This is a genomic window from Streptomyces sp. NPDC051136 (assembly GCF_044455745.1).
GTDB lineage: Bacteria > Actinomycetota > Actinomycetes > Streptomycetales > Streptomycetaceae > Streptomyces.
The window spans coordinates 57,672-112,188 of the sequence record NZ_JBITFE010000012.1; the positions used below are offsets into that span (position 1 = coordinate 57,672).

Annotated in this window: 56 protein-coding genes (2 of these 56 only partly in view); 29 read left to right on the plus strand and 27 right to left on the minus strand. The window is 73.2% G+C overall.

Going from position 1 to position 54,517, the window contains the following annotated elements; all coding sequences use genetic code 11:
- Positions 1-613, plus strand: the end of a protein-coding gene (locus ACIBCJ_RS30395; protein ID WP_365980654.1) for a DNA polymerase III subunit alpha. It extends 2,936 nt beyond the left edge of the window; 613 of the gene's 3,549 nt are visible here — the last part of the coding sequence; its start codon lies off the left edge, out of view; it ends in the stop codon at positions 611-613.
- On the plus strand, positions 610-1,578 hold the full coding sequence (locus ACIBCJ_RS30400) for a DNA polymerase thumb domain-containing protein (protein WP_365980653.1): 969 nt from the start codon (positions 610-612) through the stop codon (positions 1,576-1,578). The genes ACIBCJ_RS30395 and ACIBCJ_RS30400 overlap by 4 nt, the downstream gene beginning before the upstream one ends.
- A 16-nt stretch (positions 1,579-1,594) precedes the next feature.
- On the opposite strand, the gene ACIBCJ_RS30405 is transcribed toward ACIBCJ_RS30400, so the two are convergent.
- The gene (locus tag ACIBCJ_RS30405) at positions 1,595-1,969 is read right to left on the minus strand and encodes a cupin domain-containing protein (RefSeq protein ID WP_365980652.1); all 375 of its coding nucleotides are present in this window, start codon (positions 1,967-1,969) and stop codon (positions 1,595-1,597) included.
- A gap of 108 nt (positions 1,970-2,077) precedes the next feature.
- Between ACIBCJ_RS30405 and ACIBCJ_RS30410 the strand changes: the two genes are divergently transcribed.
- Positions 2,078-2,524 (plus strand): MarR family transcriptional regulator, encoded by a 447-nt coding sequence (locus tag ACIBCJ_RS30410; RefSeq protein ID WP_362512233.1) that lies wholly within the window; start codon positions 2,078-2,080, stop codon positions 2,522-2,524.
- Positions 2,525-2,704: 180 nt separating this feature from the next.
- A complete protein-coding gene (locus ACIBCJ_RS30415; protein ID WP_365980651.1) occupies positions 2,705-3,583 on the plus strand; it encodes an alpha/beta fold hydrolase in 879 nt (292 codons plus the stop codon).
- A 122-nt stretch (positions 3,584-3,705) separates the two neighbouring features.
- Here ACIBCJ_RS30415 and ACIBCJ_RS30420 read toward each other — a convergent pair whose 3' ends face one another.
- Positions 3,706-4,764 (minus strand): lytic polysaccharide monooxygenase, encoded by a 1,059-nt coding sequence (locus tag ACIBCJ_RS30420; RefSeq protein WP_362512236.1) that lies wholly within the window; start codon positions 4,762-4,764, stop codon positions 3,706-3,708.
- A gap of 177 nt (positions 4,765-4,941) precedes the next feature.
- On the opposite strand from ACIBCJ_RS30420, the gene ACIBCJ_RS30425 reads away from it, so the two are divergent.
- Positions 4,942-5,418 carry a GNAT family N-acetyltransferase gene (locus ACIBCJ_RS30425; protein ID WP_365980650.1) on the plus strand — a complete coding sequence of 159 codons (477 nt, stop codon included), beginning with the start codon at positions 4,942-4,944 and terminating at the stop codon, positions 5,416-5,418.
- Between the two features lie 21 nt (positions 5,419-5,439).
- Here the strand turns inward: ACIBCJ_RS30425 and ACIBCJ_RS30430 are convergent, their stop codons facing one another.
- On the minus strand, positions 5,440-5,574 hold the full coding sequence (locus tag ACIBCJ_RS30430) for a hypothetical protein (protein WP_362104273.1): 135 nt from the start codon (positions 5,572-5,574) through the stop codon (positions 5,440-5,442).
- 151 nt (positions 5,575-5,725) lie between these two features.
- On the opposite strand from ACIBCJ_RS30430, the gene ACIBCJ_RS30435 reads away from it, so the two are divergent.
- Positions 5,726-6,343: a class I SAM-dependent methyltransferase gene (locus tag ACIBCJ_RS30435; RefSeq protein ID WP_365980649.1), complete on the plus strand. Its 618-nt coding sequence runs from the start codon at positions 5,726-5,728 to the stop codon at positions 6,341-6,343.
- A gap of 15 nt (positions 6,344-6,358) precedes the next feature.
- Here the strand turns inward: ACIBCJ_RS30435 and ACIBCJ_RS30440 are convergent, their stop codons facing one another.
- Both ACIBCJ_RS30440 and ACIBCJ_RS30445 read right to left on the minus strand, forming a co-directional pair.
- A complete protein-coding gene (locus tag ACIBCJ_RS30440) occupies positions 6,359-6,847 on the minus strand; it encodes a DUF402 domain-containing protein (protein ID WP_362512245.1) in 489 nt (162 codons plus the stop codon).
- Entirely contained in the window at positions 6,828-7,754 is a 927-nt protein-coding gene (locus ACIBCJ_RS30445) for a GNAT family N-acetyltransferase (protein ID WP_362104279.1), read from the minus strand. The genes ACIBCJ_RS30440 and ACIBCJ_RS30445 overlap by 20 nt, the downstream gene beginning before the upstream one ends.
- A gap of 71 nt (positions 7,755-7,825) precedes the next feature.
- Between ACIBCJ_RS30445 and ACIBCJ_RS30450 the strand changes: the two genes are divergently transcribed.
- A complete protein-coding gene (locus tag ACIBCJ_RS30450; protein WP_362104280.1) occupies positions 7,826-8,191 on the plus strand; it encodes a GntR family transcriptional regulator in 366 nt (121 codons plus the stop codon).
- Between the two features lie 91 nt (positions 8,192-8,282).
- Here the strand turns inward: ACIBCJ_RS30450 and ACIBCJ_RS30455 are convergent, their stop codons facing one another.
- Together ACIBCJ_RS30455 and ACIBCJ_RS30460 are read right to left on the minus strand one after the other, a co-directional pair.
- Positions 8,283-9,053 (minus strand): DUF72 domain-containing protein, encoded by a 771-nt coding sequence (locus tag ACIBCJ_RS30455; RefSeq protein ID WP_365980648.1) that lies wholly within the window; start codon positions 9,051-9,053, stop codon positions 8,283-8,285.
- A 20-nt stretch (positions 9,054-9,073) separates the two neighbouring features.
- A complete protein-coding gene (locus ACIBCJ_RS30460; RefSeq protein WP_362104284.1) occupies positions 9,074-10,168 on the minus strand; it encodes a DUF5925 domain-containing protein in 1,095 nt (364 codons plus the stop codon).
- A gap of 217 nt (positions 10,169-10,385) precedes the next feature.
- Between ACIBCJ_RS30460 and ACIBCJ_RS30465 the strand changes: the two genes are divergently transcribed.
- Both ACIBCJ_RS30465 and ACIBCJ_RS30470 read left to right on the plus strand, forming a co-directional pair.
- Positions 10,386-11,192, plus strand: a complete 807-nt coding sequence (locus ACIBCJ_RS30465) for an SGNH/GDSL hydrolase family protein (protein ID WP_362104286.1) — start codon at positions 10,386-10,388, stop codon at positions 11,190-11,192.
- A gap of 466 nt (positions 11,193-11,658) precedes the next feature.
- Positions 11,659-11,928: a hypothetical protein gene (locus ACIBCJ_RS30470; RefSeq protein ID WP_003977105.1), complete on the plus strand. Its 270-nt coding sequence runs from the start codon at positions 11,659-11,661 to the stop codon at positions 11,926-11,928.
- Between the two features lie 213 nt (positions 11,929-12,141).
- On the opposite strand, the gene ACIBCJ_RS30475 is transcribed toward ACIBCJ_RS30470, so the two are convergent.
- Both ACIBCJ_RS30475 and ACIBCJ_RS30480 read right to left on the minus strand, forming a co-directional pair.
- Entirely contained in the window at positions 12,142-12,957 is an 816-nt protein-coding gene (locus ACIBCJ_RS30475) for an ABC transporter permease (RefSeq protein WP_362104289.1), read from the minus strand.
- Positions 12,954-13,958 carry an ATP-binding cassette domain-containing protein gene (locus tag ACIBCJ_RS30480; protein ID WP_365980647.1) on the minus strand — a complete coding sequence of 335 codons (1,005 nt, stop codon included), beginning with the start codon at positions 13,956-13,958 and terminating at the stop codon, positions 12,954-12,956. The genes ACIBCJ_RS30475 and ACIBCJ_RS30480 overlap by 4 nt, the downstream gene beginning before the upstream one ends.
- A 63-nt stretch (positions 13,959-14,021) precedes the next feature.
- Here ACIBCJ_RS30480 and ACIBCJ_RS30485 point away from each other — a divergent pair, with 63 nt between their 5' ends.
- Positions 14,022-14,726: a TetR/AcrR family transcriptional regulator C-terminal domain-containing protein gene (locus ACIBCJ_RS30485; protein WP_362104293.1), complete on the plus strand. Its 705-nt coding sequence runs from the start codon at positions 14,022-14,024 to the stop codon at positions 14,724-14,726.
- Positions 14,727-14,757: 31 nt separating this feature from the next.
- Here ACIBCJ_RS30485 and ACIBCJ_RS30490 read toward each other — a convergent pair whose 3' ends face one another.
- From ACIBCJ_RS30490 to hmgA, 3 genes are read right to left on the minus strand one after another with little or no spacing between them, the layout of a single operon-like run.
- Positions 14,758-15,918 carry a type ISP restriction/modification enzyme gene (locus tag ACIBCJ_RS30490; protein ID WP_365980646.1) on the minus strand — a complete coding sequence of 387 codons (1,161 nt, stop codon included), beginning with the start codon at positions 15,916-15,918 and terminating at the stop codon, positions 14,758-14,760.
- A 22-nt stretch (positions 15,919-15,940) separates the two neighbouring features.
- Positions 15,941-16,690 carry a GntR family transcriptional regulator gene (locus tag ACIBCJ_RS30495; RefSeq protein ID WP_365980645.1) on the minus strand — a complete coding sequence of 250 codons (750 nt, stop codon included), beginning with the start codon at positions 16,688-16,690 and terminating at the stop codon, positions 15,941-15,943.
- Positions 16,691-16,717: 27 nt separating this feature from the next.
- Positions 16,718-18,034: a homogentisate 1,2-dioxygenase gene (gene hmgA, locus ACIBCJ_RS30500; RefSeq protein ID WP_362507150.1), complete on the minus strand. Its 1,317-nt coding sequence runs from the start codon at positions 18,032-18,034 to the stop codon at positions 16,718-16,720.
- A 193-nt stretch (positions 18,035-18,227) separates the two neighbouring features.
- Here hmgA and ACIBCJ_RS30505 point away from each other — a divergent pair, with 193 nt between their 5' ends.
- The 9 genes from ACIBCJ_RS30505 (at position 18,228) to ACIBCJ_RS30545 (ending at position 29,456) form a co-directional block, all read left to right on the plus strand.
- Complete coding sequence (locus ACIBCJ_RS30505; protein WP_362104301.1) at positions 18,228-18,797, plus strand: hypothetical protein; 570 nt, start codon at positions 18,228-18,230, stop codon at positions 18,795-18,797.
- 97 nt (positions 18,798-18,894) lie between these two features.
- A complete protein-coding gene (locus ACIBCJ_RS30510) occupies positions 18,895-19,512 on the plus strand; it encodes a TetR/AcrR family transcriptional regulator (RefSeq protein ID WP_133887941.1) in 618 nt (205 codons plus the stop codon).
- 324 nt (positions 19,513-19,836) lie between these two features.
- The gene (locus tag ACIBCJ_RS30515; RefSeq protein ID WP_365980644.1) at positions 19,837-22,086 is read left to right on the plus strand and encodes a molybdopterin oxidoreductase family protein; all 2,250 of its coding nucleotides are present in this window, start codon (positions 19,837-19,839) and stop codon (positions 22,084-22,086) included.
- Positions 22,087-22,209: 123 nt separating this feature from the next.
- Positions 22,210-23,694 carry a citrate:proton symporter gene (locus ACIBCJ_RS30520; RefSeq protein WP_365980643.1) on the plus strand — a complete coding sequence of 495 codons (1,485 nt, stop codon included), beginning with the start codon at positions 22,210-22,212 and terminating at the stop codon, positions 23,692-23,694.
- 31 nt (positions 23,695-23,725) lie between these two features.
- Entirely contained in the window at positions 23,726-24,979 is a 1,254-nt protein-coding gene (locus tag ACIBCJ_RS30525) for an MFS transporter (protein ID WP_365980641.1), read from the plus strand.
- A gap of 136 nt (positions 24,980-25,115) precedes the next feature.
- Positions 25,116-25,241, plus strand: a complete 126-nt coding sequence (locus tag ACIBCJ_RS30530) for a hypothetical protein (protein WP_365980640.1) — start codon at positions 25,116-25,118, stop codon at positions 25,239-25,241.
- A 247-nt stretch (positions 25,242-25,488) separates the two neighbouring features.
- On the plus strand, positions 25,489-26,826 hold the full coding sequence (locus ACIBCJ_RS30535) for an ABC transporter ATP-binding protein (protein WP_362104313.1): 1,338 nt from the start codon (positions 25,489-25,491) through the stop codon (positions 26,824-26,826).
- Positions 26,827-26,947: 121 nt separating this feature from the next.
- Positions 26,948-28,336 (plus strand): aldehyde dehydrogenase family protein, encoded by a 1,389-nt coding sequence (locus tag ACIBCJ_RS30540; protein ID WP_362104315.1) that lies wholly within the window; start codon positions 26,948-26,950, stop codon positions 28,334-28,336.
- Positions 28,337-28,358: 22 nt separating this feature from the next.
- Positions 28,359-29,456, plus strand: a complete 1,098-nt coding sequence (locus ACIBCJ_RS30545; protein WP_365980639.1) for a Zn-dependent alcohol dehydrogenase — start codon at positions 28,359-28,361, stop codon at positions 29,454-29,456.
- A gap of 80 nt (positions 29,457-29,536) precedes the next feature.
- Here ACIBCJ_RS30545 and ACIBCJ_RS30550 read toward each other — a convergent pair whose 3' ends face one another.
- The 3 genes from ACIBCJ_RS30550 to ACIBCJ_RS30560 all read right to left on the minus strand — a co-directional run bounded on the left by ACIBCJ_RS30550 (position 29,537) and on the right by ACIBCJ_RS30560 (position 32,036).
- On the minus strand, positions 29,537-30,511 hold the full coding sequence (locus tag ACIBCJ_RS30550; RefSeq protein ID WP_365980638.1) for a DMT family transporter: 975 nt from the start codon (positions 30,509-30,511) through the stop codon (positions 29,537-29,539).
- Positions 30,512-30,623: 112 nt separating this feature from the next.
- Positions 30,624-31,337, minus strand: a complete 714-nt coding sequence (locus ACIBCJ_RS30555; protein WP_362104321.1) for a winged helix-turn-helix domain-containing protein — start codon at positions 31,335-31,337, stop codon at positions 30,624-30,626.
- Positions 31,338-31,394: 57 nt separating this feature from the next.
- Complete coding sequence (locus ACIBCJ_RS30560; protein ID WP_362104323.1) at positions 31,395-32,036, minus strand: TetR/AcrR family transcriptional regulator; 642 nt, start codon at positions 32,034-32,036, stop codon at positions 31,395-31,397.
- 89 nt (positions 32,037-32,125) lie between these two features.
- Between ACIBCJ_RS30560 and ACIBCJ_RS30565 the strand changes: the two genes are divergently transcribed.
- The 3 genes from ACIBCJ_RS30565 (at position 32,126) to ACIBCJ_RS30575 (ending at position 34,470) form a co-directional block, all read left to right on the plus strand.
- A complete protein-coding gene (locus ACIBCJ_RS30565; RefSeq protein ID WP_362104325.1) occupies positions 32,126-33,277 on the plus strand; it encodes an acyl-CoA dehydrogenase family protein in 1,152 nt (383 codons plus the stop codon).
- Positions 33,278-33,395: 118 nt separating this feature from the next.
- Positions 33,396-33,710: a YiaA/YiaB family inner membrane protein gene (locus ACIBCJ_RS30570; protein WP_362104327.1), complete on the plus strand. Its 315-nt coding sequence runs from the start codon at positions 33,396-33,398 to the stop codon at positions 33,708-33,710.
- A gap of 115 nt (positions 33,711-33,825) precedes the next feature.
- Positions 33,826-34,470, plus strand: coding sequence for a TetR/AcrR family transcriptional regulator (locus tag ACIBCJ_RS30575; RefSeq protein ID WP_362507180.1), 645 nt, complete (start codon positions 33,826-33,828; stop codon positions 34,468-34,470).
- Here ACIBCJ_RS30575 and ACIBCJ_RS30580 read toward each other — a convergent pair.
- Complete coding sequence (locus tag ACIBCJ_RS30580) at positions 34,461-34,922, minus strand: MaoC family dehydratase (RefSeq protein WP_362104331.1); 462 nt, start codon at positions 34,920-34,922, stop codon at positions 34,461-34,463. The two genes, ACIBCJ_RS30575 and ACIBCJ_RS30580, sit on opposite strands and share 10 nt — an antisense overlap.
- Before the next feature lie 127 nt (positions 34,923-35,049).
- On the opposite strand from ACIBCJ_RS30580, the gene soxR reads away from it, so the two are divergent.
- Positions 35,050-35,568, plus strand: coding sequence for a redox-sensitive transcriptional activator SoxR (gene soxR, locus ACIBCJ_RS30585; protein ID WP_365980636.1), 519 nt, complete (start codon positions 35,050-35,052; stop codon positions 35,566-35,568).
- 62 nt (positions 35,569-35,630) lie between these two features.
- Here the strand turns inward: soxR and ACIBCJ_RS30590 are convergent, their stop codons facing one another.
- Positions 35,631-36,368, minus strand: coding sequence for a 3-keto-5-aminohexanoate cleavage protein (locus ACIBCJ_RS30590; protein WP_365980635.1), 738 nt, complete (start codon positions 36,366-36,368; stop codon positions 35,631-35,633).
- A gap of 91 nt (positions 36,369-36,459) precedes the next feature.
- Positions 36,460-37,062: a hypothetical protein gene (locus tag ACIBCJ_RS30595; RefSeq protein WP_362104337.1), complete on the minus strand. Its 603-nt coding sequence runs from the start codon at positions 37,060-37,062 to the stop codon at positions 36,460-36,462.
- Between the two features lie 222 nt (positions 37,063-37,284).
- On the opposite strand from ACIBCJ_RS30595, the gene ACIBCJ_RS30600 reads away from it, so the two are divergent.
- On the plus strand, positions 37,285-40,092 hold the full coding sequence (locus ACIBCJ_RS30600; protein ID WP_365980634.1) for a penicillin acylase family protein: 2,808 nt from the start codon (positions 37,285-37,287) through the stop codon (positions 40,090-40,092).
- A gap of 16 nt (positions 40,093-40,108) precedes the next feature.
- On the opposite strand, the gene ACIBCJ_RS30605 is transcribed toward ACIBCJ_RS30600, so the two are convergent.
- The gene (locus ACIBCJ_RS30605; protein ID WP_362104341.1) at positions 40,109-41,368 is read right to left on the minus strand and encodes a DUF1343 domain-containing protein; all 1,260 of its coding nucleotides are present in this window, start codon (positions 41,366-41,368) and stop codon (positions 40,109-40,111) included.
- Between the two features lie 241 nt (positions 41,369-41,609).
- Here ACIBCJ_RS30605 and ACIBCJ_RS30610 point away from each other — a divergent pair, with 241 nt between their 5' ends.
- From ACIBCJ_RS30610 to ACIBCJ_RS30620, 3 genes are read left to right on the plus strand one after another with little or no spacing between them, the layout of a single operon-like run.
- Entirely contained in the window at positions 41,610-42,380 is a 771-nt protein-coding gene (locus ACIBCJ_RS30610) for an SDR family oxidoreductase (protein ID WP_362104343.1), read from the plus strand.
- Positions 42,377-44,047: an AMP-binding protein gene (locus ACIBCJ_RS30615; RefSeq protein ID WP_365980633.1), complete on the plus strand. Its 1,671-nt coding sequence runs from the start codon at positions 42,377-42,379 to the stop codon at positions 44,045-44,047. Before ACIBCJ_RS30610 ends, ACIBCJ_RS30615 begins: the two co-directional genes overlap by 4 nt.
- A gap of 33 nt (positions 44,048-44,080) precedes the next feature.
- Entirely contained in the window at positions 44,081-44,674 is a 594-nt protein-coding gene (locus ACIBCJ_RS30620; protein WP_133887963.1) for a TetR/AcrR family transcriptional regulator, read from the plus strand.
- 54 nt (positions 44,675-44,728) lie between these two features.
- Here ACIBCJ_RS30620 and ACIBCJ_RS30625 read toward each other — a convergent pair whose 3' ends face one another.
- The 6 genes from ACIBCJ_RS30625 to ACIBCJ_RS30650 form a co-directional block, all read right to left on the minus strand.
- Positions 44,729-45,943 carry an acyl-CoA dehydrogenase family protein gene (locus tag ACIBCJ_RS30625; protein ID WP_365980632.1) on the minus strand — a complete coding sequence of 405 codons (1,215 nt, stop codon included), beginning with the start codon at positions 45,941-45,943 and terminating at the stop codon, positions 44,729-44,731.
- A 6-nt stretch (positions 45,944-45,949) separates the two neighbouring features.
- A complete protein-coding gene (locus ACIBCJ_RS30630) occupies positions 45,950-46,975 on the minus strand; it encodes a phosphotransferase family protein (RefSeq protein WP_365980631.1) in 1,026 nt (341 codons plus the stop codon).
- A 124-nt stretch (positions 46,976-47,099) separates the two neighbouring features.
- Positions 47,100-47,429 (minus strand): DUF202 domain-containing protein, encoded by a 330-nt coding sequence (locus ACIBCJ_RS30635; protein WP_365980630.1) that lies wholly within the window; start codon positions 47,427-47,429, stop codon positions 47,100-47,102.
- A gap of 2 nt (positions 47,430-47,431) precedes the next feature.
- Positions 47,432-47,824: a DUF202 domain-containing protein gene (locus tag ACIBCJ_RS30640; protein WP_362104354.1), complete on the minus strand. Its 393-nt coding sequence runs from the start codon at positions 47,822-47,824 to the stop codon at positions 47,432-47,434.
- A 572-nt stretch (positions 47,825-48,396) separates the two neighbouring features.
- Complete coding sequence (locus tag ACIBCJ_RS30645; protein WP_365980629.1) at positions 48,397-48,939, minus strand: NUDIX domain-containing protein; 543 nt, start codon at positions 48,937-48,939, stop codon at positions 48,397-48,399.
- Positions 48,940-48,970: 31 nt separating this feature from the next.
- Complete coding sequence (locus ACIBCJ_RS30650; RefSeq protein ID WP_362507201.1) at positions 48,971-49,864, minus strand: DMT family transporter; 894 nt, start codon at positions 49,862-49,864, stop codon at positions 48,971-48,973.
- 281 nt (positions 49,865-50,145) lie between these two features.
- Here ACIBCJ_RS30650 and ACIBCJ_RS30655 point away from each other — a divergent pair, with 281 nt between their 5' ends.
- Positions 50,146-51,099 (plus strand): hypothetical protein, encoded by a 954-nt coding sequence (locus ACIBCJ_RS30655; protein WP_365980627.1) that lies wholly within the window; start codon positions 50,146-50,148, stop codon positions 51,097-51,099.
- Between the two features lie 52 nt (positions 51,100-51,151).
- A complete protein-coding gene (locus tag ACIBCJ_RS30660; protein ID WP_362507207.1) occupies positions 51,152-52,690 on the plus strand; it encodes an APC family permease in 1,539 nt (512 codons plus the stop codon).
- A 92-nt stretch (positions 52,691-52,782) separates the two neighbouring features.
- On the opposite strand, the gene ACIBCJ_RS30665 is transcribed toward ACIBCJ_RS30660, so the two are convergent.
- Together ACIBCJ_RS30665 and ACIBCJ_RS30670 are read right to left on the minus strand one after the other, a co-directional pair.
- On the minus strand, positions 52,783-54,180 hold the full coding sequence (locus tag ACIBCJ_RS30665; protein ID WP_362104364.1) for a gluconate:H+ symporter: 1,398 nt from the start codon (positions 54,178-54,180) through the stop codon (positions 52,783-52,785).
- Between the two features lie 91 nt (positions 54,181-54,271).
- Positions 54,272-54,517 carry the final stretch of a gluconokinase gene (locus ACIBCJ_RS30670; RefSeq protein ID WP_362104366.1) on the minus strand. 282 nt of this gene lie beyond the right edge of the window, so 246 of the gene's 528 nt are visible here — the last part of the coding sequence; its start codon lies off the right edge, out of view; the stop codon is at positions 54,272-54,274.

A 54,517-nucleotide genomic window follows, 5' to 3' on the forward strand; every position in this document is an offset into this window, starting at 1 on the left:
CGACCACGGCAGCTTCCTGCGCGAGCTGGGCGTGGTGTCGGCCAAGCGGCTGCGCGAGACGCGGCACGGGGAGACGGTGCTGGTGGCGGGCGCCAAGGCGGCCACCCAGACCCCGCCGATCCGCTCCGGCCGCCGGGTCATCTTCTCCACCCTCGACGACGGCTCCGGACTGGTCGACCTCGCCTTCTTCGACGACTCGCACGACGCCTGCGCGCACACCGTCTTCCACTCCTGGCTGCTGCTGGTGCGCGGGGTGGTGCAGCGGCGCGGCCCGCGCAGCTTCAGCGTCGTCGGCTCCGCCGCCTGGAACCTCGCCGACCTGCTGGAGGTGCGCCGGGAGGAGGGACTGGAGGGCGTCGCCGCCCGGCTGGCCGCGGCGGGCGGAGGCCCGGAGGGCGACGACCCCGAGGGCGGCCCGGCACGCCGCCGCCTCGCCGGTTCGGACGGACGGCCCGCGCCGGCCGGCTCCGCGGCCCAGGATCCGATGGATCAGCGGAGGATCCGCATGTCCACCGGGTACGAGATGCACCCCTGGGCCGATCTGCGCCCCGCGGGCGAAGGGCCCGCGGTCGGAAGGAAGTTGTGGCACCAGAGCCCGGGGAGTGCGGGATGACGATTCTCTGCGTACGTTTCCAGCCGCCGCCGACGCGCGAGGCGGCCCTGCCCGAACTGCTCGGTCTCCTCGAGGAGTTCACGCCGGTCGTCGAGGCGCTGCCGCCCGACGGCGCGCTGGCCGACCTGCGCGGCGCCGAACGGTACTTCGGGCGCGACGCCGTGGAACTGGCCTCGGTGATCCGGGTGCGCGCCCTCGCGCTGTACGGCGTGGACTGCGTGATCGGCGCCGGTCCCGGCCCGATGCTGGCCCGCATGGCGCTGCGCGACGCCCGGCCGGGGCTGACCCGCGCGGTCCCCGGCGGCGGCGAGCGGGACTTCCTCGCCGGCCGGCCCGTCGCCGCGCTGCCCGGAGTCGGCACCGCGACCGCCCGCACACTGTGCGAGTACGGCCTCGACACCCTCGGCCGGGTCGCCGCCGCGCCGCTGTCCACGCTCCAGCGGCTGGTGGGCGCGAGGACCGGCCGTGAGCTGCACGAGAAGGTCCAGGGCGTCGACCGCGGCCGGGTCGTCCCCAACGGCGTCTCCCGGTCCCTGGCCGCCGACCGCCCCTTCGACCGCGACGAACTCGACCCCGGCCGCCACCGCCGCGCCCTGCTCTCGGCCGCCGAGGAACTGGGCGCCCGGCTGCGCGCCGTGGACAAGGTGTGCCGCACCCTCACCCTGACCGTCCGCTACGCCGACCGGTCGGCCACCACCCGCAGCCGCACCCTGAAGGAGCCGACCGCGCACTCGGCGGCCCTGACCCGGGTCGCGTACGACCTGTACGGGGCGCTCGGCCTCCAGCGCGCCCGGGTCCGCTCGGTCGCCCTGCGGGCCGAGGGGCTCACGTCCGCCGAACAGGCCTCCCACCAGCTCACCTTCGACCCCGTGGACGAGAAGGTCCGCCGGATCGAGGAGGTCGCGGACCGCGCGCGGGCGAAGTTCGGACCGCGGGCGGTGATGCCGGGGTCGCTGGCGGCGTGAGGCCCCGGCCCGCCGGTCAGTTGGCCCACGGGGGAGTGAGGCGGGTGCCGTCGGCCAGCTCCGCCGTCAGGCCGACCGAGGTGGTGACCCAGGAGGTCGCGGTCCGGTCGGTGGGGTTCTCGACGGCGAGGGTCGCCCCGGAGTTGATGATCACGGTGTCGCCCGCGGTGACGCGCTCGATGCGGCCGTCGAGGGTGATCAGCAGCTCGCCGGTGAGCAGGTGGAAGATCTCCTCCCGGTCGACGGTGTGCGCGGGCGCCCTCGTGCCCGCCGGGATCTCGCCCCGCCAGGCGCACAGCTCCCTGCTGCCGGCGCGGGGGGCGGCGTACGAGACGAAGCGGGCGCCGTGGATCTCGTGGGTGACGCCTTCGGACGAACGGACGACGGGCATGGCGGACTCCTCCGTGCGGGATCAGTCGGTCGCTTTGGTCAAGCAGATTGACCTTTTCCTTATGGTCAAGCTGCTTGACCAAGCTGTCAAGGGTGTTTCAATGCCACCGTGCAGAACTCCGACGCCATGGCCCTGACCGCCGCCCTGCTGGCCGCGGCCGGCGGGCTCACGCAGCGCATCCACGAGGGTGTCGTCGCCCGCGGCTTCGATGATGTGCGCCCCGCGCACGGGTTCGCCTTCGCCCGGCTCGCCCCGGACGGCGCGACGGTCACCGACCTGGCCTTGCACCTGGGGGTGACCAAGCAGGCCGCCAGTCAGCTCGTCGACGAGCTGGTCCGCAAGGGGTACGCCGAGCGCCGGCCGCATCCCGTCGACGCGCGCGCCCGGCTCGTCGTGATGACGGAGGCGGGGTGGGCCTGCACGCGGGCGGCGGAGGCGGCGGCCGCGGAAGCCGTGGGCGCATGGGCCGAGGTGCTCGGCGAGGAAGGGGTGCGTGCGCTGCGCGACGGTCTGCTGCGCGTGGCGCCGGGCGGACCGATCCGGCCCGCCTGGTGAGCCCGGCCCCTCTGTCACCTGCGGTGCCGGCGGCACCGGTGGTCGCCGGAAGTTTTTACTGACGCGTAACTTCACACGTGCGCTACTCGCCCGTAACTTGACGAATGAACAGCATCCCGTGATCCGGATCACAGGGCGTCTTGCCGTCGCAACTCCCCCGATCCGCAAGGAGATCACCCGATGCTGCCCTGGAGCCGAGTGCTCAGACCGCTGACCGCGCTGCTGCTGGCCGCCGCGGTCGTCCTGTTCCCCGCCGTCACCGCAGGCGCCGCCCCCACCGCCGCCCCGGACGCCCGCCCCACCTCCGGCTGGAACGACTACACCTGCAAGCCCTCCGCCGCCCACCCCCGCCCCGTCGTCCTGGTCCACGGCACCTTCGGGAACTCCGTCGACAACTGGCTGGGCCTCGCGCCCTACCTGCGGAACCGCGGCTACTGCGTCTTCTCCCTCGACTACGGCCAGTTGCCCGGCGTCCCGCTCCTCCACGGACTCGGTCCGGTGGAGAAGTCGGCGGAGCAACTGGCCGCCTACGTCGGCAAGGTGCTCACCGCGACCGGCGCCACCGAGACCGACCTCGTCGGCCACTCGCAGGGCGGCATGATGCCCCGCTACTACCTCAGGTTCCTCGGCGGAGCCGACAAGGTGAACGCCCTGGTCGGCATCGCGCCCAGCAACCACGGCACCACACTGTCCGGCCTCACCCGCCTGCTGCCGTACTTCCCCGGCGCCGAGGACCTGCTGAACGAGCACACCCCCGCCCTCGCCGACCAGGTCGTCGGCTCCGACGTCCTCACCAGGCTCAACGAGGGCGGCGACACCGTGCCCGGCGTGCGCTACACCGTCCTCGCCTCGCGGTACGACGAGGTGGTCACGCCGTACCGCAGCCAGTTCCTCAGCGGACCCGGGGTACGCAACGTCCTGCTTCAGGACCTGTGCCCGCTCGACCTCTCCGAGCACCTGGCGATCGGGCTGCTGGACCGGATCGCCTTCCACGAGGTGGTCAACGCGCTGGACCCGGCCCACGCCACGCCCACCACCTGCGCCTCGGTCCTCGGCTGACCGGCGCCCCGGCGCCCCGGTGACACGGGCCGGGCCCCGCGCACGCCACGCGGGGGCCGCCCGGCCTGAGCCGCCGGACGGGCCCCGCGTCCCCCGCGTCCCCCGCGTCCCCCGGTTCCGGGTCAGTGGCCGTGCCGGCCACCGCTCGTCGCGCGCCGGCGGACCGACGCGAACAGGACCGCCGCGCCGAGGGCCAGGACGGCCGCGCCACCGACGGCGATGTAGGGCGTGCTGCTGTCCCCGCCGGTCTCGGCGAGGTTCTCGCCGCCGCCCGCGGCCTTGACCTCGTTGGGCTCGGCAGCGGTCTCGGCGGTGGTGCCGGGTGCCTCCTCCGGGGCGGCGGCCGGGTCCGTCGGGTCGGTGGTGGTCGCCGCGTCCTGGTCGCCGTGGCCGTGGTGCTCGATCGTCGACTTGTCGGCCGCGGCCGCGAGTTGCTCCTCAGACGGCGCGGAGGCCTCGGGTGCGGCGGCCTCACCGGCGGGAGCGCCGGCGGGGGCACTGTCGCCGGTGCCGGTGCCGGTGCCGGTTCCGGTGCCGCCGCCGAAGGAGACGTCCGAGCAGGAGTAGAACGCCTCCGGGCTGTCCGAGCGCTGCCACACTGCGTAGAGCAGGTGCTTGCCGGAGCGCTCGGGCAGCGTGCCGGAGAAGGTGTAGAAGCCGCCCGAGGCGACCGGGTCGGTGGCGGTCGCCACCGGGGCCGACAGGTCCAGGTCGTCCCAGCCCAGCGGCTGCGACGGGTCGTAGCCCGGCTTGGTGACGTACACCTTGAAGGTGCCCTTGTGCGGGGCCGTCACCCGGTACTTGAAGGTGTACGAGCCGCTGCTCACGCCGGTCGCGGGCCAGTCCGCGCGGGCCAGGTCCATGCCCTTGAAGGCCGGGTCGTTCGCGCTGCACAGCTTGCCGTCCGGGATCAGCTCCTGGTGCTTGCCGTCGGCGTTGCCGATGCGGATGCCGTTCCAGTCGTAGAGCGCCTGCGTGCCGCCCGCCGCGACCGCCGCCTTGCACGCGGCCGACCTGGGGTTCTCGGGCCCCTCGGCGTGGCACTGCGACACCCGGCTGACCGGATCGCCCATCGAACCGTGCGCGGACGCCGGGGCGGCGGCCAGCGCGGTCAGGGCGAGCGGGGCGAGACCGGCGACGGTGACGGCGACGGCCCTGCGGGGCGCGGACGATGCGGGCATGCGGAACTCCTCGAAACGGTCACGGGGGACTGGGGAACTCGGGCCGGAACCCGTGGGGTTGATCAGCAAGCTAGCCCCGGAACCGCGCCGGATCGCCTGCTGGAGGCGGGTGACGGAGATCCTTATGGTCGTGTTAAGGGAGTGCTCAGGCTGGGCTGAGGTAGCTACCGTTCAGGCATGGAACGAGAGCGGATCCGGCCGGCGGTCACCTCGGACGTGCCGGCGGTGAAGGCGGTGACCGACGCCGCGTACCGCCCGTACATCGAGCGCATCGGAGTGGTGCCGCAGCCCATGGAGGCGGACCACGCGGCGAACGTGGCGGCGGGGAAGGTGTTCGTCACCGACGAGCCCGGCACGGACCCCGCGGGAGTCGCGGGGCTCGTGGGGCTGGTCGTCGTGGAGGCGTACCCGGACCACCTCTTCCTCGACAGCATCGCCGTCCACCCCGACGCGCACGGCCGGGGTGTGGGACGGCGGCTGCTGCGCTTCGTGGACGCGCACGCGCGTGCGCTGCGCCTGCCCGAGGTCAGGCTCTACACGAACGCCATGATGTGGGAGAACCGGGCGATCTATCCGAAGTACGGGTACGAAGTCGTCGAACGCCGGGTGGACGGGCCCTACGACCGCGTCCACTACCGCAAGCGGCTGCTCTGAGGCGTCTCATGGCCTGCCCGGTCAGCCCTCCGGCCACCAGGTGCGCGCGATGTCCTTGCGGACCTCCGGGCGCCTGGAGTGGCGTTCGTCGGCCTCCTCGCGGACTCGGCGGGCGTCGGACTTCTTCAGGGGCTTCTGCACGGTCAGACGGCGCATGGCTGCCTCCTTACGGATCCACCGGGTTCCGCGTTCTCACGGAGGTAGACCCTTTCCCCGAGAGTCACTCATCGATGCATGACTGTCAGTGGCGGTTGTCACGTTCCCGTGCCCCGACTCCGTTGTCAGTGCCGGGTGTCACGCTGGGCGCATGAGTGAGAACCGTGACAAAGCGACCGCACCGGGTGTCGACTGGGACGCGCTGGCCGACTCCTTCGACGACGAGCCGGACCACGGGCTGCGCGACCCGGACGTCCGCCGGGCCTGGGCCGCCCGGCTGGCCTCCTGGCTGCCCGCCCCGCCCGGGGACGTCCTCGACCTGGGCTGCGGCACCGGCAGCCTGTCACTCCTCGCGGCCGAGCAGGGGCACCGCGTCACCGGCGTCGACCGCTCCCCGGCCATGGTGCGGCTGGCCAGGGCCAAACTCGCCGGTCGTGACGCGGTGTTCCTCACCGGTGACGCGGCGGCACCGCCCGTGGGCGAGCAGCGGTTCGACGCGGTGCTGGTCCGGCACGTGCTGTGGACGCTGCCCGATCCCGGCCGGGCCCTGCGGCACTGGCGGCAGTTGCTGCGCCCCGCGGGGCGGCTGGTCCTGGTCGAGGGCGTCTGGGGGAGCGTCGCGCCGGTCGGCATACCCGCCGACCGGCTCACCGCCCTGCTCGCCCCGCTCGCCGGACGGGACCGCGTGGAGCGGCTGTCGGACGACCCGGCGCTGTGGGGCGGGGAGGTCACCGACGAGCGGTACGCGGTGGTGGCGACGTACGGGTGAGCCGGGCGGCGCGCGCTAATCCAGCAGGCCGGCGAACCCGTCTCCGCGGGCCAGCCGCTCCAGCTCGTCCAGTGCGGCCACGGCGGCGGCAGCGGCCCCGGGATCCCGGTCCGCCAGCCCGCTCCCGGCGAACTCGTCCTCGTCGAGGCGCCGTACGTCCGTGCCGTCGGCGGAGCGCCACAGGTCCAGGTCGAGGTCCTCGACGACCAGCTCGGTGCCGGTCAGCACGGCGGGGCGGGTGATGTCGCAGTACCAGCCCTTCAGCACGCCGGCCGCCGTGCGGACCTCCTTCACCGCGTACCACCGGTCGCGCCAGAAGTACTCGGTGAAGACGTCCCCGGCCTCGAAGCGCACGAAGCCGAAGTCGCGCACGCCGTCCCCGGCCCAGGGGGCGCGGACGGCGAGACGGGTGCCGTCGTCGTGCAGCAGCGTGGCCGCGTAGCGGATCTTCGTCCTGCCCGCCTTGACAAGTGCGACGCTCAACTCAGCCGAGTTCGCGGACATGGCGCACCTCCGTCGCACAGATCTCGTACCCGAGCCACTTGTTGATGGCGAGCATCGGGCCGTTGTCGGTGTCGTTGCCGGTGAGCGCTTCCGTGTACCCGGCCGCGCGGGCCCGGTGCAGGGAGTCGGTCTTGACGAGCTTGGCCAGCCCCCTGCCGCGCTGCTCGCGGACCGTGCCCGTCATCGCGGTCGAGTACCGGGTGCCGTCGGTGTAGGCGACGCTGAAGGCGGCCGGGCGGCCGTCGACCACCGCGACGGTGGTCAGCTCACGGTTGAGCAGCGGGTGCCGCCAGGTCTCCGCCAGCCAGGCCTCGTACTCCGTGAACTCGATGGCCACGTCGCCGGGTTCGTCCGTGACCGTCGCCGCGTCCAGTTCGAACATGGGCCGGGGATCGTCGGCGAAGTCCGCCGCGGTGCGCAGCTCGACACCCGGGGGAGGGGACCACAGGGGCGGGAGCGTCGCGTTCGACAGGTCCAGCCGGAGAAAGTGCGCGGCACGCCGCCGCTCGTAGCCGTGCCGCTCGGCGAAGGCCAGGTGGGCGGGCCCGTCCAGCACCCAGGAGTACAGCTTCGTCGCGCCCTCGCCGGTCAGGTACTCCTCGGCCGTGCGCAGCATCAGCCCTCCGGCGCCGCGCCTCAGGCGCTCCGGGTGGACGTAGAGGTTCAGGAAGGCCTGGCCGGGTACCGGGCTGTCGTGCACCAGGCCGATCTGGGCCGTGCCGATGACCTCCCCGTCCTCCTCCGCCACCAGGGAGCGGCTCCGGGCGTCCGGATGGGCGTGGACGAGCCGGTGCACGACGGCCTCGGGAGTCCACAGGATGAACGGCAGGGCACGATGGCGGACCCGGGCGAAAGCCGCGACGTCGGCCGGGTCGTCGGAACGCAGGTCGCGAACGAGAACGGTCATGTCGGCGCACGCTACGGCGGCCGGGCGGTCCGCTGCCTCTCATTTTCCCGGGGATACGGGACAATCGCCGGGTGACCCTGAAGATCCGTATCGACGACGGCACGCCGCCCTACGAGCAGGTGCGCGCGCAGATCTCCGAACAGGCCCGGTCGGGCGCCCTGCCGGTCGGCTACCGGCTGCCCACCGTGCGCGGCCTGGCCGAGTCCCTCGGGCTCGCCGCCAACACGGTCGCCAAGGCGTACCGGGCGCTGGAGGCGGACGGGGTGATCGAGACGCGGGGGCGCAACGGGACGTTCGTCGCTGCCGCGGGCTCCGCGGCGGAGCGGGAGGTGGCCGGCGCGGCGCAGGGGTATGCCGAGCGGGCTCGGCGGCTCGGGGCGTCGGAGGGGGAGGCGCTTGCCGCGGTGCGGGACGCTCTGCGGGCGGCTTACGGGTGAGCGCCGTCGGGGCTCGGGTCGTTGTCCGGCCGCGGGTGCGTTGTGGCTGGTCGCGCAGTTCCCCGCGCCCCTGAAGACGCGGGTGCGACCGTCAGTGGTGACGTGCCCCGGAGGGGGTGCGGGTGGCCGTCAGGGGTGACGTGCGGGCCAGGTGTGCGAACGTCGCGGCGTCCTGCACCGCCGCCGCGTTCGGGTCGTTGTTGAAGTACGCGTAGACGTCGCTCGTGTCCGGCCAGGTCGTCGCGATGCGGTCGAGCCATGTCGTCAGGGAGCGGCGGCCGTAGTGCGGCCAGGCCGCGGCTCGGCCCTCGTGGAAGCGGACGTAGCCCCAGTCGGCGGTCCGCCACAGCGGGGTGACCGGGCGGGCCCGGACGTCGGCCCAGCACAGGGCCGCGCGGCGGGACACGAGGACCTCGCGGGTCTCGGGCGTCCACCACGACGCGTGCCGGGGTTCCACCGCGACCCGGGTGCCGGGCGGGAAGCAGGCGAGGCAGGCGTCCAGGAGGGCCGGGTCGGCGCGCAGGGTCGGCGGCAGTTGCAGCAGGACCGGGCCGAGGCGGTCGCCCAGGCCGGCCGCGTGGGTCATCAGGCGGTCGACCGGCTCCGCCGGGTCCCGCAGGCGTTTGATGTGCGTGAGGTAGCGGCTCGCCTTGACCGCGACCGTGAAGTCCGGCGGCACCCGCTCCCGCCACGCCGCGAAGGTCTCCCGGGTCGGCAGGCGGTAGAAGGCGTTGTTGATCTCGACCGTCGCGAAGGCGGCCGCGTAGTGCTCCAGCCAGAGCCGGACGGGCAGACCGGACGGATAGAGGGCCTCCCGCCAGTCCCGGTACTGCCAGCCCGACGTGCCGACGAACAGGGTCATACCCTCATCAAAGCACCGGACTACAGGTACAGCCCGGCGTCCGCGCCCGCCCGCGGCTCCGGCAGCGCGGTCGGCGAGGTGCCCCGGCGCAGCGCGTACAACTCGGCCAGGGTGGCGCCCTCGCGGCCGACCCCCTCCTCGGTGCCGAGCCAGTCCACCGCCTCCCGCCGGGTGAGCGGGCCGACCTCGATGCGGGCCAGGCAGCGGCCGGGGCGGACGACGGCGGGGTGCAGGCGCTCCAGGTCCTCGTTGGTGGTGACACCCACCAGGACGTTGCGGCCCTGGCCCAGAAGTCCGTCGGTGAGGTTCAGCAGCCGGGAGAGCGCCTGCCCCGCCGTGTGCTTGGCCTCGCCGCGGATCAGCTCGTCGCAGTCCTCCAGGAGCAGCAGCCGCCAGCGGTCCTTGCCCGTCGCGTCCTCCTCGCCGATGGCGATGTCCATCAGATAGCCGACGTCGGAGAAGAGCCGCTCCGGGTCGAGGACGCAGTCCACCTGGCACCAGTCCCGCCAGGAGCGGGCCAGCGTGCGCAGCGCCGAGGTCTTGCCGGTGCCCGGCGGGCCGTGCAGGAGCAGCAGCCTGCCCGCGATGTCCTCGGGGGTCGTCTTCATCAGGCCGTCCATCGCGTCGGCGACCGGCGCGGTGTAGTTGGCGCGGATCTCGTCCCAGGTGCCCGCCGCGATCTGCCGGGTGGTGCGGTGCGGGCCGCGCCGCGGGGAGACGTACCAGAAGCCCATCGTCACGTTCTCCGGCTGCGGCTCGGGCTCGTCGGCCGCCCCGTCCGTCGCCCGGCCGAGCACCTTCTCGGCCAGCTCCGCACTGGTCGCCGTCACCGTCACGTCGGCGCCCCGGCTCCACCGCGAGATCAGCAGCGTCCAGCCGTCGCCCTCCGCCAGGGTCGCGCTGCGGTCGTCGTCGCGGGCGATCCGCAGCACGCGCGCGCCGGGTGGCAGCAGCGTGGCGCCGGACCGTACGCGGTCGATGTTCGCCGCGTGCGAGTACGGCTGCTCACCCGTGGCGAAACGGCCGAGGAACAGCGCGTCGACGACGTCGGACGGGGAGTCGCTGTCGTCCACGGTGAGCCGGATCGGCAGGACTTCGTGCGGGTTCACGGACATGTCGCCATGATCCGGCACCCGGCCGCCGCGTGCACCCGTTTTCCGGGGCACACGCACCCGCCCGGCCGCGCCCGGGCGCCGGTCCTGACGGCCGCTCTCGTCCCCGCTTTTCGTCCGTAGTTGAACGAGTGTCAGCCAATTTTTGGCATGGACACTTCCGGTCGACGCGCGTAGCCGCTACCACGGTTGTGGCAGCAATCCTGCTAAGGGAGGTTCCATGAGACGTTCCCGACTTGTCGGCTTCCTGAGTTCACTCCTCCTCGCCGCCGGCGTCGCCCTCACCGGGTCCGCGACCGCCCAGGCGGCCCAACACGCCGCGGCCGACGGCTATGTGGCCCTCGGCGACTCCTACTCCTCCGGGGTCGGAGCGGGCAGCTACATCAGCGCGAGCGGCGACTGCAAGCGCAGCACCAAGTCCCATCCGTACCTGTGGGCGGCCGCCCACTCGCCCTCCACGTTCGACTTCACCGCGTGTTCCGGCGCCCGAACGGGTGATGTTCTCGCCGGACAGCTCGGCCCGCTCAGCTCCACCACCGGCCTCGTCTCCGTCAGCATCGGGGGCAACGACGCGGGCTTCGGCGACGTCATGACGACCTGTGTGCTCCAGTCCGAGAGCTCCTGCCTGTCGCGGATCGCCACCGCTGAGGCGTACGTCGACTCGACGCTGCCCGGCAAGCTCGACGGCGTCTACTCGGCGATCGGCGACAGGGCCCCCAACGCCCACGTCGTCGTCATCGGCTACCCGCGCTTCTACAAGCTCGGCACCACCTGCATCGGCCTGTCCGAGGCCAAGCGGAAGGCGATCAACAACGCAGCCGACCACCTCAACACCGTCATCGCCCAGCGCGTCGCCGCGCACGGCTTCACCTTCGGCGACGTCCGCACCACCTTCACCGGCCACGAGCTGTGCTCCGGCAGTCCCTGGCTGCACAGCCTCAACCTGCTGAACATCGGCGAGTCCTACCACCCCACCGCGGCCGGCCAGTCCGGTGGCTACCTGCCGGTCCTCAACGCTGCCGCCTGACCGGAGCGGGCGGGGGGCAGCAGAGGCAGCAGTGGAGGCCCCGCCCGTCGGGGCCTCCGTCTCCAGGTCCCCGCGCCGGGGAACGCGTGAAGGGGCGCACGTGAGATCGCCCACGTGAGATCGCCCACGTTCCCGCCGCCCCCGGGTGCCCGGGGGCGGCGCGTCCGTGGGCGCCGGGGCCGTGCCACGGCGACACGCCACTGAGGGCCTCCGGCTTGCACCGCTCCACCGGCTCCCCCGGGTAACGCGCGGTGACCGTCGGGCCGGTCGGAGGGCCGGCCGGAGGCCGACCGCGCCGACGAGTGGCGGGTTGTCCAACTCGCCCTGGAATCTCTCCGATTCGGAGAGTAATCGTCAACCCCCTTACGGGGAAGGTGAATCCTGTGACCGCGATACACGCATGCCGTACCGGGGCGATAGGGTTACCCTGCCCGGGCCGGGTGGACTCGTACGGGTGGGGAGTGACATGGAACAGATAACAGTGCGCAGCAGGGCAAGGGTCCCTGCGATCACCTGCGGGAGCAGCGCGACCAGCTCGCGCCTCGACCGTCATCTCGCGGTACTCGGAGGGCCTGCCCTCCCGCCGCGCGAGACCGTGGAGGCGACGTCGCTGATGCGCGAGCTGACCGCGCGTGAGCCCGCGCACAAGCGCAGCAACAGGGGCGCCCGGGTACGCCGGGTCTCGCTGTTCGCGCCGTTGCGTCGACTGCGCCGCTCGCTGTTCGGCGGCAACTGAGGCCCGCGCGCCGGAGGTCACACCTTCCCGGCGTGGCGCCGCGGCACCCGTCCGTCATTCCCACGGCACGCGGCGCGTCCCGGTGTGCTCCCCGAGCGCGGGCCGTCCCCGGTACACCCGACTCCGTACGCGCCCGTCCCGCACGCGTTCTCACCCCCCGTACCGCGTTCCCGTCCCGCCGTCCCCCGTCGGCGGTGACGCGGCCACACCCGCTCAGCGGCCCCCGTGCGCGTACCGGCGCACGGCGAGCGGGACGAACACCGCGAGCAGTACCGCGCACCAGGCCAGCGAGCCCGCGACCGGATGCGTCACCGGCCAGGCGCCCTCGTCCGGCACGGCGGCGTTGCCGAAGAGGTCCCGCAGCGCCGTGGTCACCGCGCTGATCGGATTCCACTCCGCGACCGTGCGCAGCCAGCCCGGCAGCCCCTCGGTCGGGATGTACGCGTTGGACAGCAGCGGAAGGACGAAGGTCGCGCTGCCCAGTTGGCCGGCGGCCTCCTCGCTGCGGGTGAGCAGTCCCAGGAAGATCCCGATCCACGTCGTCGCGAAGCGGAACAGCAGCAGGAGCGCCACCGCGCCCGCCGCGCCGAGCGCGCCGCCCTCCGTCCGCCAGCCCACCGCGAGCCCGACCAGCAGCAGGGGGACCGTCCCGGCGGCGGTCACGAGCACGTCGGCGACCGACTGCCCGAGCGGCACGGCGGCCCGGTTCACCGGCAGCGTCCGCAGGCGGTCCGTCACTCCCCGGTGGACGTCCTGGGCGGCCTGGAACATCCCCGTCATGATGCCGTTCGCCGCCGTCGCGACGAGGAGTCCGGGCACCAGGAAGGTGCGGTACTCCTCACCCGGCATCGCCAGCGCGCTGCCGAAGACGTAGCCGAAGAACAGCAGCATCGTGACCGGCATGGTCTGGGTGAGGACCATCAGCCCCGGGTTGTTCCGCACCCGCCGCAACTGGCGGCCCAGCATGGCCGCTCCGTCGTGCGCCAGCCCGTACGCCGAGCCGTACGAGCCCGTCGTCACCGTACTCATGCCACCAGCTCCTCGCTGTCGTCACTGCCGCCACTGCCGTCGCCTTCGCCGCCGTCGCCCACGTCGCCGCCGTCGCCGCCGGTCAGGCGGAGGAAGACGTCGTCGAGGCTCGGCGGCCGCAGGCCCGCGTCCACCAGGGGGACCCCCGCCGCGTCGAGTTCGCGCACCAGGCGGGGCAGGGTCAGCGTCGGATCGGTGCTGACCGCACCGGCGGTGCGCCGCTCGTGGTCCAGCACCGGCTCCGAGCCGGTCAGCCGGTCCAGCACCGCTGCCGCCCGCACCAGGGCGTCCGGGTCCGCGACGACCGCCTCCGCGTACGCCCCCACCAGCGCCTTGAGTTCGGCCGGCGACCCGGTGTGGGCCACCCGGCCCCGGTCCACCAGGGCGATGTCGTCGGCCAGGCGGTCGGCCTCCTCCAGGTACTGCGTGGTCAGCAGCACAGTGGTGCCGTCCGCCTTCAGGGCGCGCACCGCGTCCCAGATCCGGTTGCGGCTGGCCGGGTCGAGGCCGGTCGTCGGCTCGTCCAGGAACAGCACGTCGGGACGGCGCACCAGGCTCGCGGCCAGGTCGAGACGACGGCGCTGGCCGCCGGACAGCGTGGCGGCGGGCCGGTCCGCGGCCTCGGCCAGCCCGAAGCGGTCCAGCAGCTCGTCGGCCCGCGCCGCCGCCCTCCGCACCCGGTGCAGCCGGGCGAACAGCCGCAGGTTCTGCCGGCCGGTGAGGTCCCCGTCCACCGACGCGTCCTGCCCGGTCACCCCGATCCGGCGGCGGACGGCGGCGGCCTCGCGCACGAGGTCGTGCCCGGCGACCCGCGCCGAGCCCGCGTCCGGCCGCAGCAGGGTGGTCAGCAGGCGCACCGCCGTCGTCTTGCCCGCCCCGTTCGGGCCGAGCAGCCCGCACACCGTGCCCTCGGCCACGGCGAGATCCAGTCCGCGCAGCGCGCGTACGGCGCCGAAGCGCTTCTCCAGACCTTCACTAAGTACAGCGTACGTAGTAGTCATGGGTCGACCATAGCGCACTACGTACGCTGTACGTAACTAGGATGGTGGCCGAGGTGATGCACGATGGCGGGCCGAGCGGCCGTACCCGAAGTGATCTGGTCGCGCCCCGAGCGCACCGGCCGGGGGCCGAGACCGGCGTACACCCGCGCCGACATCGCGGCCGCGGCGGTGCGGATCGCCGACGCCGAGGGCCTGGACGCGGTCTCGATGCGCCGCGTGGCCGGTGAACTGGGCTGCGGCACCATGTCGCTGTACAACTACGTCCCCCGCAAGGAGGACCTGCACGAGCTGATGATGGACGCCGTCAGCGGCGAGCACGAGCTGTGGGAGCCGAGCGGCGACTGGCGCGCGGACATGATCCGGGTGGCCCACCGGACCCGGGCCCTGATGCACCGCCACACCTGGCTGCCCCGCCTGATGTCCCCGGTCTACGGCTTCAGCCCCAACGCCCTGCGGTACCTGGAGCACTGCCTGGCCTGCCTCGACTCCTTCGAGGCGCCGTACGGCACCAAGATGGAGCTGGTCGCGATGGTGAACGGCGTCGTGACGACGTACGTGAGCAACGAGATCGCCACCGCCGAGCGCACCCGCTCGCTGCCCTGGTCCGAGGAGCAGGAGAACGCGGCGCGCATCGCCTACCTCGGCCGGCAGGTCGCGAGCGGTGCCTACCCGCGGCTGGCGGCGTCCTTCGCCGAGGACGCCGGGCCGATCGACCTGGAGGCGGTCTTCGAGCGGGCGCTGACGCGGGTGCTGGACGGGTTCGCCTAAGGGGGACCGGCGGGCCGGCGGGCCCCGTGCGTCACAGCAGTGCCAGCTGGCCCTCCGGCCCTTCCTCGCGGTCGTCCAGGACGGAGGCCGGACGGCGGGCCGCCGCCGGCACCGGCAGCACCCCCGCGTCGCGCAGCTCGCCCGCGGTGATCGCGTCCGTGACCGCCAACTCCCGGCACCGGTCCCGGACCTCGGCGAGCAGCGCGAGCACGGTGATCAGCTCCAGCAGTTCCGACGTCCACGCCTGCGGCCAGCCGGCCGGGCGGATCGCCGTCAGCGTGCCCGGCTCGCCCTCGGCCATGCGCACGGCGCACCACTGCTCCAGCACCCGCACCCCGCCCACCTCGAAGTCCCAGGCACCGGGCGGCACCGGGGAGACGCGGCCCTCGTCGAGCAGGAGGGCCTCGTCGTCCCGGTCGTAGCGCAACGCCGCCGGGCGGGGCGGCAGCGGGGCGCGGACGTACGGGCGGCGGCCGCCGGGCAGCTTGGGGCGTTCCCCGTCGCGGCGCATCAGCCACAGGGCGCGCCGGCCCAGCTCCACTCCGCGCTCCCACAGCGCGGGGTCCGCGGTGAGCGGGACCAGCGAGCCGGGCCGCACCGCCGCCACCGACCAGGCGAGCACGTCCAGCGGAGCGGGGCGGGCCCCGAGCCGGGCGGCCAGGTGGTCCAGGAGGCCCGGGGCGAGGTTCGGCTCCGCGCCGCCCGGGCGGCGGTGCAGCGGGCGGATCCGGGCGGGGCCGAACAGCGGCAGCAGCGAGGTGGCGAGCAGCAGCGGCGGACCGGCGGCCTCCGGCGTCTCCACGACGAAGACCTGACGCTCGTCCGTCACCCGCCACAGCTCGGGGCGGGCCGCGTCGATCAGCCGGTGGTCGGGAATCAGCCACTGCTCGTCGAACGGCGCCCGCAGCACCCGGACCGGTTCGGGACACGGTCCCGAGGTACGCGCCAGCCGCTCGGTGCCCCCGGAGCCGCCCGGCAGCCGCCCGACCGCCGAGTGCGGCGTGCGCGAACGGGTGGGCTCGAAGAGGGCCGCGCGGTCCGGCCCCTCAACCTTCACCAGCGCGTCCCAGCGGGCCCTCAGGGCCGCCGCGTCGGGCGCCGCCGGCCACCCCCGTCCGAGTCGCGGCGGTGCGACGGACCACGGCATGAGGTCCGCCAGCGGCGGAGCGTCGTCGTGCGTCACGCCGGGCATCGTACGACGGACCGCCCCGGCCTCAGGTGGCGTCCAGGGTGACCGTGAAGGAGAAGCGGTCCCCCCGGTAGTGGATGACCGCCACGTCGAGGACCCGGCCCGCGGTGTCGTACGTGATGCCCGTGTAGTGCAGGATCGGGCTGAGCAGCGGCACTTCGAGCAGCCGCGCCGTCTCCGGGTCCGCGAGCCGGGCCTCGACGGTGTCCGTGATCCGGCTGATGTCCACGCCCACCACGTCCCGCAGCACCTTCGTCATCGGCCACCGGGCGAGGTCGTCCGCGTCGATCCGCTCGGCCAGTTCCGGACGGACGTAGTTGCGGGCGTGGTTGGTCGGCTCGCCGGTCTTCTCGTCGCAGCGCAGCCGGTGGTACGTCGCCACCTTGGCCAGCTGCGGGAAGCACTCGGCGAGTTCGGACGGAACGGCGGCGGTGCCGTGGTCCAGCAGCTCCGCCTTCATGCCGGACTGCTGCGCCACGATCGCGTCCACCGAGCCGAGCAGCCGCACCGGGGCGCCCCGCCGGGCGTGCGGCTCGATGAACGTGCCCCGCCTGCGGTGGCGGGTGATCAGCCCCTCGTCTTCCAGCTCCTTCAGCGCCTGCCGCATGGTCAGCACGCTCACCCCGTAGTGCCCCGCCAGCTGCTCCTCGGTGGGCAGGCGCAGCGGGTCCCGGGGCGAGCGGCCGAGTATCGAGGCGCGCAGCGACTGCGACACCTGGTACCAGAGCGGCAGCTTGCGGTTCAGGACGATGGAGTCCGGGGCGAAGGAGGTCACGGGCCATCCGTACCGGTAGGGGATTCCTCAGTGCAAGGGGTGGAAGTGCCGCTCCAGGCCCTGCCAGACGTCGTCGTAGCCCTGCTGCAGATGCTCGGCGCGGGCCGCCTGCGGGGTGAGGGTCACCGGCCACCGCGTCTCGAACATGAACGCCAGCCCGTCGTCGATCCGCTGCGGCTTCAGCTCGGCGGCGCTCGCCCGGTCGAAGGTGTCCCGGTCGGGACCGTGCGCCGACATCATGTTGTGCAGCGAGCCGCCGCCCGGCACGAAGCCCTCCGCCTTGGCGTCGTAGGCGCCCTCGATCAGGCCCATGTACTCGCTCATCACGTTCCGGTGGAAGTACGGCGGCCGGAACGTGTCCTCGCCCACCAGCCAGCGCGGCGCGAACACCACGAAGTCCACGCCCGCCAGGCCCGGCGTGTCCGAGGGGGAGGTGAGCACCGTGAAGATCGACGGGTCCGGGTGGTCGTACGAGATGGTGCCGATGACGTTGAAGCGGCGCAGGTCGTAGACGTACGGCACGTGGTTGCCGTGCCAGGCGACGACGTCCAGCGGGGAGTGGCCGTACTCGGCGGTCCAGAGGTTGCCGCAGAACTTGTTGACCACCTCCACGGGGCCCTCGTCGTCCTCGTACGCGGCGACCGGTGCCTTGAAGTCCCGGGCGTTGGCGAGGCCGTTGGCGCCGATCGGGCCCAGGTCGGGGAGCTGGAAGGGGGCCCCGTAGTTCTCGCAGACGTATCCGCGTGCGTCCCCGTCCAGGAGCTCCACGCGGAAGCGGACCCCACGCGGGATCAGCGCCACGTGACCCGGCTCGGCGTGCAGCAGCCCGAACTCGGTGCGCAGCAGCAGCCCGCCGCGCTCCGGGACGATCAGCAGCTCGCCGTCCGCGTCGCTGAAGACGCGTTCCATGGACGCCGTCGCGTGGTAGAGGTGCACGGCCATGCCGGTGCGCTGGGTCGCGTCGCCGTTGCCGCCGAGCGTCCACAGCCCCTCGACGAAGTCCGTGGCGGGCCCGGGCACCGGCAGCGGATTCCACCGCAGCCGGTTCGGGTCGGGTACGGCCTGGTTGAAGGGTGCCGTGCGGATCGTGCCGTTGCCCGAACGGGTGAACGCGGGGTGCGCCGCCGACGGGCGGATCCGGTACAGCCACGAGCGCCGGTTGTGCGCCCTCGGCTCCGTGAACGCCGTGCCGCTCAGCTGCTCCGCGTACAGGCCCAGGGGCGCCCGCTGCGGGGAGTTCCGGCCCTCGGGCAGCGCGCCCGGCACGGCCTCCGAGCTGTGCTCGTTGCCGAAACCGGACAGATAGGCCAGCCCCTCCGCGGTCTTCCGCGCGTCCCCGCTCATCGCTCGCTCCCTCACAGCCCGAATCCTCGCGACCCGATTCCTATGGCACACCGTAGGATTGCGGTTTCCGTCGCGCAAGGGGGCACAAGAGGACTTCCCCGCTCCGGCCCCGCTCCGTCGTCCGCCCGGAGGATGACCGGAACCGGACCCCCGGATGATCCGGGCAGTCGGACCCGTGTTCTATTCTCCCGTCATGTCGTGGACGCGGGGAGTACTCGCCGTGCTCGCGGTCTGTGTCCTGGTGTTGACGGGATCGGCGGGCTGCGACTCCGGTGACGGGGGTGGACCGGAGGCCGGGGATTCGGCCACGCCGGTGGGCAGGCTGCTCGACGCCACCGACGAGGAGGGCCGGCGCTACCGCGAGGTGGACGCCGAGCACGCGCCCGAGGCCGGCATCGAGGTGCAGCCCGAGGCCGACGACAGCTGGGACGTCCGCGTGACCGTCCGCGGCTTCAGGTTCTCGCCGGAGGGTGCGGGGGCGAAGGCCGTGGCCGGACGCGGCGTCGCCCACCTCTTCCTCGACGGCGACCTCCTCACCCGCCTGCGCGGCCCCCGCTACCGCCTCGCCGCCGGCCTGGTCCCGCGCGGCACGCACCAGCTCACGGTCCGCCTGTACGCCGACGACGGCACCGTCTGGGCCGTCGACGGCGAGCCCGTCGAGAGCACGGCGGACATCACCGCCTCGGACGCCGAGCCGACCGGGGCGACGCAGCCGTCGGACATCGAGGACCGGTCGGTCACCGGACCGGCGGCCGACCGGTGAGCGCGACCGCCGGCCGCCCCCGGGCCCGGGGCCTCCGGACCGCCTTCCGGGGCCATCCCGGAGGCCGCGGTACACCCGGCCGTCTCCGGAGGGCATCATGAGCGGCGTGCGCCCCACACCCCCGCTCCGCCGCGCCCCCGTGCAGCGGCGCAGCGCCGAACGGCTGACCCGGATACTCGACGCCTGTGCGGACCTCCTCGACGAGGTCGGCTACGACGCCCTGAGCACCCGGGCCGTGGCCCTGCGCGCGGACGTTCCCATCGGGTCGGTGTACCGCTTCTTCGGCAACAAGCGGCAGATGGCCGACGCGCTGGCCCAGCGCAACCTGGAGCGCTACGCGGAGCGCGTGACCGAGCGGCTGACGGAGACGGGCGACGGCGGCTGGCGCGGTGCGCTGGACGCCGTGCTCGACGAGTACCTCGCGATGAAGCGGACCGCGCCCGGCTTCTCCCTGATCGACTTCGGCAACCAGATCCCGGTCGGGGACCGGCACGCCGTCCCCAACCACCGGGTCGCCGAGCGGCTCACCGAACTGCTCTCCGGCTACCTGGGCCGCCGCCCCGACGACGACCTGCGCCGCGTCTTCCTCGTCGCCGTGGAGACCGCCGACACCCTCGTGCAGCTCGCCTTCCGAGTGGTGCCGGACGGGGACGAGAAGATCATCGAGGAGGCCCGGGAACTGCTGCGGGCCTACCTGGGGCGCGTGCTCGACTGACGGACCGCGAGCGGTGGACTCCGGCGCGGGTGCTGGGGCTTGGGTCCGTGAGCAGAGCCTGCCGCGGGTGCTCGGTCTATGGGCCGCGATCGGTGAACCTCGGCGTGCGTGCTCGGCCTACGGGGCGCGATGGGTGGACCCGGCGTGCGTGCTCGGCTGACGGGTTGCGAGCGGAACCCGGGGCGCGTGCTCCGCTTACGGGCCGCGAGCGGTGCACGGCATCCCCGCCCGGCCGACGGGGTGCGCGCGGACCCTCCCCAACATGCCTACCGGTCGGTATGCTCACCGGGCAGGAAGCCCCACCGTCGCCGTCCGGGAGGACCCGTGTCCCGCACCGCCCTGCGTATCTGCCCTCTGTGCGAGGCCACCTGCGGCCTGGTCCTCACCGTCGAGGGCACCGCGGTCACCGCCGCCCGCGGCGACCGCGACGACGTGTTCAGCCGCGGTTTCGTCTGTCCCAAGGGCGCCTCCTTCGGGGCCGTCGACTCCGATCCCGACCGGCTGCGCACGCCCCTGGTGCGCCGGGACGGCGAACTGCGCGAGGCCACCTGGGAGGAGGCGTTCGACGCGGTGGCCGCCGGTGTCCGTCCGGTCGTCGAGCGGTACGGCCCGCACGCCGTGGGCGTCGTCCTCGGCAACCCCAACGTCCACACCGTGGCCGGCGCCCTCTACCCGAACCTCCTGCTCGGCGCCCTGGGCACCCGCAGCCTCTTCACCGCGTCCACGCTCGACCAGATGCCCAAGCACGTCTCCAGCGGCCTGCTCTTCGGCGACGCCAACGCCATCCCGGTGCCCGACCTCGACCGCACCGACCACCTCCTGCTCATCGGCGCCAACCCGCTGGAGTCCAACGGCAGTCTGTGCACCGCACCCGACTTCCCCGGCCGGCTCAAGGCGCTGAAGGCCCGCGGCGGCACCCTCACCGTCGTCGATCCGCGCCGCACCCGCACCGCTAAGCTCGCCGACCGGCACGTCGCGATCCGCCCCGGCGCCGACGCGCTGCTGCTGGCCGCGATGGTCCACGTCCTGTACGCGGAGGACCTGGTCGACCTCGGCGCCCTCGCACCGCACGTCACCGGAGTCGGCGAAGTCGAAGCGGCCGTACGGGACTTCACCCCCGAGGCCGTCGCCGCCGCCTGCGACGTGGACGCCGGCGTGACGCGCGCCCTCGCCCGGGAGCTCGCCGCCGCCCCCACCGCCGCGGTCTACGGCCGCATCGGCAGCTGCACCGTCCCGCACGGCACGCTCGCCAGCTGGCTCGTGGACGTCCTCAACATCCTCACCGGCAACCTCGACCGGCCCGGCGGCGCCCTCTTCCCGCAGGCCGCCACCGACCGCACCCCGCGCCCCGCCGGCCCCGGCCGCGGGTTCGCGCTGGGCCGCTGGCACTCCCGGGTGAGCGGACACCCCGAGGCGAAGGGCGAACTGCCCCTGTCCGCCCTCGCGGAGGAGATCGACACCGTCACCGACGCGGGAGAGCCGGTCCGCGCCCTGCTCACGATCGCCGCCAACCCCGTCCTGTCGGCCCCCGACGGGAACCGGCTCGACAAGGCGCTGGACTCCCTCGACTTCATGGTGAGCGTCGACCCCTACCTCAACGAGACCTCGCGTCACGCCCACGTCGTGCTGCCGCCGCCCCCGCCGGCCCAGAGCCCGCACCACGACTTCGCCTTCAACACCCTCGCCGTGCGCAACCAGGTCCGCTACACCCGCCCCGCCGTCCCGCTGGAGCCCGGCAGGACGGCCGAGACGGAGATCCTCGCCCGGCTCACCCTGGCCGTCGGCGGCATGCACGGCACCGACCCTGCCGCCGTCGACGCCATGGTGATCGAGCAGACCCTCGCCAAGTCCGTACGGGAACCGCACTCACCCGTGCACGGCCGCGACCCCGGCGAACTGGCCGCCCGGCTCACCGGCGAGAACGGCCCCGAGCGGCGCCTCGACCTGATGCTGCGCCTCGGCCCCTACGGCGACGGCTTCGGCGCCCGGCCGGACGGACTGAACCTGGAGCGTCTCCTCGCCCACCCGCACGGCATCGACCTCGGCCCGCTGCGCCCCCGCCTGCCGCAGCCGCTGAAGACCCGCAGCGGCAAGGTGGAACTGCTCCCGGGGCCGATCGCGTCCGACCTGCCGCGTCTGCGGCGGGCCCTGGCCGAGGCCGGACGCCCCGCAGGACTGGTCCTCGTCGGCCGCCGCCACCTGCGCTCCAACAACAGCTGGATGCACAACATCCCCGCCCTCACCGGCGGTTCCAACCGCTGCACCGTGCACCTGCACCCCGAGGACGCCGCACGGCTCGGCGTGGGCGAGGGGCAGTCCGTACACGTCAAGGGCGCCGGCGGCGAGGTGACCGCGCCCGCCGAGATCACCGACACCGTCCGGCCCGGCGTGGTCAGCCTCCCGCACGGCTGGGGGCACGACCGGCCCGGCGTCCGCCAGACACACGCCGCCACCGACCCCGGCGTCAACGTCAACCAGCTCCTCGACGGCAGCCTGCTCGACCCGCTCTCCGGCAACGCGGTCCTCAACGGCGTACCCGTGACGCTCACACCGCTGACCGGCGCACAGCTGTGACCTGGAGTTCTGCGCTTATTGCTCGCATGTCAACGTCTTGTTAACGCTCCCTCGCGCCACCTAACGTCGCTCGCACCGCCTGCCCCGGTGGGATGTTCAAGGGCGAACGTTAGGTACTCACACATGCTGACCATCCTCGGCTTCGCCATGATCGCGACCTTCCTGGTCCTGATCATGATGAAGAAGATGTCGCCGATCGCGGCGCTCGTGCTGATTCCCGCGCTGTTCTGCGTGATCGTCGGCAAGGGCGCCCATCTGGGCGACTACGTCATCGACGGCGTGTCCAGCCTCGCCCCCACCGCGGCGATGCTCATGTTCGCGATCGTCTATTTCGGCGTGATGATCGACGTCGGGCTCTTCGATCCGATCGTCCGGGCCATCCTGAGGTTCTGCAAGGCCGATCCGATGCGCATCGTCGTCGGCACGGCGCTGCTCGCCGCGATCGTCTCGCTGGACGGCGACGGCTCCACCACCTTCATGATCACGGTCTCGGCGATGTATCCGCTGTACAAGCGGCTCAAGATGAGCCTGGTCGTGATGACCGGCGTCGCCGCGATGGCCAACGGCGTCATGAACACGCTGCCCTGGGGCGGCCCCACCGCCCGCGCCGCCACCGCGCTGAAGGTCGACGCCACCGACATCTTCGTGCCCATGATCCCGGCCCTGGCCGTCGGCCTCGTCGCGGTCCTCGTCCTGGCGTACGTGCTCGGTGTGCGCGAGCGCAGGAGGCTGGGCACGCTGTCGCTGGGCGAGGCGCCGGCACGTGAGGCGGAGACCGAGGCTGTGCTGGTCGGCGCGGGTGCGGGTGCGGGTGCCGCCTCCGGAGCGTCCGGTGCGCGTGCGGGTTCCGGCGCGGGTTCCGGCGCCGCTCACGGCGGCGCGGGCGGTGGCGGCGCGGCGGCCGGCCGGGACGGCGCGTCCGAAGCGGCGGACGCCTCCGACGCCTCCGATGCCTCCGAGGACGACTTCAAGGGTCTCGACCCGAACCGGCCCACCCTGCGTCCGAAGCTGTACTGGTTCAACGCGCTGCTGACCGTCGCGCTGCTCACCGCCATGATCATGGAGCTGCTGCCGATCCCGGTGCTCTTCCTCGTCGGCGCCGCGCTCGCGCTCACCGTCAACTTCCCCCGCGTCCCCGACCAGAAGGCCCGCATCGCGGCCCACGCCGACAACGTCCTCAACGTCTCCGGCATGGTCTTCGCCGCCGCCGTCTTCACCGGCGTCCTCACCGGCACCGGCATGGTCGACCACATGGCCAACTGGCTCGTGGACACCATCCCGGACGGCATGGGTCCGCAGATGGGCCTGGTCACCGGTCTGCTGAGCCTGCCGCTGACCTACTTCATGTCGAACGACGGCTTCTACTTCGGCGTCCTGCCGGTGCTCGCCGAAGCCGGCCAGGCGCACGGCGTGTCGACGCTGGAGATCGCCCGCGCCTCGATCGTCGGCCAGCCGCTGCACATGTCCAGCCCGCTCGTCCCGGCCGTGTACGTCCTGGTCGGCATGGCCAAGGTCGAGTTCGGCGACCACACGCGGTTCGTGGTCAAGTGGGCCGTCCTGACGAGCCTGGTGATCCTCGCGGCCGGCATCGTGTTCGGCATCATCTGACCGTCGCACACCATCAGAAGGGGACACGATCATGGCGCCCGGTGGGAACCGCGGCTGGCTGCTCCGCCTCGTCATCGCCTTCGGCTTCGCGCAGGGGGCGGTGTCGATGGCCCGGCCCGCCGTCTCCTACCGGGCCCTCGCGCTGGGCGCCGACGAACGGGCGGTCGGCGTCATCGCCGGTGTGTACGCGCTGCTGCCGCTGTTCGCCGCCGTTCCGCTGGGCCGCCGCACCGACCACGGCCGCTGCGCGCCGCTGCTGCCCGTCGGTGTCGTCCTGATCGCCGGGGGCTGCGCGCTGAGCGGTGCCGCCGGGTCCCTGTGGACGATGGCCCTGTGGAGCGGCGTCATGGGCCTCGGGCACCTCTGCTTCGTCATCGGCGCCCAGTCGCTGGTCGCACGCCAGTCCGCGCCGCACGAACAGGACCGCAACTTCGGCCACTTCACCATCGGTGCCTCGCTCGGCCAGCTGATCGGCCCCATCGCCGCGGGCGCGCTCATCGGCGGCCCCGACATGGCCGGCAGCAGCGCGCTCGCCCTGCTGGTGGCGGGCGCGGGCGCGGCGGTCGCCTGCACGTCCCTGTGGCGCATCGAGCACCCGGTCGCCGCCGGCTCCCGTGCGGCCCGGGGCACGCGCGTCCCCGTGAGCGGCATCCTGCGCGCCCGGGGTGTGCCCGCGGGCATCCTGATCAGCCTGTCCGTGCTCTCCGCGACCGACATCCTCACCGCCTACCTGCCGGTGGTCGGCGAACACCGGGGGATCTCCCCGGCCGTGATCGGCGTACTGCTCAGCCTGCGGGCCGCCGCGACGATCGCCTGCCGACTGGTGCTGACGCCCCTGCTGCGGCTGCTCGGCCGCACGGTGCTGCTCACCGTCACCTGTCTGCTGGCCGCCCTGCTGTGCGCCGGGGTCGCGCTGCCGGTGCCGGTGTGGGTGCTCGCCCTGATGCTGGTCGTCCTCGGGTTCTGCCTGGGCGTCGGCCAGCCGCTGTCCATGACCACCGTCGTGCAGGCGGCCCCCGACGAGGCGCGCTCCACGGCCCTCGCGCTGCGCCTGACCGGCAACCGCCTCGGTCAGGTCGCCGCCCCCGCCGCCGCGGGCCTGATCGCGGGCGTCGCGGGCGTGGCCGCGCCGTTCGTCATGCTCGGCGCTCTGCTCCTGCTCTCCTCGGGGGTCGCCCTGCGGGCCCCCTCGGCGGACGTGGCCGGCCGGCGCAGGACGCCCGTGGGGCAGGACGGCGCGGACCGGGCCGGTGCCGGCCGGCCGTGCCGGGAAAGGAAGGGGTGAGCATGTTCCTGTTCCTGCTCCTGCTCCTGCTCCTGCTGTCCGTGGTCCTGCTCCTCGCCGTCGGCGGCTGCGCCTGTGTCGTGCGGGCGGCCCGCGGCGGCCCGTCCCGGACCCGCGCGGTGGCGAGACGACCCTGGTGGCGGACGAGCTGGTGCGCTCCTCCTCCCGCTCCTCCCGCTCCGGCCGCTCCGGACGCTCGAACGGCCGGAGCGGCGCGGACGACGACCCGGACGACGACGCGGACGACTCGTCGGACCGCTGAACGACGACGGACCCGGTGGCCGAGCCGACGGCCACGCAGCCGACTTGATCACCACGTGAGACGCTCCAAGGCCTGAATCCGGCCGTCCGCTTTCTCACCAGATGGACGGTCCTCCGAGATGTCGTCCGGTGTCTTCCCCCGGCCGGGCACAGTCCGTTAACTTCCGTGACTCACACGCCCCGTACGACCCGCACGAGGGCGACCGACCGCGGAGCACCAGCGCTCAGTGAGCCCCGGGGGCACCTCCATGACACGCGCCATCTCCCTGCACGACGTGAGCAAGACCTACGCGCGAGGCGTCCGCGTGGTGGACCGGCTGTCGCTGGACATCGCGCCGGGCGAGTTCCTCGTCCTGCTCGGTCCCTCCGGCTGCGGCAAGTCGACCGTGCTGCGCATGATCGCCGGGCTCGAGGAGATCACCGAGGGGGAGCTGTCGCTGGACGGCGCGTACGCCAACGACCTGCTCCCGGCCGAGCGCAGGATGGCGATGGTCTTCCAGAACTTCGCCCTGTACCCCAACATGACCACCCGCGGGAACATCGGCTTCCCGCTGCGCGTCGAGGACCCGCAGACCGACCACACCCCCCGCGTGGACGCCACCGCCCGGATGCTGGGCATCGAGGACCTGCTCGACCGCTTCCCCGCCCAGCTCTCCGGCGGGGAGCGCCAGCGGGTCGCCATGGGCCGGGCCATCTCCCGTCACCCCACCGCCTTCCTCATGGACGAGCCGCTGTCCAACCTCGACGCCAAGCTCCGCAACCACCTGCGCGCCGAGATCACCCGGCTCACCCGGGAGCTGGGCGTCACCACCATCTACGTCACCCACGACCAGTCCGAGGCCATGTCCCTCGGCGACCGCGTCGCCGTCCTGCGCGGCGGGGTCCTCCAGCAGGTGGACACCCCGCGCGCCGTCTACGCCCTGCCGCGCAACGTCTTCGTCGCCGCCTTCATCGGCACCCCGCGCATCAACCTGCTGCGCGGCCTGGTGCGCGCGCCGCTGGACGGGGCGATGACCATCAGTCTGGGCAAGCAGTTCCTGCGGCTGCCCGAACCGCTCTCGCTGGACCACCAGTTGCTCCGCGTCCAGCAGGGCCGCGAGGTGATCGTGGGCCTGCGCTCGGAGGCGGTGCGGATCGCCAAACCCTCGTCCGCCCGCCCCGGCGAGGTGCTGCTCACCGGGCTCGTGGAACACGTCGAGTTCCAGGGGCACGAGATCCTCGTGCACTTCAACACCGGTTCGCAGCCGGCCGTCGTGCCCGACCTGGAGGCGCCGCGCCCCGCCACCCGCCCGGTCAGGCGGCGACGCCGCGACGGCACGGTCCTGGAACGGCTGAGGGAACGGGCGGGCGCCCTGCGCGCCGGGCCGGTCGTCGTGATGGACGAACCAGAGGAACCCGGACCCGCGGTCGCCGCGCCCGACGGCCGCCTCCCCGGCGACCTGATCGTCCGGACCACCCCCGACATCGACCTCCGCCACGGCATGCAGGTGCCCCTCCTCGTCGACCTCGCCCACCTGTTCGTGTTCGACCAGCACGGCGACCGCATCTGCCCCGCCCCGGCGCGGCTGCCCGAGCTGGAGGAGTGACCCCGCCGGAATCGCGCACGCCGGAAGGGTGACCCGCGCCACCATCGGGGCAGCCCCTGGTGCCGTAAAACTATCGGCGCTAGTTTGGGCCGCACGACGAGGCCCGCCCGGAAGGAACGCGATGAAGGCACACGACGGCATGTACATCGACGGGGCCTGGCGCCCCGCCGACAGCGGGGACACGATCGAGGTCGTGAACCCGGCCGACGAGCAGGTGATCGGCCGCGTCCCCGCCGGCAACGCCCTGGACGTCGACACCGCCGTACGGGCCGCACGCGCCGCCCTGCCCGGCTGGGCCGCCACGCCGCCGGCCGAGCGCGCCGCCCGCCTGGCCGCGCTGCGGGACGTCCTGGTGGCCCGAAAGGACGAGATCGCCGAGACCGTCACCGCCGAACTCGGCTCCCCGCTGAAGTTCTCGCAGGCCGTGCACGCCGGCGCCCCGATCGCGGTCGCCGGGTCCTACGCCGAGCTGGCGGCGACGTACGCCTTCGAGGAGAAGGTCGGCAACTCCGTCGTCCACCACGAGCCGGTCGGCGTGGTCGGCGCCATCACCCCCTGGAACTACCCGCTCCACCAGATCGTCGCCAAGGCCGCCCCGGCGCTCGCGGCCGGCTGCACCATCGTGCTGAAGCCCGCGGAGGACACCCCGCTCACCGCCCAGCTCTTCGCCGAGGCCGTGCACGAGGCGGGCGTCCCCGCCGGTGTCTTCAACCTGGTCACCGGCCTCGGCCCGGTCGCCGGTCAGGCGCTCGCCGAACACCCCGGCGTCGACCTGGTCTCCTTCACCGGCTCCACCGCCGTCGGCCGCCGGATCGGCGCCACCGCGGGCGCCGCGGTCAAGCGGGTCGCCCTCGAACTCGGCGGCAAGTCCGCCAACGTTATCCTCCCGAGCGCCGACCTCGCCAAGGCCGTCAACGTCGGCGTCGCCAACGTCATGTCCAACTCCGGCCAGACGTGCAGCGCCTGGACCCGCATGCTGGTCCACCGCGACCACTACGACGAGGCCGTGTCGCTCGCCGCCGAGGCCGCCGCGAAGTACGGCGACCGGATCGGCCCGGTCGTCAACGCCAAGCAGCAGGAGCGGGTGCGCGGCTACATCGACAAGGGCGTCGCCGAGGGCGCGCGCCTGGTCGCGGGCGGCCCCGAAGCGCCGCGCGAGCAGGGCTACTTCGTCAGCCCCACGGTCTTCGCCGAGGTGACCGAGGAGATGACCATCGCCCAGGAGGAGATCTTCGGCCCCGTCCTGTCCATCCTGCGCTACGAGGACGAAGACGACGCCCTGCGCATCGCCAACGGCACGGTCTACGGCCTGGCGGGTGCCGTCTGGGCCGGGGACGAGGCCGAGGCGGTCGCCTTCGCCCGCCGGATGGACACCGGCCAGGTCGACATCAACGGCGGCCGGTTCAACCCGCTGGCGCCCTTCGGCGGCTACAAGCAGTCCGGCGTGGGCCGCGAGCTGGGCGCCCACGGCCTCGCCGAGTACCTCCAGACCAAGTCCCTCCAGTTCTAGCCCGCAGGGGAGCCCCCACCTCATGGCCGTCCGTACCGCAGTCCGCGCCGCCGTCGTACCCGCCATCGGTGCCCCGCTGGAGGTCACCGGGATCGACCTGCCCGAGCCCGGCCCGGGGCAGGTCCGGGTGAAGCTCGCCGCCGCCGGGGTCTGCCATTCCGACCTGTCCCTGTCCAACGGCACCATGCGCGTGCCGCTGCCCGCCGTCCTCGGCCACGAGGGCGCCGGCACCGTCGTCGCCGTCGGCGAGGGCGTCACCCGTGTCGCCCCCGGCGACGACGTCGTCCTCAACTGGGCGCCGTCCTGCGGCTCCTGCCACGCCTGCGCGCTCGGCGAGGTCTGGCTGTGCGCGAACGCCCTGGCCGGCGCCGCCGACGTGCACGCCCGCCGTGCCGACGACGGCACCGACCTGCACCCCGGACTGAACGTCGCCGCGTTCGCCGAGGAGACGGTCGTCTCCGCGTCCTGCGTCCTGCCCGCCCCCGAGGGCATCCCGCTCACCGAGGCCGCGCTCCTCGGCTGCGCCGTCCTCACCGGCTACGGCGCGGTCCACCACTCGGCGCGGGTCCGCGAGGGTGAGACGGTCGCGGTCTTCGGCGTCGGGGGAGTGGGTCTGGCCACCCTCCAGGCGGCACGGATCGCCGGGGCGTCGACGATCGTCGCCGTCGACGTGTCCCCCGAGAAGGAGGAGCTGGCCCGCGCCGCGGGCGCCACCGACTACCTCCTCGCCTCCGACACCACCGCCCGCGAGATCCGCGCCCTCACCGGCAAGCAGGGCGTGGACGTCGCCGTCGAGTGCGTCGGCCGCGCGACCACCATCCGCGCCGCCTGGGAGTCCACCCGGCGTGGCGGCCGGACCACGGTCGTCGGCATCGGCGGCAAGGACCAGCAGGTCACCTTCAACGCCCTGGAGATCTTCCACTGGGGCCGCACCCTGTCCGGCTGCGTCTACGGCAACGCCGACCCCGCCCGGGACCTCCCGGTCCTCGCCGAACACGTCCGCGCCGGCCGCCTCGACCTCGGTGCGCTGGTCACCGAACGCATCGCGCTGGACGGCATCCCGGCGGCCTTCGAGAACATGCTGGCGGGCAAGGGCGGGCGGGCACTGGTGGTCTTCTGACCCCTGCCGGGCGTGGGCGGGCCCTGCCGAGGTGCGGGCGGCCCCGGGACACGCGTGGCGTCGCGGCGGGGGGGCGGGGCCTATGCCCGCCCCGCGTCCTCGCGCCGCGGTTCCGTCGTGGGCTCGGCGCGTTTCGGGGAGGTGGCCGCACGCCTCCGAGACCGGGACACCGCCACGCCCGCCAGGCACAGCGCGCCGCCCGCCAGGGTGAGCAACCCCGGCACCTCGCCCAGCGCCAGCCACGACATCAGGACGACCAGGGCGGGCACCGCGTACGTGGTCGCGCCCATGCGTCCCGCGGTCGTACGGGCCAGCGCGTACGCCCACGTCGTGAACGCCAGCGCGGTCGGGAACACGCCCAGGTAGACCATGTTGAGCGTCGCCGGGACGGGCGCGCCCGCCGCCTCCCGCACGAGCTGCCCCGCGAACGGCAGGCAGAGCACCGCCCCGACCAGGCAGCCGAACGTCGTCACCTGAAGGGCGCTCGCGTGCGCCAGCGCGGGCTTCTGCGCGACCACCCCGCCCGCGTACGCCATCGCTGCCAGCAGGCACAGCACCACCCCGAACAGCGAGGACCCGCCCTCGCCCGACATGGACAGGCCCACGGTCACCGCACCGGCGAACGACACCGCCATCCCCGCCAGCAGCCGCGGCGGCAGCGCGTCGCCCAGCAGCCGGGCGCCGAGCAGCGCGATGAGGATGGGACCGACGTTGACCACGAGGGCGGCCGTCCCGGCGTCCACCTGCTGCTCGCCCCAGTTCAGGACGACCATGTAGAAGCCGAACCACAGCAGCCCCGATATGGCGATGCCCCGCCAGGCCGCCCGCGGCGGCAGCCCCTCCCGGCGCAGCAGACACAGGACCCCGAGCGTCAATGCGCCCGACAGCAGCCGCCCGAGGGCCAGCGCTCCCGGCGAGTAGGCGTCGCCCGCGCTGCGGATCGAGACGAAGGCGGAGGCCCACAGCACGACGGTGACCGTGGCCGCGCCGGCCGCGAGCAGTTCCGGCCGGCGGTGCGAGGAGGCGGGAGGGGGCGTGGGGGCGGTGCTCATCATGCTCCTGAGGCTAGGCAGCGGAAGGTCGCTCCCGCTGGCGGATTCTGGACCGTGAGCCCGGGGCCGACGCCGGTGCCGGACGCGGTACCGACGGTGACGCGGTGATCGCGGCTCAGCGCAGGACCGCCGCGTCGATGCCCAGCAGTTCGGACAGCGCCCGCTCTCCCGCGGGCGTCACCTTCACCGCCCGCTCCGAGCCGATGCGCAGGCACCAGCCCGCGTCCAGGGCGTGCCGGCACAGGGCCGCGCCGGCCACACCCGCGAGATGGGGACGGCGTTCCGTCCAGTCCAGGCAAGCCCGGGCCAGAGGCCGGCGGCCGGTGGGCCGCAGCGGGATGCCGGCGGCGTCGAACCAGCCGAGACCCGCGTCCGTGAGTGCGAAGCCGGTGTCCTGGCGCAGCAGCCCGCGTCCGGTCAGCGCGTCGGTCACCGCGATGCCGAGCCGCCCGGCCAGATGGTCGTAGCAGGTGCGCCCCCGGGCCATCGCGGACCCGGCGCTCGACGCCCGCAGGGTGCGCGGACGCCGGGCGGCGGCCTGCGGGGCCACCTGCGCCGCCAGGTCCTCCACCAACTGCGCCACCCGGTCGTCGGCCAGCCGCACGTACCGGTGCCGTCCCTGCCGTTCCTCGGCGAGCAGTCCGCCCGCGACGAGCTTGCCCAGGTGCTCGCTCAGCGTCGACGCGGCGACCCCGGCGTGCCGGGCCAGCTCACCGGCGGTCCACGCCCGCCCGTCCAGCAGTGCCAGCAGGCAGGCGGCGCGCGTCTCGTCGGCGATCAGCCCGGCCAGGCGGGCGAGCCCGGGTGCCCCGGCGTCCTTCTCGGTCATGCGTCCCAGGATGCGCCACGCACGGTTCGGCGGGCACCGAAGTGTCGTCGGTGCCCCTCAGGCGTCCTGCGCGACCTGCGCGTACTGCTGCGCCAGCCCGTCCAGCAGCGCCGTCAGGCCGGTCTCGAAGGCGCGCTCGTCGATCTTCTCCTGCTGCTCCGCCAGGAGGTGGGCCTGCTGGAGGTGCGGGTAGTCGGCGGGGTCGTAGGCGCCGGCGTCGTCCACGAAGCCGCCGGCGAAGGAGCCGAGTGCCGAGCCCATGATGAAGTACCGCATCAGCGCGCCGATCGAGGTGGCCTGCGCCGGCGGCCAGCCCGCCCGGACCATCGCGCCGTAGACCGCGTCCGCGAGGTGCAGCGCGGCCGGGCGGCGGCCGGGACCGTGGGCCAGCACCGGCACGATGTTGGGGTGGTCGCGCAGCGCCGTCCGGTAGGAGACGGCCCACTCGCGCAGCGCGGTCCGCCACTCCCGGCCGTCCTCGAACATCGACAGGTCGACCTGCGCGCTCACCGAGTCGGCGACGGCCTCCAGGATCTCGTCCTTGGTGCGGAAGTGGTTGTAGAGCGAGGGCCCGCTGACCCCCAGTTCCGCGGCCAGCCGGCGCGTGGAGACGGCCGTGAGGCCCTCCGCGTCCACCAGGGCGCGGGCCGTCTCGACGATCCGGTCGGTGCTGAGCAGGGGCTTGCGCGGTCGGGCCATGGCGCACATAGTAGGGCTGCGGCTTTAAACTAGCAGTGCTAATTTAAAGGTCCGGTGTTCAAGATCCGTCTTCTGTGGGGTGACTCGGCATGAATCTGGAGCTCAGCGAGGAGCAGAGCGCCGTACGGCAGCTCGCGCGGGACTTCGTGGCGCGCGAGATCGCCCCGCACGTGATCGCCTGGGACCGCGCCGAGGAGGTGGACCGGGGGATCGTGAAGAAGCTCGGCGAGGTCGGCTTCCTCGGCCTCACGATCGACGAGGAGTACGGCGGGTCCGGCGGCGACCACCTCGCCTACTGCCTGGTCACGGAGGAGCTGGGGCGCGGTGACAGCTCCGTGCGCGGCATCGTCTCCGTCTCCCTCGGCCTCGTCGCCAAGACCGTCGCCGCCTGGGGGAGCGAGGAGCAGAAGCGGCGCTGGCTGCCGGGGCTCACCTCGGGCGAGTACGTCGGCTGCTTCGGCCTCACCGAGCCCGGCACCGGGTCGGACGCGGGCAGCCTCGCCACCCGCGCCGTGCGCGACGGCGACGACTACGTCGTCAACGGCACCAAGATGTTCATCACCAACGGCACCTGGGCCGACGTCGTCCTGCTCTTCGCCCGTTCCACCGACGCCCCCGGGCACAAGGGCGTCTCCGCCTTCCTCGTGCCCACCGACACCCCCGGCCTGACCCGCCGCACCGTCCACGGCAAGCTCGGGCTGCGCGGCCAGGCCACCGCCGAACTGGTCCTGGAGGACGTCCGGGTCCCCGCCTCCGCGATGCTGGCCCCCGAGGGCAAGGGCTTCACGGTCGCCATGTCGGCCCTCGCCAAGGGGCGGATGTCGGTCGCGGCCGGCTGCGTCGGCATAGCCCAGGCCGCGCTGGACGCCGCCGTGAGGTACGCGGGGGAGCGCGAGCAGTTCGGGAAGACCATCGCCCACCACCAGCTGGTCCAGGAGCTGATCAGCGACATCGCCCTCGACGTGGACGCGGCCCGGCTGCTGACCTGGCGGGTCGCCGACCTGATCGACCGCGGGCAGCCCTTCACGGTCGAGTCATCCAAGGCCAAGCTCTTCGCCTCGGAGGCCGCCGTCCGCGCCGCCAACAACGCCCTCCAGGTCTTCGGCGGCTACGGCTACATCGACGAGTACCCGGCCGGCAAACTGCTCCGCGACGCCCGCGTGATGACCCTCTACGAGGGCACCAGCCAGATCCAGAAGCTGGTCATCGGGCGCGCGCTCACCGGGGTCTCGGCCTTCTGAGCGCCGGGCTCCGGGCGCGGGCTCCCGAGTACCCGGATTCTGAGTACCCGGATTCTGAGTACCCGGACTGAGTACCGCGGCGGATGTGGCCCCGGCCACGTCCGCCGATCCTTGTCCCATGAGTGAGACTCCGGTCAAGCAGCAGACCACGGCGGCCTTCTACGGTCAGGCCGTGGCGTCGTTCGCGGTGGCCATGGCCGCCACCGCCATCGGCATCTACCAGCTCCAGGCGAACGCATGGGTGCGCGGCTTCCTCGCCATCGCCGTCCTGTACCTGGTCACCTCCGCCTTCACGCTCGCCAAGATCATCCGGGACCGCCAGGAGGTGGGGCAGATCGTGAGCCGGGTGGACCAGGCGCGGCTGGACAAGATCCTCGTCGAGCACGACCCCTTCCACCAGCCGGGCGGCGCCCCGGCGCAGCAGCGGCCCTGATCGGAACGACGCCCCCCGGCACCCGCCCGGACCTCGTCCGCCGGGCAGGCCCTAAGCGCCCGCTCAGCTTCGGCGGTATGGTGGTGCTCCTGTCACCGAGAGGGGCGAACGAGCGATGAGTACGGCGGCCGAGACGACGGGCGGCGACATCGAGCCGTGGGAAGAGGTCACGCCTGACGCGGCCAGGCGGCTGCTGGTCGCCGCCGTGGAGGCGTTCGCCGAGCGCGGGTACCACGCGACCACCACCCGCGACATCGCCGGGCGGGCCGGCATGAGCCCGGCCGCGCTCTACATCCACTACAAGACCAAGGAAGAGCTGCTGCACCGCATCAGCCGGATCGGCCACGACCGGGCGGTGGGCATCCTGCGGACGGCCGCCCAGGGCGAGGGCGGCGCCACCGAGCGGCTCGCCGACGCCGTGAGCTCCTTCGTGCGCTGGCACGCCGGACGGCGCACCACCGCCCGGGTGGTGCAGTACGAGCTGGACGCGCTCGGCCCCGGGGCCCGCGAGGAGATCCTCGCGCTGCGCCGCCAGTGCGACGCCGCCGTGCGCGGCATCATCGAGGACGGCGTGGCGACGGGCGAGTTCGACGTGCCGGACGTCAAGGGCACGACGCTGGCTGTGCTGTCGCTCTGCATCGACGTGGCCCGCTGGTTCAACGTGAACGGCCCCCGGACGCCCGACGAGGTCGGCGCGCTCTACGCCGACCTCGTCCTGCGGATGGTGGGGGCCGAACCCTCCGGCTCCGCTCAGAGGTAGTAGCGGGAGACCGACTCGGCGACGCACACCGGCTTGTCGCCGCCCTCGCGCTCCACGGTGAAGGCGACGCTCACCTGGATGCCACCGGTGACGTCCTCGACGCCGGTGATCGTCGCCGTGGCGCGCAGGCGCGAGCCGACCGGCACGGGGGAGGGGAAACGGACCTTGTTGGTGCCGTAGTTGACGCCCATCTTCACGCCCTCGACCCGGATCAGCTGCGGGCCGAAGAGCGGGAGCAGCGACAGGGTCAGATAGCCGTGCGCGATCGTGCCGCCGAAGGGACCCGTGGCCGCCTTCTCGGGGTCCACGTGGATCCACTGGTGGTCCCCGGTCGCCTCGGCGAACAGGTCGACCCGCTTCTGGTCGACCTCCAGCCAGTCGGTGTACCCGAGCTGCTCGCCCACCGCCGCCTTCACCTCGTCGGCGGACGCGAAGATCCTCGGCTCTGCCATGTCCCGGCCTCCCAAGTCGTACTGGTCCCAGCGAATCCGTACCAGTCTAAGCGACTGCTTAGCATGCTGGTAGGCGGAGTCCATGTCAACGGACCGGACGGGTGACGGGGTCGGTAGGCTTCGAGAGGTGCCCCAGATTCCCGAGAAGATCCACGAGCTCACGGTCGGCCAGCTCGCCGCGCGCAGCGGTGCCGCCGTCTCCGCCCTGCACTTCTACGAGTCCAAGGGACTGATCAGCAGTCGCCGCACCTCGGGCAACCAGCGTCGCTTCGGCCGTGACGCGCTGCGCCGGGTCGCCTTCGTCCGCGCCGCTCAGCGCGTGGGCATCCCGCTGGCCACGATCCGCGAGGCGCTCGCCGCACTGCCGGAGGAGCGCACGCCGACCGAGGAGGACTGGGCCCGGCTCTCCGAGTCCTGGCGCTCCGAACTGGACGAGCGCATCAAGCAGCTCAACCGGCTGCGCGACCACCTCACGGACTGCATCGGCTGCGGCTGTCTGTCCCTGGAGACCTGCGTCCTGTCCAACCCCGACGACGTCTTCGGTGAACGCCACACCGGCTCCCGCCTGCTCGTGGAGCGCCGGGGGACCGCCACCACCCCCTCCGGCGGCGGCCGGCCGAGTCCCGCGCGGGACCGCGGCGAGTGACCGCGCGGCGAGTGACCGCGCGGCAAGTGACCGCGCGGTGAGTGGCGCGGGCCTACGGGGCGTCAGCCGGCGCCCCTGCGGGCCGAGGTCCACTCCGCCAGCGCCGCGGTGACCAACTCGGCGTTGGAGGCGGCCCGGGTACCGTCCGGCAGCGACAGGGTGTCCTCCAGGCCGATCCGGGTCGCCAGGCCCAGCCGGCCGGCCAGGCGCAGCACCGGCCAGGCGCCGCCGTCCTCACCGTGCAGCAGGACGGGGCGGCCGTGCGCCGTGCCGAGATCGGTCAGCAGGGCGCGCGCCGCCTCCCGGGCGGTCGCCGGGTCGGTGTCGGTCACCTCCGCGAGGACCCGCAGCACCCGGGGCCCGAGCGGTGAGCGCAGGAAGCGCGCCGCACCGTCCGTGCCGGACCAGATGCCCGCCTCCACCGCGACCCCGCGCCCGATCAGCGCGGCGGCGACCTCCTCGGCGCCCGGCTCGTGCCAGTTGACCGACGCGTGGTCGGGCAGCACCGGCCAGCTCCGTATCCGCGCCACCCGGGCCGCCGGGTCGGGCTCGGCCCAGGCGCCCGTCGTGACGCCCACCGGCACCGACGACGGGACCCGCGCCCTGATCGCCTCCAGCGTCGCCGCGAGCACGCGCGGCGACAACGTGTCCCGCCCGCACGGCGTCTTCGGGTGGACATGGACGTCATCGGCCCCGGCCGCGACCGCTTCGGCCACCGACGCGGCGACCGCCTCCGGCGACAGCGGCACCACCGCGCCGTCGGCGCTGCCCCGCGCCCCGTTCACACACAACTGCACCATTCCCCCAGGGTGCCCGGTGCCTCCGACAACGCCCGCCGTAGCGTGAACCGGCCACCGGGGGGTGCGGCATCCCCGGCGCACCCCCGGGCGGCTAGGCCGACATCAGCAACCGGTCCCGGCGGGCCTCCGCCCGCGCGGCCGGAGTCAGGACGGGCCGCGGCACGAGGATCCCGCAGTCCGCGCAGACGGGGCCCGTCGAAGGCTCGTGGTCCAAGTCGTACTTCCAGTACAGGCGTTCCCCGTCGCACACCGGACAGACCGACCCCGGCTCACGCTCCAGCGCCGCGATCAGCCGACGCAGCACCTCCGCCAGCGGCCCGTCGGGGTGGACCCGGGGATCGTCGCACCAGGCCACCCCGAAACCGCCCCAGGTCAGCCGGTGCCAGTCGTCCACGCTGCCCGGCCTGCGCAGCCCGTCGTGCTTCTCCTTCCTGCGCCGCTCGGCGAACCCGGCCTCGTAGGCGAGCCACACCGAACGCGCTTCCTCCAGCTCCTCCAGTGCGGCCACGAGCCGCGCTGGGTCGGGGGAGCGGTCCTCGGGACCGAACCCGGCCCGGGAGCAGAGATGGTCCCAGGTCGCCCTGTGCCCATAAGGGGCAAAACGCTCAAGACACTTGCGCAGTGAGTAGCGCCGCAGCGCCAGGTCGCACCGTGGATCGCGGACCTGTCTCGCCAGACTTCGGAAACCGGCCATCGCCCTGCACCTCCGTCACATCTGCACCTGTACTTCGGTCACTTCGGCGTCGTCGAGGAGACGTCGCCGAATAGACGTATCGACAACCGATTCGGCTCCATCCGATTTCCGATGCCCCTCGTCCGCCGATCCATCCGCTTCCAAAAAGTGACGCATGTTCACCTTCCCACTCGGGGATACCGGCGGTAACGTCCCGCCACACCCTCGTCGGGAGGAGCTGCCATGCCACGGCGCACCCCACGCAACGCCCTTGACAGACTGAGAACTCCCCGCGGCTTCCACGGGTTCCTGAAGACCGCATCCGTATGCGCCCTCATTGCCGGAGTTTTGTCACCCCTTTCCCCGGCGATGGCCGCCGGGACCGGGCCCGCCGAGGCCGCGGCCGCCCGGGCCGCCGCCGACGACCACTGCGGCGGGCAGTGTTCCGACGTCCTGCCGCCCGGGCAGAGCGGCAACGCGACGCTCGCCCAGATCCTCCTCAACCAGGCGTTCGGCACCCAGCCCGCGCACGCCGAGGACCAGCTCGGCCCGTACGCGAAGCTGGCCACCGGCTACTCCGGCCTCACCAACGACAAGATCAACGACTTCTTCAACGACGCCTCCTTCGGCGTCCCCGCCGGTCAGGCCGCCTCCACCGTCCGCCCCGCCGGACGCGACGACGTGACCATCGTCCGGGACAAGAAGACCGGCGTGCCGCACATCACCGGCACCACCCGCTACGGCACCGAGTTCGGCGCCGGATACGCCGCGGCCCAGGACCGGCTCTGGCTCATGGACCTCTTCCGCCACGTCGGACGCGGCCAGTTGACCCCGTTCGCGGGCGGCGCCCCCGCCAACCAGGGCCTGGAGCAGCAGTTCTGGCGCAGCGCCCCGTACACCGAGGCCGACCTGGAGGCGCAGATCGAGAGCGCCGCCGCCAAGGCCGGAGAGCGCGGCGAGCTGGCCCTGGCCGACGTGGACGCCTACGTCGCCGGCGTCAACGCCTACATCGACGCCTCCGACAAGGGCCGTTACTTCCCCGGTGAGTACGTCCTGACCGGCCACAAGAACGCCATCACCAACGCCGGGACCATCGACCACTTCCAGCGCAGCGACCTCATCGCGCTCGCCTCCGTCATCGGCTCCCTCTTCGGCGCCGGAGGCGGCGGCGAGGTCAACAACGCGCTCTCCCTCCTGGCCGCCCAGGAGAAGTACGGCGTCGCCGAGGGCACGAAGGTCTGGGAGTCCTTCCGCCAGCGCAACGACCCGGAGGCCGTCCTCACCCAGCAGGACGGCAGCTTCCCGTACCTGCCCACCCCGGACGACCCGCAGGGCCGCGCCCTGCCCGACTCCGGGTCCGTCCGGGCGGAGCCCCTGGTGTACGACCGCACCGGCAGCGCCGGCGCCGCGGGCGCGACCGGTGCCTCCGCGAAGGCGGCGGACACGGCCGTGACCTCGGCGCGGCGCGGCATGTCCAACGCCCTGGTGGTCAGCGGCGAGCACACCGCGAGCGGACACCCGGTCGCCGTCTTCGGACCGCAGACCGGCTACTTCGCCCCGCAGCTGCTGATGCTCCAGGAGATACAGGGCCCCGGCATCAGCGCGCGCGGCGCCTCCTTCGCGGGACTGAGCATGTACGTCGAACTCGGCCGGGGCCAGGACTACGCCTGGAGCGCGACGACCTCGGGCCAGGACATCATCGACACCTACGCGGTCGAGCTGTGCCAGGACGACTACCACTACCTCTACCGCGGCACCTGCACGCCCATGGAGAAGGTCGAGCGGCGCAACGCCTGGAAGCCGACCGTCGCCGACTCCACCGCGGCCGGCTCCTACACGATGCGCGTCTGGCGCACCAAGTACGGCCCGGTCGAGTCCCGCGCCACCGTCGGCGGCAAGAAGGTCGCCTACACCACCCTGCGCTCCTCCTACCTCCACGAGGCCGACTCGATCATCGGCTTCCAGATGCTGAACGACCCGGACTACCTGAACGGTCCCGAGCGCTTCCAGGGCGCCGTCCAGCACATCAACTACACCTTCAACTGGTTCTACGCCGACTCCGAGCACACCGCGTACTACAACAGCGGTGACAACCCGGTGCGCGCGAACGGCGTCGACGCCGAGTTCCCGGTCTGGGCGCGCCAGGCGTACGAGTGGCAGGGCTGGGACCCGGCCGCCAACACCGCCCGGTACACGGGCACATCCGCCCACCCGCAGTCGGTCGACCAGGGCTATTACGTGTCCTGGAACAACAAGCAGGCCAAGGACTACCCGGCCGCGTCCTGGGGCAACGGCTCCGTCCACCGCGGCAACCTCCTCGACGACCGCGTGAAGAAGCTGGTCGCGGCGGGCGGCGTCACCCGCACCGCGCTGGTCGGGGCCATGGCCGAGGCGGGCCTCGCCGACCTGCGGGCCGAGGACGTCGTGCCCGACCTGCTGAAGGTGGTCGAGTCCGCGCCGGTGACCGACCCGGCGGCGAAGTCGGCCGTGGACGGGCTCAGGGCCTGGCTGTCCGCGGGCGGCCTGCGCACCGAGACCTCGGCGGGCTCGAAGAAGTACGCCCACGCCGACGCGATCCGCACCCTGGACGCCTGGTGGCCGCTGCTGGTGAAGGCCGAGTTCGAACCCGGCCTCGGCAGCGACCTGTACACCGCCTTCACCCGGAACCTGCCCGTCGACGAGTCCCCGTCCGCCGCCCACGGCCCGACCGGCGCGCACGCCGGCAGCGCCTTCCAGTACGGCTGGTGGAGCTACGTCGACAAGGACATCAGGTCCGTGCTCGGCGAGTCCGTCAAGGGCCCGCTGGCACACCCGTACTGCGGCGACGGCGACCTCGCCGCCTGCCGGGACACCCTGGTCAGCACCCTCAAGGAGGCGGCGGGCCGCACGGCCGCCCAGGTCTATCCCGGCGACGACAACTGCTCGGCCGGGGACCAGTGGTGCGCCGACTCGGTGATCCACCGGACCCTCGGCGGCATCAAGCACGGCGGCATCAGCTGGCAGAACCGGCCGACCTACCAGCAGGTCGTGGAGTTCACCTCCCACCGGTGACCGGCCGGCAGCGGCCTCAGCGGTAGAGCAGGTACTGGCGGCGGGTCCTTCGGAACGCCGCCAGTTCCCTCTCCCAGCCGTCCACCACCTCGTCGGTGTCCGCGCCCGCGTCGATCATCGTGCGCACCCGCGTGGAACCGGTGAGCTTGTCGATCCAGTTGTCCGGCCGCCAGGCGAAACCGTCCCAGGTCCGCTTCGCGGTCACCAGCAGGGCGATCCCGGTGCGCACCGGGTCGAACGCGGCCCGGTCGTGCACGTGGAGCTGCACACCCCCGACGGTCTTCCCCTGGAACTTGGAGAAGGTGGGGGCGAAGTACGCCTCCCTGAAGCGCACCCCGGGCAGGCCGGCCTCGTTCGCGGCGGCGGCCCAGCCCCCGTCGATCCCCTCGGCGCCCAGCAGCTCGAACGGGCGGGTGGTGCCGCGGCCCTCGGAGAGGTTCGTGCCCTCGAACAGACAGGTCCCCGAGTACACCAGGGCGCACTCCGGCGTCGGCATGTTCGGGCTCGGCGGCACCCAGGGCAGCCCGGAGGCGTCGTAGAACTCCGAGCGCTTCCAGCCCGTCATCGTCACCGTCTCCAGCGGCACCGGCGACGTCAGGAACTCGCCGTTGAAGAGCAGCGCCAGCTCCGCGACGGTCATGCCGTGCGCCTGCGCGATCGGCTGCCGCCCGACGAAGGTCGCGAACTCCTTGTGCAGGACCGGCCCGAGAGCCGCCCGCCCGGTCACCGGGTTCGGCCGGTCCAGGACCACGAAGCGCTTCCCCGCGAGCGAGGCCGCCTCCATGCAGTCGAACAATGTCCAGATGTACGTGTAGAAGCGCGCGCCCACGTCCTGGATGTCGAAGACGACCGTGTCCACGCCGGACGCCGTGAACACGTCCGCGAGCGGCTGCCCGCTCTTCAGGTACGTGTCGTAGACCGGCAGCCCGGTGGCGGGGTCGTCGTAGCGGCCCTCGGAGCCGCCCGCCTGCGCCGTGCCCCGGAAGCCGTGCTCGGGCCCGAAGACGGCCGTCAGATTCACCCGGCCGTCGGCGTGCATGACGTCGACGATGTGGCGCACGTCCCGGGTGATGCCGGTCGGGTTGGTGACGATGCCGACCTTCTGCCCGTCGAGCGGGGCGTAGCCACCGTCGGCGAGGCGCTCGAAGCCGGTGCGCAGCCGGCGGCCCCCGTGCCCCGCCGGGGCCGCGTGTGCCGGGCCCGCCGGCGCGGCGGCGGCGGTGCCGGCCGCCACCGCGGCCGTGGTGGCGAGCAGATTCCGTCTGGACAGCGTCATGCGGTGACCTCCGTGATCGCGGCGGGTGTCATGCGCACGCACGCTAACCCGCACCCCGGGGCCCGGGGAATGGAGTAGACCGCGGTTCGCCTCTTCCGTACGACATACCGACTGGTTAGTCTGGCGCTGCGGCGGGGCCGCCGCGGATGTCGCCGGCGGCGTCGTGCCGCTTCACCGCCGCGCCGTCGCGTGCCGCAGTCGTGCCGCGGCCGGCGTGCCGCAGTCGTGCCGAAGGAGACCGATGGTGGAAGCCGTGCAGGATGCCGGAGTCGTCGTCACCGGGGCGGGAGGCGGCATCGGGGCCGCGCTGGCCCGGCGCTTCGCCGCCGAGGGGGCCAGAGTCGTCGTCAACGACCTGGACGCCGACCGGGCCAAGGCCGTCGCCGACGAGATCGGCGGCATCGCCGTCCCCGGTGACGCCTCCGCGGTCGTCACCGAGGCCCGCGAGGCGCTGGGCGGCACCGTCGACGTGTACTGCGCCAACGCGGGCGTCGGCTCGGGCGGTACGGAGGCCGCCGAGGAGGCCGTCTGGGCCCTGGCCTGGGACGTCAACGTCATGGCCCACGTCCGCGCGGCCCACGAGCTGATCCCCGACTGGCTGGAGCGCGGCAGCGGCCGCTTCGTCTCCACCGTCTCCGCCGCCGGACTGCTCACCATGATCGGCGCCGCCCCCTACAGCGTCACCAAGCACGGCGCGTACGCCTTCGCCGAGTGGCTGTCCCTGACCTACCGCCACCGCGGGATCAAGGTCCACGCCATCTGCCCGCAAGGGGTGCGCACCGACATGCTCACGGCCAGCGGCAGCGCGGGCGACCTGGTGCTGCGGCCCACCGCGATCGAACCGCGGGACGTGGCGGACGCCCTCTTCAAGGGCATCGAGGAGGACCGCTTCCTGATCCTGCCGCACCCCGAGGTCGCCGAGTACTACCAGGCCCGGGCCACCGAACCCGACCGCTGGCTGCACGGGATGAACCGGCTCCAGCGGCAGTGGGAGGAGGCGGCGGCCCGATGACCGGCTCCCGCTACGCCGCCAAGCCCTGGCTCGGCCTGCTGACCGACGCGCAGAAGGCCCCGCTTGACCCCGACGCCTCCCTCGTCCACGCCCTGCGCCGGGCCGCATCCGAGGCACCCGACCGCGTCTTCCTCGCCTACTTCGACGGCCGCCTCACCTACCGCGAGGTGGACGAGCTGAGCGACTCCGTCGCCGGGCACCTCGCCGCGCGCGGCCTGGAGCGCGGCGACCGGGTCGCGGTCCTGCTGCAGAACTCCCCGCACTTCGTGCTCGCCGTGCTGGGCGCGTGGAAGGCGGGGGCGGTCGTCGTGCCCGTCAACCCGATGTACAAGTCGGGGGAGGTCGGCCACGTCCTGCGGGACGGCGAGGTGGCCGCCCTGATCTGCTCCGACCGGGCCTGGGCGTCGTACCTGCGCGAGACGGCCGCCGGCTCGCCGGTGCGGATCGTGCTCACCGGGTGCGAGCTGGACTTCCAGACCCGCCGGGACGCGCGCGTGCTGACGTTCGAGCGGCAGCCGGACGCCTCCGACGCCGACGACCTCGCCCGGGTGGCCCGCGCCGGGCACCGGGCACCCGGGGGCCGTGACCCGCAGCCCGGTGACACCGCGCTCATCAGCTACACCTCCGGCACCAGCGGCACCCCCAAGGGCGCCACCAACACCCACCGCAACATCATGTACAACGCCGAACGGCAGCGCACCGGGCTCGGCCTGCCCGCGGCGCCGGTCTACTTCGCGCTGGCCCCGCTGTTCCACATCACCGGCATGGTCTGCGAGTTCGGGGCCTGCCTCAACAGCGTGGGCACCCTCGTCCTGGCGTACCGCTTCGAGGCGGGAGTCGTCCTCGACGCGTTCGCCGAGCACCGGCCGCACTACACGGTCGGGCCGTCCACGGCCTTCATGGCGCTCGCCGCCCACCCCTCGGTCACCCGGCAGCACTTCGCGTCCTTCGCCAACATCTCCTCGGGCGGCGCCCCGCTGCCGCCCGCCCTGGTGGAGAAGTTCCGTGCGGGCTTCGGCCCGTACATCCGCAACGGCTACGGACTCACCGAGTGCACCGCGCCCTGCGCCTCCGTACCGCCGCACCTGGAAGCACCCGTGGACCCCGTCTCCGGGACCCTGGCCGTCGGCGTGCCCGGGCCCGAGACCGTCGTGCGGATCGTCGACGACCAGGGCGCCGAGGTGCCGTTCGGGGAGCAGGGCGAGATCGTCGTCAGCGGGCCGCAGGTCGTGCCCGGCTACTGGCGCCGCCCGGACGCCACCGCCGAGACCTTCCCCGGCGGCGAACTGCGCACCGGGGACATCGGCTTCATGGACGCCCGGGGCTGGCTCTACGTCGTCGACCGAAAGAAGGACATGATCAACGCCTCCGGCTTCAAGGTCTGGCCGCGCGAGGTCGAGGACGTGCTCTACACCCATCCCGCGGTGCGCGAGGCCGCCGTCGTCGGCGTGCCGGACGGGTACCGCGGGGAGACCGTCAAGGCGTACATCAGCCTCCGGCCGGGCGCCGACACGGCCCCGGACGCCCTCGTCGCGTACTGCGAGGAGAGACTGGCCGCCTACAAATACCCGCGCCAGGTGGAGATCCTGCCCGAGTTGCCGAAGACGGCGAGTGGGAAGATCCTCCGTCGGGAACTGCGTTCCGGAAGCAGCGGGACGCAGCAGTGAACGGACAGTGAAACGGAAAGGCAGGTGACGGCAGTGCCCAGGACCACGGACGGGGACGGCACTCCGGTGCCGCAGCGGCTCCTGGCCGCCGCCACCCGGCTCTTCGCCGAGCAGGGCTACGACCGCACCTCGGTACAGGAGATCGTCGAGGCGGCGGGCGTCACCAAGGGGGCGCTCTACCACTACTTCGGATCCAAGGACGACCTGCTGCACGAGGTGTACGCGCGCGTGCTGCGCCTCCAGCAGGAACGCCTGGACGCCTTCGCGGACGCCGACGAGCCGGTCGAGCGGCGGGTGCGGGACGCGGCGGCCGACGTCGTCGTCACCACCATCGACAACCTCGACGACGCGTCGATCTTCTTCCGCTCCATGCACCAGCTCAGCCCGGAGAAGAACAAGCAGGTGCGCGCGGAGCGCCGGCGCTACCACGAGCGCTTCCGCGCGCTCATCGAGGAAGGCCAGCGGACCGGCGTCTTCACCAAGGAGACCCCGGCCGACCTGGTGGTGGACTACCACTTCGGGTCCATCCACCACCTGTCCACCTGGTACCGGCCGAACGGCCCGCTCAGCCCGCAGGAGGTCGCCGACCACCTGGCCGACCTGCTGCTGCGGGCCCTGCGTCCCTGAGACGCCCCCGAGGCGACGGGCCCCCGGGACAGGATCCCCGGGGGCGCCGCCCGCTCAGCGGTACTTCTTGATCTCCCGGCGGGCCAGCGAGCGCTGGTGCACCTCGTCGGGGCCGTCGGCGATCATCAGGGTCCGCGCTCCCGCGTACAGCTCGGCCAGCGGGAAGTCCTGGCTGACGCCGCCCGCGCCGTGCAGCTGGATCGCCCGGTCGATGATGTCGACCACCGCGCGGGGCGTGGCGATCTTGATGGCCTGGATCTCGGTGTGGGCGCCCCGGTTGCCGACGGTGTCCATCAGCCAGGCGGTCTTCAGTACCAGCAGCCGCAGCTGCTCGACGGTGACCCTGGCGTCCGCGATCCAGTTGTGGACGACGCCCTGCTGGGCCAGCGCCTTGCCGAAGGCCTCGCGGGACACCGCGCGGCGGCACATCAGCTCGATCGCGCGCTCGGCCATGCCGATCAACCGCATGCAGTGGTGGATGCGGCCGGGACCGAGCCGGGCCTGGGCGATGGCGAAGCCGCCGCCCTCCTCGCCGATCAGGTTCGACACCGGCACGCGCGCGTGGTCGAAGGTCACCTCGGCGTGGCCGCCGTGGTAGTGGTCCTCGTAACCGAAGACCTGCATGGCCCGGTTCACCGTCACCCCGGGCGTGTCGCGCGGGACCAGCACCATCGACTGCTGGCGGCGGATGTCCTCGCCGTCCGGGTCGGTCTTGCCCATCACGATGAAGATCTTGCAGTCCGGGTTCATCGCCCCGGAGATGTACCACTTGCGCCCCGTGACGACGTACTCGTCGCCGTCCCGCTCGATGTGCGTGGTGATGTTCGTGGCGTCCGAGGAGGCCACGTCCGGCTCCGTCATCGCGAACGCCGAGCGGATCTCCCCGGCGAGCAGCGGCTCCAGCCACTGCTTCTGCTGCGCCTCGTCGGCGAACTGGGCCAGCACCTCCATGTTCCCGGTGTCCGGCGCCGCGCAGTTCGTCGCCGTCGGCGCCAGCTGCGGGCTGCGGCCGGTGATCTCGGCGAGCGGGGCGTACTGGAGGTTGGTGAGACCGGCGCCGTGCTCGGCGTCGGGCAGGAACAGGTTCCACAGGCCCTGGCGGCGGGCCTCGGCCTTGAGGTCCTCCACGACCTGCGGGGTGTCCCACGGGGAGGCGAGCCGGGCGCGCTGCTCGTGGGCGACCCGCTCGGCCGGATAGACGTACTCGTCCATGAAGGCGAGCAGCCTGGCGCGGAGTTCCTCGGTCTGTGCGTCGTACGCGAAGTCCATGGCGGGTCAGCCCTCCTGAAGGGTGGTCAGGCCGTGCTCGATGAAGACGGGGACGAGGTCGCCGATGCGGTCGAAGCCGCGGCCGACCGTCTGGCCCAGCGTGTAGCGGTAGTGGATGCCCTCCAGGATCACGGCGAGCTTGAACCACGCGAACGCCGTGTACCAGGCGACCGTGGAGACGTCGCGCCCCGAGCGCGCGGCGTACCGCTCGATCAGCTCGGCGGGCGCCGGGTGGCCGGGTGCCTGGGCGGTGGTGGAGACGGGGGAGTCGGGCATGCCCAGCGGACTGCTGTACATCACCAGCAGCCCGAGGTCGGTCAGCGGATCGCCGAGCGTGGACATCTCCCAGTCGAGGATCGCCCGGATCTCGTCGCCCTCGCCGCCGATCAGGACGTTGTCCAGGCGGTAGTCGCCGTGCACGACGGTCGGGGCGGGGGAGCGCGGCAGCTCCCGGCCGAGCGTGGCGTGCAGCTCGTCGATCCCGGCCAGGTCGCGGTTGCGGGAGGCGTCGAGCTGCTTGGCCCAGCGGCGCAGCTGGCGGTCCAGGAAGCCCTCCGGGCGGCCGAAGTCCGCGAGGCCCACCTCGACGGGGTCCACCGCGTGCAGGCCGACCAGCGTGTCGACCAGGTTCAGCACGGCGGCGCGGGTGCGCTCGGGTCCGAGGGGGGCGAGCTGTTCGGCGGTGCGGTACGGGGTGCCCTCCACGAACTCCATGACGTAGAAGGGCGCCCCGAGCACCTCGTCGTCCTCGCACAGGAGCACCGGGCGCGGCACGGGCACGTCGGTGGGGTGCAGGGCGCTGATGACGCGGTGCTCGCGCCGCATGTCGTGCGCCGTGGCCAGTACGTGGCCGAGCGGCGGGCGGCGCACGACCCAGCGGGCTGCATCGTCCGAGACGGCGTAGGTGAGGTTCGACCGTCCGCCCTCGATCAGCCGGCCGGACAGCGGGCCGGTCACCAGACCGGGCCGCTCGCGGTCGAGCAGCACGCGCAACCGGTCGAGATCGAGTCCGGGCGGGTGGTCGGGGCTCATCGTCGCTCCCTGGGGCAGGTGAACAGTACCTCCCACATGATGCCGACCGGTCGGTATGCCGTCCAGTGGGCGGGCGGAACGTGATCGGTGTTACGGGGGGTCCGGCGGCGTGCCGGTCTCGCCCTCAGAGGACGAGGAGCGCCCCGCAGAGCGCGAGGGCGAGCGTGCACAGGGCCGCGGCGGCGGCGTGCGGCGGGGTGAGGGCGCGGGGCCGGTCCGCCGCGGCGAGGGTGCGGATGCGTCCGTGGGCGATACGGAGGAAGGCCAGCCACAGGGCGCAGCTCAGGGCGGCGGCGAGCACCGAGAGGGTCGTCGCCCCGCCGTGCAGCGCGGCCTTCGCGGCGAGCACGGCGACGACGGTGCCGGACAGGGTGGTACGGCGCCAGGCGAGCCGGGTGCGCTCGGGCTGCAACCCGGGGTCACGGCCCTGGGGCGTCGCGTCGGTGCCGCTCACACTCAGCCCTCCCAGCCGACGAGGACGACGACGACCATGACCACGGCGACCACGGCGACGACCAGGCTCAGCAGCACCGGGAAGCGGGAGACCGGGAGGTCCTCGCCGCGGCGCATGGCGCGTTCGCAGCGCGCCCAGTGGTTCACGGCGCGCAGCGAGCACAGCACCCCGGCGGCCAGCAGCGCGAGCGCGAGCCCGACCCGCCAGCCCCAGCGCAGGTCGGGCAGGAACTGGTCCACCGCGAACCCGCCGCCGATCAGGGCGAGGGCGGTTCGCAGCCAGGCCAGGAACGTCCGCTCGTTGGCCAGCGAGAACCGGTAGTCGGGGGTGCCCCCTTCCCGCCGCACCTCCGCAGGCACGAACCACAACCGGACGCTCCGCACGAAATCGATCACCCGGGGACCCTATCCGTCCCCCACCGCGGATGCCTGCGGCGCCTGTGCGGGGTGGTGGGGGTGCGCTGTGCCTGCGGTGCCTGTGCGGGGTGGTGGGGGTGCGGCTGTGCTTGCGGGGCCTGTGCGGGTGGTGGGGGTGCGGCTGTGCTTGCGGTGCCTGTGCGGGGTGGTGGGGGTGCGCTGTGCCTGCGGTGCCTGTGCGGGCTGGTGGGGGTGCGGCTGTGCCTGCGGCGCCTGTGCGGGTCGGTGGGGTGCGCTGTGCCTGCGGCGCCTGTGCGGGTTCGGTGGGGGTGCGCCGTGCGCGGTGCGTGCGGTGGTGGGTCGGGGCCGCGCCGGGGGGTGTTCGTCCTCGGAACGGCGCGGAATCGGTCGCTTGAAATGGCTCGCGGCGTTGACGCGCCAACCGCTGCGGGCGAACACCCCCCGACACGTCCCCTTCCCGCCGTACGCGGCTCTCCCGCCGCGCCGCCAACGCACCCCCTAGCTGCGGGCAGTCGTGCCGCTGGGGCGGCACGGGTGGGCGCAGCGGCACCCCGTTCCGCTGGGCTGCGCACCCCTCCCCGCGGTCACACTCACGCCGGGGCACCGGTCGACGCCGGTCCACTCAGCCCCCGCCAGGCCCGCAGCCGCGCGTACGCCGACAAGCCGTCCGGCACGAACTCCCACTCCCCGAGCCGTCCCTCCAGCTCCGCCTCCGGCAGGAACCCGTACCAGGCCACCTCCTCCGCCTGAGGAGACACCGCCCCCGCCACCCGCACCTCGTACACCGCCGACCACCACGTCCGCCCGGCCCCGTCGTCGTACAGGAACTTGAACAGGAACGACGGCCGAGGCAGCCCGCTCACCCCCAGTTCCTCCTCCGCCTCCCGCAGCGCCGCGTCGTCGTACGACTCGCCCGCGCCCACCACCCCGCCGACGAACATGTCGTACAGGGCGGGAAACACCAGCTTCGTCGCCGTGCGGCGGTGGACGAAGACCCGGCCGCCGGGGTCCCGGGCCCACACGAAGACGCAGCGGTGCCGCAGCCCCTCCGCGTACGCGTCGCCCCGCCGGGCCTGCCCCACGACGCGGTCGTTCTCGTCGACGACGTCGAGGATCTCGTCAGCAGAACTCATGCGCCCATCCAAGCAGCCGCCACCGAAGGCCTCAGCTCCGCTCCAGCTCCCGCTCGCGCCCGCTCTCGCCCGTCCCCTGCGGCATCGCCGGGTGCATGCCCAGCAGTACGATGCCCGCCACGACCGCCGCGAGCCCGCCCGCCTCCCAAGCGAGAGCCGCGGGGCCCGTGTGCAGCCGGTCGCCGAGGAAGCCGACCCCGCAGGCGATGCCCGCGAGCGGCTGGGCCGCCGTCAGCGCGGGCAGCGACCGGCGCAGGGGTGCCGTCTCGAACGCGCTCTGGACCAGGACCAGGCCGGTGATGCCGAGGACTACCACGGCGTACGGCTGCCAGCCCGTCAGCAGTTCCGCGAGACCGCCCGCCGAGAAGCGCCGCCCGCTGATCCGGGTCAGCGCGTCCTGCACCCCGTACACCAGCCCGGCGGCCAGGGCCAGCAGGGCCGGACCCCAGGTCAGCCGGAGACGGCCGGCGCACAGCGTGAGCAGGAGGGCCAGTCCCAGCATCACGCCGACGATCAGCCAGTGCCGCAGCGGATCGGTCACGGCGCTGCCACCGCGCGGCTCGCCCGCCAGGATGAACGCGCTCACCCCGCCCGCGAGCAGCGCGAGGCCGGCCCAGCCCTGACGGCCCAGCGGCTGCCGAGTGCGGACCCGGGAGAGGGCGAGGGCGAACAGGAGGTTCGTCGCCAGGATCGGCTCGACGAGGGTCAGTTCGCCGCCGCCCAGCGCGAGCGCGCCGAGTGCCATGCCGGCCACCATCAGGCCCATGCCGGCCAGCCAGCGCGGCACCCGCACCAGGTCGAGCAGGAGGCGGGGCGAGAGGAAGTCGCCCAGCGGAGCGCGCTCGGCCGCGCTCTGCTGGAGGACGAAACCGAACCCCAGGCAGCACGCGGCGCACACGGCGAGGACCAGGACCAGAACCGACACGCTGTGCACCTCGATCTCAGTCGGGTCACGGGGGCGTCGGGGACGACCCTAGTGCGGGCGCGCTGCGGGCGCCGGGCGAGCGGCGCATTCGGGGAGGGGGGTCAAGGGGTGATCATCGACAAGTGCCCCTGGAGTCACGGCCGTTGACGCGTGTAACGCACTGATTCCTCTTGACGTCAAGCCTTGGCTGCCGGTTTGCTGTGCGTGATCAGTCCATGGCAATCCGATCATGGCGCTCCGGCTGCGACGGCCTACCGCGTCGCGTGAGGAAGTTTCCCGCGGTGTCCCCACCCCCGCCTCCCCTCGGCCGCGGCCGAGGCCGCAAGCGTGCGGCCCAGGTCTTCGACGAGGCCCTCGACGACGCCGAACTCGTCACCGCGCGCGCCGCGTTGGCCCAGGGGCGGTGGCAGTCGGTCCGCTCCCTGCTGGTCCACACGGGTGACGACTGGGACCACCGGGGGCACCGGGTGGCCGTACTCTCCAAGGAGCCCCACTGCGCTCCCTGGGCCCGCGAATGGCTGCTCGCCGAGCCCGACTCCGCCGACGCGTCGGTGCTGCTCGCCCTCGCCCTGGTCCACCGCGCCCTGCGGGGCAAGGAGGAGCCCGCGCGCGTCCGCGAGGTGTGCCGTTCCGCCGCCGCCCTCGTGCCGGACGACCCCACGCCCTGGCTCGGGCTCCTCATGCTGGAGCGCTCCCTGGGCGCCGACGAGGAGGTCGTCCGCGTCTTCGACGAGGTCCGCGGACGGTACGCCGACCACCATCACGCCCACCACCTGATGGTGGCCCGGCTCGCCGAGCGCGGCGGCGACGGTCCCGACCCCCTGCACGAGGTGTACGACTTCGCCGGCTGGGCGGCCGAGCAGGCCCCCGCCGACTCCCCGCTCGCCGTCCTCCCGGTCGTCGCGCACGCCGAGCGCTACCGCGTGCTGGCCGCCGCCGGACACGAATCCATTGATCCGGCCGCCTCGGGCCACTGGGCCGGACGCCGCGCCCGGCTGGTGATGAAGGCCGCCTTCGACTGGTGGCTGGAGTGGGAGCAGGACGGTCACCCGCGCCGGCTGGTCGACCTCAACTTCCTCGCCCACGCCAAGTCCTGCGAGGGCCGCGGCGCCGAGGCCGCGGCGCTGTTCCACCGCATCGGCGAGCACGTCACGCCCGCCCCGTGGTCGTACCCGGACCGCGATCCGTCCTCCGCCTTCCGCGCCGCCCGGGCCGGCGCGCTCGGCACGGCCTGACCGAACCGACGACCCGGCGCAGCCCACCCACACGAGAGAAGGACGTCCTGCGATGACCACGGGCAGTTCGAGCACGAGCAGATCCGCGAGCGGTGGCGCCATCAGCACTTTCAAGGGCGAGGAGCGCGCCCTGCGCGCCGACCGGCTGGGCACGGGAGGACTGCTCCTGTCCGTGCTCGCCGCCACCGCCCCGCTGATGGTGGTCGCGGGCGTCATGCCCACCACCTACGCGGTGATGGGCATCGTCGGACAGCCGCTGCTCTTCGTGGTGCTCGGAGTGGTGCTGATCCTGTTCAGCGTCGGCTACGCCGAGATGAGCCGGCACGTCCACAACGCGGGCGCCTTCTACGCCTACATCTCCCGCGGCCTCGGCGGCACCGCCGGCGCGGGCGCCGCCCTGGTCGCGCTGGTCGCGTACAACGCCCTCCAGGTCGGCATCTACGGCATCTTCGGCTTCGAGGTCTCCGGTCTGCTGTCCACCTACGCCGACCTCGACGTGGCCTGGTGGATCCCGGCCCTGCTCGCGGTGCTCGCGGTCGGCGCGCTGGGCTGGCTGAAGATCGACGTCAACGCGCGCGTGCTCGGCGTCCTGCTGCTCGTCGAGGTCGCCCTCGTGGTGGTCTTCGACATCGCCGCCGTCGCCGACCCGGGGGCCCAGGGCCTGTCGCTGCACGCCTTCAACCCCGACACCCTCACCGGCGCCGGGGTCGGCACCGCGCTCTGCTTCTGCATCGCCGCCTTCCTCGGCTTCGAGCAGGCGCCGGTCTACGCCGAGGAGACCAGCCGGCCGCACGTACTGGTCCCGCGTGTCATGTTCCTGGCGGTCGCCGGGGTCGCGGTCTTCTTCGCGCTCAGCAGCTGGGCCCTCACCGTGGCCACCGGCCCCGACCGGATCGTCGGCACGGCGCAGGAACAGAGTGCCGGACTGCTCTTCTTCCTCACCGAGTCACGGCTCGGCGACACCTTCACCGACGTGCTGCACGTCCTGTTCGTCACCGGCATGTTCGCCGCCCTGCTCAGCTTCCACAACGTCGTCGCCCGGTACGCCTTCGCCATGGGCCGCGAAGGGCTGCTGCCCGCCGCCTTCGGACGCACCAGCGGCACCAGCGGCGCGCCCGGCACCGGCTCGCTGCTCCAGACCGCCGTCTCCGCGGTCGTCGTCACCGGCTTCGCCCTCGCCGACGACAAGCCGAACGGCGACCCGACCGAGCCCGTACTGCACCTGTTCACCTGGGGCGGCAACATCGGGGCCCTCGGCGTGATCCTGCTGATGGCCGCCGCCTCGTTCTCCGTCGTCGCCTTCTTCGTCCGGCGCGGGGCCGCCGGGGCCCAGGGCGTGCGCCTGGTCACCTCCACGGTGGCGGGCCTCGCCCTGCTGGTGATCGCCGGCTACACGGTCAAGGACTTCGACGTCCTGGTCGGCGCGGGCCCCGACTCCGCCCTGAGCTGGGTCCTGCCCGGCATCATCGGCCTCGCCGCCGTCGCCGGCGTCGTCCAGGGCCTGGTCCTGCGCTCCCGCGCCCCCGAGCGGCACGCCCGCATCGGGCAGGGCAACGAGGCGTTCCAGCTGGACAAGGCCGCGTCCTCCTGACGCGGGGCCGGGTCCGGTGCGCGCCGGGGCCACCGCATACGGACGGGCCCCGGCCGGCGGAGCGGCAGGGGCCCGGCTCGTGCGGGACGCGGCTATATGAGCAGGGACAACAGCAGGACGAGGGCACCGGCGACCACCGAGATGATCGTCTCCATCACGGACCAGGTCTTGACGGTCTGGCCGACGTTCAGCCCGAAGTACTCCTTCACCAGCCAGAATCCGGCGTCGTTGACATGGCTGAAGAAGAGCGAGCCGGCGCCGATGGCCAGGACCAGCAGGGCGGTGTGCGTGGTCGACATGTCGGCCGCGAGCGGCGCGACCAGACCGGCCGCCGAGACGGTCGCCACCGTCGCCGAACCGGTCGCCAGCCGGATCACCACCGCGATCAGCCAGGCCAGCAGCAGCGCCGGGATCGACCAGTCCTTGGAGATCTCCAGGATCATCTGACCCACACCGGAGTCGATCAGCGTCTGCTTGAAACCGCCGCCCGCGCCGACGATCAGGAGGATGCCGGCGATGGGCGCCAGCCCCTTCTCGACCAGGTTCGACAGGCGGTCCTTGCCGAACCCGGCGGGCCGCAGCAGCGTGAAGATGCCGACGAGCACGGCGACCAGCAGCGCGATCAGCGGGTTGCCGACGACGTCGAAGGTGCGCTGCACCGTGTTCTCGGGGTCGTCCACGATGATGTCGACGAGCGCCTTGAGCAGCATCAGCACGACCGGCAGCAGGATGGTCGCCAGGGTGGCACCGAAGCCGGGGCGCTTCTCCAGCTGCTCGGAGGCGCGCTGCGGGGTCATGCGGTCGGGGGCCGGGACGTCCACCCAGCGGGCCGCGTACTTCGAGAACACCGGACCGGCGAGGATGACGGTCGGGATCGCGATCAGCACGCCCAGCGCCAGCGTCACCCCGAGGTTGGCGTGCACCGCGTCGATGGCGACCAGCGGGCCGGGGTGCGGCGGGACCAGGCCGTGCATCACGGACAGACCGGCCAGCGCCGGGATGCCGATCCGCATCAGCGAGTAGTTGCCGCGCTTTGCGACCATCAGGACGACCGGGATCAGCAGGACGATGCCGACCTCGAAGAACAGCGGCAGTCCGATGACCGAAGCGATCAGCACCATCGTCCACGGCATCGAACGGGGCGTGGCCTTCGCGAGGATGGTGTCCACGATCTGGTCGGCGCCGCCCGAGTCGGCGAGCATCTTGCCGAGGATCGCGCCGAGGGCGATCAGGACGCCGACACCGGCGACGGTGGAGCCGAGCCCGGCGGTGAAGCTGGTGATCACCTTGTCCAGCGGCGCACCGGCGAACGCGCCGAGCGCCAGCGACCCGATGGTCAGCGACAGGAAGGCGTGCAGCTTGAACTTGGTGATGAGCAGGACGATGACGGCGATGCCGAGGAGCACGGCGATGCCCAGCTGGGCGTGGCCCGCCGAGGTGATCGGCTCGACGGGGTCCGCTGCCAGCATCTCGACGCTGAGTCTGGTCACGGTGGTTCCCTTGCGGTGATGGGGATTCGGGGGAGCTCGGGACCGCGCGCACGCGGGGCGGCGGCACGGCCCGGGGGAGGGGGTGCGGGTGCTACCGCCCCGGCTCGGGGAGACCCTTCAGGGCGTCGACCGCCCGCTCGGTGATCTCCTCGGGGGTGCCGGTGACGTCCACCGCGACTCCCGCCTCGTCCGCCTCCAGCGGCTGGAGCGTGGCGAACTGGGAGTCGAGCAGGGCCGTCGGCATGAAGTGCCCCTGCCGGTGCGACATCCGGTCCTCGATCAGCTCGCGGCTGCCCGTGAGGTGCACGAAGACGACACCGGGAGCCGCGGCCCGCAG

Coding starts and splice junctions, on each gene's coding strand:
- ACIBCJ_RS30400 (WP_365980653.1), top strand. CDS start 610: ATGACGATTCTCTGCGTACGTTTCCAGCCGCCGCCGACGCGCGAGGCG.
- ACIBCJ_RS30580 (WP_362104331.1), bottom strand. CDS start 34,922: ATGGCAGAGCCGAGGATCTTCGCGTCCGCCGACGAGGTGAAGGCGGCG.
- ACIBCJ_RS30630 (WP_365980631.1), bottom strand. CDS start 46,975: ATGAGCCCCGACCACCCGCCCGGACTCGATCTCGACCGGTTGCGCGTG.
- ACIBCJ_RS30570 (WP_362104327.1), top strand. CDS start 33,396: ATGAGTGAGACTCCGGTCAAGCAGCAGACCACGGCGGCCTTCTACGGT.
- ACIBCJ_RS30550 (WP_365980638.1), bottom strand. CDS start 30,511: ATGATGAGCACCGCCCCCACGCCCCCTCCCGCCTCCTCGCACCGCCGG.
- ACIBCJ_RS30595 (WP_362104337.1), bottom strand. CDS start 37,062: ATGGCCGGTTTCCGAAGTCTGGCGAGACAGGTCCGCGATCCACGGTGC.
- ACIBCJ_RS30415 (WP_365980651.1), top strand. CDS start 2,705: ATGCTGCCCTGGAGCCGAGTGCTCAGACCGCTGACCGCGCTGCTGCTG.
- ACIBCJ_RS30490 (WP_365980646.1), bottom strand. CDS start 15,918: ATGCCCGGCGTGACGCACGACGACGCTCCGCCGCTGGCGGACCTCATG.
- ACIBCJ_RS30540 (WP_362104315.1), top strand. CDS start 26,948: ATGAAGGCACACGACGGCATGTACATCGACGGGGCCTGGCGCCCCGCC.
- ACIBCJ_RS30625 (WP_365980632.1), bottom strand. CDS start 45,943: ATGGACTTCGCGTACGACGCACAGACCGAGGAACTCCGCGCCAGGCTG.
- ACIBCJ_RS30600 (WP_365980634.1), top strand. CDS start 37,285: ATGCCACGGCGCACCCCACGCAACGCCCTTGACAGACTGAGAACTCCC.
- ACIBCJ_RS30555 (WP_362104321.1), bottom strand. CDS start 31,337: ATGACCGAGAAGGACGCCGGGGCACCCGGGCTCGCCCGCCTGGCCGGG.
- ACIBCJ_RS30405 (WP_365980652.1), bottom strand. CDS start 1,969: ATGCCCGTCGTCCGTTCGTCCGAAGGCGTCACCCACGAGATCCACGGC.
- ACIBCJ_RS30520 (WP_365980643.1), top strand. CDS start 22,210: ATGCTGACCATCCTCGGCTTCGCCATGATCGCGACCTTCCTGGTCCTG.
- ACIBCJ_RS30465 (WP_362104286.1), top strand. CDS start 10,386: ATGAGACGTTCCCGACTTGTCGGCTTCCTGAGTTCACTCCTCCTCGCC.
- ACIBCJ_RS30430 (WP_362104273.1), bottom strand. CDS start 5,574: ATGCGCCGTCTGACCGTGCAGAAGCCCCTGAAGAAGTCCGACGCCCGC.
- ACIBCJ_RS30590 (WP_365980635.1), bottom strand. CDS start 36,368: ATGGTGCAGTTGTGTGTGAACGGGGCGCGGGGCAGCGCCGACGGCGCG.
- ACIBCJ_RS30545 (WP_365980639.1), top strand. CDS start 28,359: ATGGCCGTCCGTACCGCAGTCCGCGCCGCCGTCGTACCCGCCATCGGT.
- ACIBCJ_RS30475 (WP_362104289.1), bottom strand. CDS start 12,957: ATGAGTACGGTGACGACGGGCTCGTACGGCTCGGCGTACGGGCTGGCG.
- ACIBCJ_RS30575 (WP_362507180.1), top strand. CDS start 33,826: ATGAGTACGGCGGCCGAGACGACGGGCGGCGACATCGAGCCGTGGGAA.
- ACIBCJ_RS30565 (WP_362104325.1), top strand. CDS start 32,126: ATGAATCTGGAGCTCAGCGAGGAGCAGAGCGCCGTACGGCAGCTCGCG.
- ACIBCJ_RS30505 (WP_362104301.1), top strand. CDS start 18,228: ATGTCGTGGACGCGGGGAGTACTCGCCGTGCTCGCGGTCTGTGTCCTG.
- ACIBCJ_RS30560 (WP_362104323.1), bottom strand. CDS start 32,036: ATGGCCCGACCGCGCAAGCCCCTGCTCAGCACCGACCGGATCGTCGAG.
- ACIBCJ_RS30485 (WP_362104293.1), top strand. CDS start 14,022: ATGGCGGGCCGAGCGGCCGTACCCGAAGTGATCTGGTCGCGCCCCGAG.
- hmgA (WP_362507150.1), bottom strand. CDS start 18,034: ATGAGCGGGGACGCGCGGAAGACCGCGGAGGGGCTGGCCTATCTGTCC.
- ACIBCJ_RS30510 (WP_133887941.1), top strand. CDS start 18,895: ATGAGCGGCGTGCGCCCCACACCCCCGCTCCGCCGCGCCCCCGTGCAG.
- ACIBCJ_RS30440 (WP_362512245.1), bottom strand. CDS start 6,847: ATGTCCGCGAACTCGGCTGAGTTGAGCGTCGCACTTGTCAAGGCGGGC.
- ACIBCJ_RS30615 (WP_365980633.1), top strand. CDS start 42,377: ATGACCGGCTCCCGCTACGCCGCCAAGCCCTGGCTCGGCCTGCTGACC.
- ACIBCJ_RS30605 (WP_362104341.1), bottom strand. CDS start 41,368: ATGACGCTGTCCAGACGGAATCTGCTCGCCACCACGGCCGCGGTGGCG.
- ACIBCJ_RS30480 (WP_365980647.1), bottom strand. CDS start 13,958: ATGACTACTACGTACGCTGTACTTAGTGAAGGTCTGGAGAAGCGCTTC.
- ACIBCJ_RS30470 (WP_003977105.1), top strand. CDS start 11,659: ATGGAACAGATAACAGTGCGCAGCAGGGCAAGGGTCCCTGCGATCACC.
- ACIBCJ_RS30420 (WP_362512236.1), bottom strand. CDS start 4,764: ATGCCCGCATCGTCCGCGCCCCGCAGGGCCGTCGCCGTCACCGTCGCC.
- ACIBCJ_RS30460 (WP_362104284.1), bottom strand. CDS start 10,168: ATGTCCGTGAACCCGCACGAAGTCCTGCCGATCCGGCTCACCGTGGAC.
- ACIBCJ_RS30535 (WP_362104313.1), top strand. CDS start 25,489: ATGACACGCGCCATCTCCCTGCACGACGTGAGCAAGACCTACGCGCGA.
- ACIBCJ_RS30445 (WP_362104279.1), bottom strand. CDS start 7,754: ATGACCGTTCTCGTTCGCGACCTGCGTTCCGACGACCCGGCCGACGTC.
- ACIBCJ_RS30645 (WP_365980629.1), bottom strand. CDS start 48,939: ATGAGTTCTGCTGACGAGATCCTCGACGTCGTCGACGAGAACGACCGC.
- ACIBCJ_RS30660 (WP_362507207.1), top strand. CDS start 51,152: ATGACCACGGGCAGTTCGAGCACGAGCAGATCCGCGAGCGGTGGCGCC.
- ACIBCJ_RS30435 (WP_365980649.1), top strand. CDS start 5,726: ATGAGTGAGAACCGTGACAAAGCGACCGCACCGGGTGTCGACTGGGAC.
- ACIBCJ_RS30525 (WP_365980641.1), top strand. CDS start 23,726: ATGGCGCCCGGTGGGAACCGCGGCTGGCTGCTCCGCCTCGTCATCGCC.
- ACIBCJ_RS30455 (WP_365980648.1), bottom strand. CDS start 9,053: ATGACCCTGTTCGTCGGCACGTCGGGCTGGCAGTACCGGGACTGGCGG.
- ACIBCJ_RS30425 (WP_365980650.1), top strand. CDS start 4,942: ATGGAACGAGAGCGGATCCGGCCGGCGGTCACCTCGGACGTGCCGGCG.
- ACIBCJ_RS30610 (WP_362104343.1), top strand. CDS start 41,610: ATGGTGGAAGCCGTGCAGGATGCCGGAGTCGTCGTCACCGGGGCGGGA.